At 62.8% G+C, this 49,910-nt stretch carries 42 protein-coding genes and 1 tRNA gene; 18 read left to right on the top strand and 25 right to left on the bottom strand.

The features are described from left to right. The coding region (locus SH809_01570) for an FAD:protein FMN transferase (protein ID MDZ4698367.1) at positions 1-251 on the top strand (251 nt) is incomplete at its 5' end. 13 nt (positions 252-264) lie between these two features. On the opposite strand, the gene SH809_01565 is transcribed toward SH809_01570, so the two are convergent. The 3 genes from SH809_01565 to SH809_01555 all read right to left on the bottom strand — a co-directional run bounded on the left by SH809_01565 (position 265) and on the right by SH809_01555 (position 3,347). Beyond that, positions 265-462, bottom strand: coding sequence for a hypothetical protein (locus tag SH809_01565; protein MDZ4698366.1), 198 nt, complete (start codon positions 460-462; stop codon positions 265-267). Between the two features lie 66 nt (positions 463-528). Continuing rightward, positions 529-918 (bottom strand): hypothetical protein, encoded by a 390-nt coding sequence (locus SH809_01560; GenBank protein ID MDZ4698365.1) that lies wholly within the window; start codon positions 916-918, stop codon positions 529-531. Between the two features lie 143 nt (positions 919-1,061). Then, positions 1,062-3,347, bottom strand: a complete 2,286-nt coding sequence (locus tag SH809_01555) for a DUF5916 domain-containing protein (protein ID MDZ4698364.1) — start codon at positions 3,345-3,347, stop codon at positions 1,062-1,064. 289 nt (positions 3,348-3,636) lie between these two features. Between SH809_01555 and SH809_01550 the strand changes: the two genes are divergently transcribed. Then, positions 3,637-5,205 (top strand): glycerol-3-phosphate dehydrogenase/oxidase, encoded by a 1,569-nt coding sequence (locus SH809_01550; GenBank protein ID MDZ4698363.1) that lies wholly within the window; start codon positions 3,637-3,639, stop codon positions 5,203-5,205. Between the two features lie 16 nt (positions 5,206-5,221). Here the strand turns inward: SH809_01550 and SH809_01545 are convergent, their stop codons facing one another. After that, positions 5,222-5,719, bottom strand: coding sequence for a response regulator (locus SH809_01545; protein MDZ4698362.1), 498 nt, complete (start codon positions 5,717-5,719; stop codon positions 5,222-5,224). 276 nt (positions 5,720-5,995) lie between these two features. Next, positions 5,996-6,772 (bottom strand): class I SAM-dependent methyltransferase, encoded by a 777-nt coding sequence (locus SH809_01540; GenBank protein MDZ4698361.1) that lies wholly within the window; start codon positions 6,770-6,772, stop codon positions 5,996-5,998. 204 nt (positions 6,773-6,976) lie between these two features. Between SH809_01540 and SH809_01535 the strand changes: the two genes are divergently transcribed. The 3 genes from SH809_01535 to SH809_01525 are packed head-to-tail and all read left to right on the top strand — an operon-like array spanning position 6,977 to position 8,521. Then, the gene (locus tag SH809_01535; GenBank protein ID MDZ4698360.1) at positions 6,977-7,150 is read left to right on the top strand and encodes a hypothetical protein; all 174 of its coding nucleotides are present in this window, start codon (positions 6,977-6,979) and stop codon (positions 7,148-7,150) included. After that, entirely contained in the window at positions 7,098-7,319 is a 222-nt protein-coding gene (locus SH809_01530) for a hypothetical protein (protein ID MDZ4698359.1), read from the top strand. Before SH809_01535 ends, SH809_01530 begins: the two co-directional genes overlap by 53 nt. Beyond that, positions 7,316-8,521 carry a T9SS type A sorting domain-containing protein gene (locus tag SH809_01525; GenBank protein ID MDZ4698358.1) on the top strand — a complete coding sequence of 402 codons (1,206 nt, stop codon included), beginning with the start codon at positions 7,316-7,318 and terminating at the stop codon, positions 8,519-8,521. The genes SH809_01530 and SH809_01525 overlap by 4 nt, the downstream gene beginning before the upstream one ends. Positions 8,522-8,531: 10 nt before the next feature. On the opposite strand, the gene SH809_01520 is transcribed toward SH809_01525, so the two are convergent. Further along, positions 8,532-8,720, bottom strand: coding sequence for a hypothetical protein (locus tag SH809_01520; GenBank protein ID MDZ4698357.1), 189 nt, complete (start codon positions 8,718-8,720; stop codon positions 8,532-8,534). A gap of 256 nt (positions 8,721-8,976) precedes the next feature. Further along, a complete protein-coding gene (locus SH809_01515) occupies positions 8,977-9,351 on the bottom strand; it encodes a hypothetical protein (protein ID MDZ4698356.1) in 375 nt (124 codons plus the stop codon). 544 nt (positions 9,352-9,895) lie between these two features. On the opposite strand from SH809_01515, the gene SH809_01510 reads away from it, so the two are divergent. Both SH809_01510 and SH809_01505 read left to right on the top strand, forming a co-directional pair. Further along, a complete protein-coding gene (locus SH809_01510) occupies positions 9,896-10,846 on the top strand; it encodes a TIM barrel protein (protein MDZ4698355.1) in 951 nt (316 codons plus the stop codon). A 43-nt stretch (positions 10,847-10,889) separates the two neighbouring features. Beyond that, positions 10,890-11,579 carry a cytochrome c gene (locus SH809_01505; protein ID MDZ4698354.1) on the top strand — a complete coding sequence of 230 codons (690 nt, stop codon included), beginning with the start codon at positions 10,890-10,892 and terminating at the stop codon, positions 11,577-11,579. Between the two features lie 37 nt (positions 11,580-11,616). On the opposite strand, the gene SH809_01500 is transcribed toward SH809_01505, so the two are convergent. The 8 genes from SH809_01500 to SH809_01465 all read right to left on the bottom strand — a co-directional run bounded on the left by SH809_01500 (position 11,617) and on the right by SH809_01465 (position 20,169). Next, positions 11,617-12,567 (bottom strand): D-ribose ABC transporter substrate-binding protein, encoded by a 951-nt coding sequence (locus SH809_01500; protein MDZ4698353.1) that lies wholly within the window; start codon positions 12,565-12,567, stop codon positions 11,617-11,619. Between the two features lie 118 nt (positions 12,568-12,685). Next, complete coding sequence (locus tag SH809_01495) at positions 12,686-13,738, bottom strand: ABC transporter permease (protein ID MDZ4698352.1); 1,053 nt, start codon at positions 13,736-13,738, stop codon at positions 12,686-12,688. A gap of 1 nt (position 13,739) precedes the next feature. Beyond that, positions 13,740-15,293, bottom strand: coding sequence for a sugar ABC transporter ATP-binding protein (locus tag SH809_01490; GenBank protein ID MDZ4698351.1), 1,554 nt, complete (start codon positions 15,291-15,293; stop codon positions 13,740-13,742). After that, positions 15,290-15,928: a DUF2291 domain-containing protein gene (locus tag SH809_01485; protein MDZ4698350.1), complete on the bottom strand. Its 639-nt coding sequence runs from the start codon at positions 15,926-15,928 to the stop codon at positions 15,290-15,292. The genes SH809_01490 and SH809_01485 overlap by 4 nt, the downstream gene beginning before the upstream one ends. Then, positions 15,921-17,408 (bottom strand): glycerol kinase GlpK, encoded by a 1,488-nt coding sequence (gene glpK / locus SH809_01480; GenBank protein ID MDZ4698349.1) that lies wholly within the window; start codon positions 17,406-17,408, stop codon positions 15,921-15,923. Before glpK ends, SH809_01485 begins: the two co-directional genes overlap by 8 nt. A 6-nt stretch (positions 17,409-17,414) precedes the next feature. Further along, positions 17,415-18,350 carry a transketolase family protein gene (locus tag SH809_01475; protein MDZ4698348.1) on the bottom strand — a complete coding sequence of 312 codons (936 nt, stop codon included), beginning with the start codon at positions 18,348-18,350 and terminating at the stop codon, positions 17,415-17,417. Beyond that, on the bottom strand, positions 18,347-19,183 hold the full coding sequence (locus SH809_01470; protein ID MDZ4698347.1) for a transketolase: 837 nt from the start codon (positions 19,181-19,183) through the stop codon (positions 18,347-18,349). Before SH809_01470 ends, SH809_01475 begins: the two co-directional genes overlap by 4 nt. 5 nt (positions 19,184-19,188) lie before the next feature. Further along, positions 19,189-20,169, bottom strand: a complete 981-nt coding sequence (locus SH809_01465; GenBank protein ID MDZ4698346.1) for a sugar phosphate isomerase/epimerase family protein — start codon at positions 20,167-20,169, stop codon at positions 19,189-19,191. Positions 20,170-20,340: 171 nt separating this feature from the next. Here SH809_01465 and SH809_01460 point away from each other — a divergent pair, with 171 nt between their 5' ends. Continuing rightward, positions 20,341-21,207: a helix-turn-helix domain-containing protein gene (locus tag SH809_01460; protein MDZ4698345.1), complete on the top strand. Its 867-nt coding sequence runs from the start codon at positions 20,341-20,343 to the stop codon at positions 21,205-21,207. A 13-nt stretch (positions 21,208-21,220) separates the two neighbouring features. On the opposite strand, the gene SH809_01455 is transcribed toward SH809_01460, so the two are convergent. From SH809_01455 to SH809_01445, 3 genes are all read right to left on the bottom strand, one after another. Beyond that, entirely contained in the window at positions 21,221-22,687 is a 1,467-nt protein-coding gene (locus tag SH809_01455; protein ID MDZ4698344.1) for a DUF1593 domain-containing protein, read from the bottom strand. A 98-nt stretch (positions 22,688-22,785) separates the two neighbouring features. After that, positions 22,786-23,727, bottom strand: a complete 942-nt coding sequence (locus SH809_01450) for an ABC transporter permease (GenBank protein MDZ4698343.1) — start codon at positions 23,725-23,727, stop codon at positions 22,786-22,788. A 32-nt stretch (positions 23,728-23,759) separates the two neighbouring features. Beyond that, positions 23,760-24,680, bottom strand: a complete 921-nt coding sequence (locus SH809_01445) for a sugar ABC transporter substrate-binding protein (protein ID MDZ4698342.1) — start codon at positions 24,678-24,680, stop codon at positions 23,760-23,762. Positions 24,681-24,786: 106 nt separating this feature from the next. On the opposite strand from SH809_01445, the gene SH809_01440 reads away from it, so the two are divergent. Further along, positions 24,787-25,830 carry a nucleoside hydrolase gene (locus SH809_01440; protein MDZ4698341.1) on the top strand — a complete coding sequence of 348 codons (1,044 nt, stop codon included), beginning with the start codon at positions 24,787-24,789 and terminating at the stop codon, positions 25,828-25,830. A gap of 308 nt (positions 25,831-26,138) precedes the next feature. On the opposite strand, the gene SH809_01435 is transcribed toward SH809_01440, so the two are convergent. Together SH809_01435 and alaS are read right to left on the bottom strand one after the other, a co-directional pair. Further along, positions 26,139-26,225 (bottom strand) — tRNA-Ser (locus SH809_01435). A gap of 106 nt (positions 26,226-26,331) precedes the next feature. After that, on the bottom strand, positions 26,332-29,178 hold the full coding sequence (alaS, locus tag SH809_01430) for an alanine--tRNA ligase (GenBank protein MDZ4698340.1): 2,847 nt from the start codon (positions 29,176-29,178) through the stop codon (positions 26,332-26,334). A 183-nt stretch (positions 29,179-29,361) separates the two neighbouring features. Between alaS and SH809_01425 the strand changes: the two genes are divergently transcribed. From SH809_01425 to SH809_01415, 3 genes are all read left to right on the top strand, one after another. Then, a complete protein-coding gene (locus tag SH809_01425; protein ID MDZ4698339.1) occupies positions 29,362-30,663 on the top strand; it encodes a DUF4097 family beta strand repeat-containing protein in 1,302 nt (433 codons plus the stop codon). 76 nt (positions 30,664-30,739) lie between these two features. Beyond that, the gene (locus SH809_01420; GenBank protein MDZ4698338.1) at positions 30,740-31,681 is read left to right on the top strand and encodes a DUF4097 family beta strand repeat-containing protein; all 942 of its coding nucleotides are present in this window, start codon (positions 30,740-30,742) and stop codon (positions 31,679-31,681) included. 231 nt (positions 31,682-31,912) lie between these two features. Beyond that, complete coding sequence (locus SH809_01415) at positions 31,913-32,431, top strand: fasciclin domain-containing protein (protein MDZ4698337.1); 519 nt, start codon at positions 31,913-31,915, stop codon at positions 32,429-32,431. A 379-nt stretch (positions 32,432-32,810) separates the two neighbouring features. Here the strand turns inward: SH809_01415 and SH809_01410 are convergent, their stop codons facing one another. The 3 genes from SH809_01410 to SH809_01400 form a co-directional block, all read right to left on the bottom strand. Next, positions 32,811-34,343, bottom strand: coding sequence for a T9SS type A sorting domain-containing protein (locus tag SH809_01410; protein MDZ4698336.1), 1,533 nt, complete (start codon positions 34,341-34,343; stop codon positions 32,811-32,813). 75 nt (positions 34,344-34,418) lie between these two features. Continuing rightward, positions 34,419-35,609, bottom strand: coding sequence for a thiolase family protein (locus tag SH809_01405; GenBank protein MDZ4698335.1), 1,191 nt, complete (start codon positions 35,607-35,609; stop codon positions 34,419-34,421). Between the two features lie 83 nt (positions 35,610-35,692). After that, entirely contained in the window at positions 35,693-37,774 is a 2,082-nt protein-coding gene (locus SH809_01400) for a thioredoxin domain-containing protein (GenBank protein ID MDZ4698334.1), read from the bottom strand. A gap of 514 nt (positions 37,775-38,288) precedes the next feature. On the opposite strand from SH809_01400, the gene SH809_01395 reads away from it, so the two are divergent. After that, positions 38,289-40,880: a DUF5060 domain-containing protein gene (locus SH809_01395; protein ID MDZ4698333.1), complete on the top strand. Its 2,592-nt coding sequence runs from the start codon at positions 38,289-38,291 to the stop codon at positions 40,878-40,880. A 4-nt stretch (positions 40,881-40,884) separates the two neighbouring features. Here SH809_01395 and SH809_01390 read toward each other — a convergent pair whose 3' ends face one another. Then, entirely contained in the window at positions 40,885-42,204 is a 1,320-nt protein-coding gene (locus SH809_01390; protein MDZ4698332.1) for a DUF4147 domain-containing protein, read from the bottom strand. A gap of 104 nt (positions 42,205-42,308) precedes the next feature. On the opposite strand from SH809_01390, the gene SH809_01385 reads away from it, so the two are divergent. After that, the gene (locus SH809_01385) at positions 42,309-44,024 is read left to right on the top strand and encodes a hypothetical protein (protein ID MDZ4698331.1); all 1,716 of its coding nucleotides are present in this window, start codon (positions 42,309-42,311) and stop codon (positions 44,022-44,024) included. Between the two features lie 70 nt (positions 44,025-44,094). Beyond that, positions 44,095-45,423, top strand: a complete 1,329-nt coding sequence (locus tag SH809_01380) for an O-acetylhomoserine aminocarboxypropyltransferase/cysteine synthase (protein MDZ4698330.1) — start codon at positions 44,095-44,097, stop codon at positions 45,421-45,423. Between the two features lie 88 nt (positions 45,424-45,511). On the opposite strand, the gene SH809_01375 is transcribed toward SH809_01380, so the two are convergent. Further along, positions 45,512-46,585: a N(4)-(beta-N-acetylglucosaminyl)-L-asparaginase gene (locus SH809_01375; protein ID MDZ4698329.1), complete on the bottom strand. Its 1,074-nt coding sequence runs from the start codon at positions 46,583-46,585 to the stop codon at positions 45,512-45,514. A gap of 160 nt (positions 46,586-46,745) precedes the next feature. Here SH809_01375 and thiE point away from each other — a divergent pair, with 160 nt between their 5' ends. The 3 genes from thiE (at position 46,746) to SH809_01360 (ending at position 49,758) form a co-directional block, all read left to right on the top strand. Further along, positions 46,746-47,381 carry a thiamine phosphate synthase gene (gene thiE, locus SH809_01370; GenBank protein MDZ4698328.1) on the top strand — a complete coding sequence of 212 codons (636 nt, stop codon included), beginning with the start codon at positions 46,746-46,748 and terminating at the stop codon, positions 47,379-47,381. Between the two features lie 162 nt (positions 47,382-47,543). Then, the gene (locus SH809_01365; protein ID MDZ4698327.1) at positions 47,544-48,470 is read left to right on the top strand and encodes a TIM barrel protein; all 927 of its coding nucleotides are present in this window, start codon (positions 47,544-47,546) and stop codon (positions 48,468-48,470) included. A gap of 202 nt (positions 48,471-48,672) precedes the next feature. Beyond that, the gene (locus tag SH809_01360; GenBank protein MDZ4698326.1) at positions 48,673-49,758 is read left to right on the top strand and encodes a Gfo/Idh/MocA family oxidoreductase; all 1,086 of its coding nucleotides are present in this window, start codon (positions 48,673-48,675) and stop codon (positions 49,756-49,758) included. The last annotated feature ends 152 nt before the right edge of the window (positions 49,759-49,910 follow it).

Here is a 49,910-nt window from a genome sequence, read left to right as displayed (position 1 = left end):
CGGGGTACCCCGCGCGGAACAGCCTGCTGAGCGTGTCCATACTGGCCGCCGACTGCATGACGGCGGATGCCTATGCCACGGCCGCGATGGTGATGGGCGCCGAAAGCGCGCTGGAATTTCTGGGCGAACGCCCCGAGCTGGAAGGGTTTTTTGTAACCGCCGGTCCAGATAGTACCTATATCGAAACCATGACACCGGGTTTCGAAGGCCGGCTGGTTGACCTACCCGGCGCGGTAGGATCAGGGATGTGACGTAGCCTGACGTTCAGTTCGTGGTCTCGAGCTTACACGGCTCGTCTACCTTCTTGCCGCACACCGTGCACTCGCCCAACTGGTTCTTCAAGTAGGGGTTGTTGCTGCTGCACGTGCCTTTGAATTCGCCATCTTTCACCAGGAGGATACGGGTAGCGATCATGGCGAACGCAAGACCCACGACAACAACGGCGGCGATAATGGTTTCCATACGATCGGTTGGTTCTGGTGAGGTATTGGTAAGACCCACCGTTCGTAAAGTTTCGGCCGCGAGGCGTTACGAATAAGGCGCGCTCACCGCGTCGTCACCCGAAGCAAGGAAGCAGATCCCGGCGCCGGCGAAGAGGACGATCCGGACGAAGAGAAGGTCGATCCCTTCGAGCGGGAGCCAGGCGGCGGCCTGGATCAGGACAAACAGGAGCGCCATGCCAGCGATAAAATAACTTGTTCGTCCGCGCGAAGCGACCGGCTGGGGCGCATCGGATTGGGCTGGATAAACGGCCGGCTCCAGGGCAGACAAGCGGGCCGGCACCCGGGTAAGCATGGGAGGCGCCGCCGGCGTATACGGCGCACGTGGCGACGACGTACGGCTTCTGAAGCGGATCTGTGCCGGCAGCGTGGAGGACGCCGAGGGAAACGAGGTCAGGGTATAAGCGGTATCGATCATGGGGGCAGGGGTTTGATGGTGCAAACCTGGTATGCCTCTAGATGCGAATTCCCCTCCTCGAACCCGTCACGGTTGGATCGAAAAAAGTGGGGGGCTATGCCGGCGTGCCCTCCCGGGTCCATCAGCACATTGTGCTCGCCCGTTTACTTAAAAACGTCGAACAGGTACGTGTATTTCAGCGTGAGGCTCCGGTTCAACAAATCCCCGGGCGCGTAAAGGAGAAAGTCGTCGCTCGTAAAGTCCAACCCGCTCGCCTGGTTATACACGAGGAAGAGGCCCGTGTTGGAGGATTGGAGCCAGCCGAAGCGGATGTTCATTGACCACACTTCCGACTGGTCGTTGTACTGGATGAGGTTCTGGAGGAAGATGCGCGGCGTAAACGAGTAGCTGAGCCGTGTGCGGAGCAGATTGCTCGTGAAGTCGCCTGCCGGCAGGCTGACGTCGTTGCGCTGCAGGGAAAACTCCGACGTAAACCGGTCGCCGCCTCGAACACGAAGCGTCGTCGTCGTCGAAATGCGATCGCCACCGAAGAAGCCGCCGGCGAACAGACGCTCTTCAACGCTCACCTTCTTGCTCCGATTCGTCATGAACACCAACTGGGTTTCGGCCCAGGTGTAGCTATCCCCGGGTACGTTGACGCCGCCAAGTTCAAAGTCCCTCCTCACGCCCTCTGTACGGATGTTCATGCCCGAGTGGAATTCGATGCCGCTTCGCCATACCCAGTGCGCGTCGATGTGGGTAAAGCCGGTCTCGAAGAACCCATCCGTGTACCCCCAGAAGGCGCGGTAGGCCACATGGGGGCGGATCTCGAGCATGCCGATGAAGTCGGACGGCCGGAAACGGGTGAAGACAAGCGTGTTGATCTTACGGTAGCTCTGCCGCGCCAGAAACCCAACTTCCGGGTTGAAGGTGTCGGATACTTCGCTGTACTGGGCCGACAGCAACACAGCCTCCACATTTCGCTGCGCCGAGATGTCGAACGCGTGCTGCGAGCCGTCCAGGTGCGGCGAAAAGGAGCGCGCCACATAAGCCGTAAGGTCGGCGTAATCTCCAATCCCCATCTTTCCGTCGATGGCGATGAGCCGGTTGTAGGGATTATCGATCCCCGATACGAGGCCGGTCCGCCCTTCGCGATTCACGATCATCGCCCCAATGCCGCTGCGGCGCTGCATCTTTTGCTCGATACGCGCCACGCCGAAGTTATTCGACTCCGTCACGCCGTCCAGCGATTCGGTCTGCATGTTCAGGAAGCCCACGCTCGTTCGGCCGACACTCCCCGACACGCGCGCGCCGCCGATGATCGGCACCGTTTCGCCGCTCGCTCCGATGCCGATGCGACGGGAGAAAAAGAGCTCGACGTCGCTGCCGGTTTGCGCCGTGCCGTCCGCGTTAATCGAGAACAGGCCAGCATTTTCAAGGAAGAACGGTCGCTTCTCCGGGAAGAAGAGCGAAAACCGATCGAGGTTGATCTGCTGTTCGTCGACCTCCACCTGCGCGAAGTCCGTGTTGTAGGTCAGGTCGAGTGCGACACTCGGGGTGATGCTGTATTTGGCGTCCACTCCGAAATCGCCCGTCTCCCCGCCGGCATCGCCAATCCGGTCCACGCGCGTCTGACCGAGCACGTAGGGCATGATCTTCAGGTTGCGCGGGTTGGGTACTTCAAGGCCTTCGAGCGTGCCGGCGCGTGAGACGCGGTAGAGGTTATACTGCCGCGGAAGCGGCGCCCAGTAGGCGATTTCGTTATTGTGGCGGATGGTTCGCTGGAAGTTGATCCCCCAGGATTGCGTCGTCTTTTTGGGGAAACGCAGGGTGCGGAACGGGATGGCGAACTCGGCGCTCCACCCATACTCTCCGGTTTCCGAGCGGACCTCCCACGAGCCGTCCCAGTTGACGTTGAGGCCGCCCATCGAACCCGATTGCTGGCCGGCAAACCCGAATTGCCCGCCGCCCTCGTTGGCGATCTGCGCGTCGTATTCGATGCCGGCCGGGCTGGTGCCAAAGACGAATCCGTTCTGGGTATCCATATAGGTATCCAGCACGAACTGAAAACTATCTATACCCTGCAGATCCCCGTCACGCCGCGCATCGGAGACGATGATCTGGCCGGCATCCTGATGATAACACACCACGCTGAGGTAGAAGAACCGATCGTCGTACGCCACCTTGACGGTCGTGCGCTCGGTCGCGGGGTTGCCTTCGTCCGGCGTCGTCTGCCAGAAACCTTCGATTTCCGGGATCGTCGCCCAGGCGGGATCGCCGAGCACGTTGCCGTCCAGCGTCGGCGCCTGTTCGATACGCACGGCCTGCGCCACAGGGGCTGCAAGACCTCCGTTCGAGCGTTCGGGTGCACTGGGTTGAGCCAGGATGGGAGAAGCGAAGACGCCGGCGCCCAGCACCAGCGATAGAACGATACGACCGACGGTAGCCACAGGTATTTTCCAGATCAAAAAGTGACGTTACACATGGATGATCGAAGCCCGGCAGAAACACCATCCGTAGAGACACGATACATCGTGTCTCCCAAGACACATCGTGCATCCCTACAAGCCACGCGCAACATCCGTTAAAAAAGGGGTAAACCGATCAAAAGTAGGGTGGGAAAATGTAAAGGTTGTTAAATAACGGCCATTCGCTGGCAATTCGTCCGTGCGTATTCCCTGGTTTTCGAGCCTTCCCGACCGTATAATCCGGTGCTTTTGACCCAAACCGCGCCACGCCATGAACCGTAGTGACCAGATCAGCCGACTTGAGGATGCCTCTGAAGCGTGGGACCTGATCATCGTAGGCGGTGGAGCAACGGGGCTCGGGACCGCCATCGAAGCCGCGGCAAGGGGCTACGCGGTGTTGCTCGTGGAGCAGTCGGATTTCGCCCGGGGGACTTCTAGCCGGAGCACGAAGCTGGTGCACGGCGGCGTCCGGTATCTGCAGCAGGGCAACGTTTCGCTGGTGGTGGAGGCGCTGCGCGAGCGGGGCCGGCTGCTGCGAAACGCCCCGCATCTGGTGCACAATCTCCCGTTTGTGGTCCCGAATTACGATTGGTGGGAAGGCCCGTTTTACGGGATCGGCCTGAAGATCTACGACATGCTGGCCGGGAAGGAGGGCTTTGGTCCGTCCAGGCACCTATCGCGCGAAGAAACGATCGAACGGATCCCGACCATCGAGCCGGCCGGGCTTCGGGGGGGCACGGTCTATTACGATGGACAGTTCGACGACGCCCGGCTGGCGATCAACATGGCGCAGACGGCCATCAACCTCGGGGCGGCGGTGGTCAATTATGTCCAGGTGACGGGATTGGTGCGCCAGCACGACCAGGTACGGGGCATCCGCGTGCGCGATCTCGAGTCCGGCGTCGAACGTGAGATCCTGGCCCGCGCCGTGATCAACGCGACGGGCGTCTTCAGCGATGCACTCCGCCACATGGACGACGCGGCGCTGCCCCCGCTCATCCAGCCCAGCCAGGGAATTCATATCGTGTTGGACCGCTCCTTTCTGCCGGGCGACAGCGCCATCATGGTGCCGCACACGGACGACGGCCGCGTGTTGTTCGCCATTCCCTGGTACGAGCGCACGGTGATCGGCACGACCGATACACCTGTCGATCAGGCGACCCTCGAGCCGCGTCCGCTGGAGCACGAGCTGGCGTTTCTGCTCGAACACGCGCAGCGGTACCTGACAAAGGACGCCGAGGCGTCGGACGTATTGAGCTGTTTTGCTGGCCTGCGCCCGCTCGTTCGTTCCACCGAGGCCGACGTCACTTCCGAGATCTCCCGCGACCACACCCTGCAGATCTCCCGGAGCGGCCTCGTGACGATCACCGGCGGTAAATGGACGACCTACCGGAAGATGGCCGAGGACACCGTAGATCACGCCGCCGTTGTCGCCGGCCTCGAGGACCGGCCTTCCGAGACGCGTTCGCTGCGGTTACACGGATGGCACGAGTATGCTGAACAGTTCGGTGCGCTGGCGCCGTACGGAGCGGATGCGCCGTCTGTGCGGTCGACCTGCCGCGAGCGAGCCGGCTGGGGCGAAAAGCTGCACCCTCGCCTCCCCTATTTCAAGGGCGAAGTGATCTGGGCGGCGCGCCATGAGATGGCGCGGACGGTGGAAGATGTGCTTTCGCGACGGACCCGGGCCCTGTTGTTAGACGCCCGCGCTAGCATCGAGGCGGCGCCGGAGGCGGCCCTGTTGCTGGCCGAGGCACTGGGACGGGACCCGGCCTGGGCAGCCGAGCAGGTCCGCGCGTATCGAGCGCTTGCCGAAGGATATCTTCTTCCTCCCACCCTGTGATACCGGCGGATAATCCTCAGGCGAAAGCCGATTCTCGAAGGAGTACGCGTTCCAGCATCGAGCAGAGGCTCCGCACGGTGAAGGTGCGTTTGATGAAGCCATCGAAGCCGGCCCGGGATAGGCAGCGCTCCACTTCCGCATCGATGTATCCCACGGAGGCGACCACCGGGGGACGGTCTACGCGGACCATTCGGAGCTGGACGAGCGCATCAAGCGCCGGCTGTTCTTCTCCTTCATCGATGCCCATGAACACGAGCTGGTAAGCCCGTTCCCGGGCGTAACGGGCGACGAAGTCGTGCCGGTGGACAACCGTCAGGTCGTACCAGGGTGACAGAAACAGTTCCAGCAACTCGGATGCTTCCTCATTCGCTTCGACGATGAGCAAGGAGGGCCGTTGAAGCGAACCCGATTGGGAAGAGGGGTCATTCGGCGCCGTATTGTGGAAATCGGTAAGGAAGGAACACAGCCGGCCCTCTACGGATGCGACAGGCGCATCGGGAATTAGATTTTTCATAATCCTGGGTGCAACGCTTCCTGGCCGAGGAATCACTAAGGGGTCGAAATATACGTTCACAGAAAAATCCCAAACAACCCTTTTCCCGAAGCTTCCAGAAGCGTTACAAGTCGATACTGATGGTCAGAAAAATAGCGATTTACGGTCCTTCGAGGCGATCGAGCTGAAAGGTCGATGTGATGTGCCGCTTTGCCGGACCGTGTGAATTTACAGCGAGTATTGAAACATGTTCCTATCGTTTTAAAATCTCGGGCGCGTTTACCGGGTTGGGGTGAATCAATCCGGCTTTTCGAACACCATAAAATGTTGTTGGGGGAGGATATTTTTGGTTTCACGCCAGCGGAGGCCGACGGCGCGCATCTCCTTGACGGCCTGGGCCTCGGTCATGCGTCGGACGGCGCTAACGGGCACGGTGGCGTCTTCGCCGCGGTATTCGACAAGCACAAAGCGGCCGCCGACTTTGAGGCTACGGACGATGCTCTGCATCATTTCGCGGGGGTGGGAGAACTCGTGGTAGGAGACGACGACCAGCGCGAGGTCCACGCTGGCGGGTGGAAGGTTGGGGCTGGTGAACGAACCGGGCACCGTTTCGATGTTGACCACCCCTTCTTCGGCCATCCGGTTGCGGATATGTTCGAGCATGGCCGGCTGGATATCCACCGCGAACACCTTGCCCTCGGTGACGAGGCGGGCCATCCGAAAGGTGAAATACCCCGTGCCGGCGCCGATATCGGCCACGACATCCGTCGGCGCCAGTTCAAGGGCCTGGATGAGGCGGGAGGGAAACTCCTCGGCTTCGCGCCCGGGTCGCTCGAGCCACTCCGTGACATCCGGCGTATCCCCCATCTGAGCGATCTCGCGGCCCAGGTACAGTTTGCCGCTTCCTTCCGGCAATGCGGGGGGGCCGGTTACATAAACGGCCTGTTCGGTGGGGGATTCAGCGCCGGATTCAGTGGTTGTGTCCGGCGGCGTCGAGCAAGCCGCGGGGCCGAAAAGGGCCATCATCCACAGGAAGCGAAGGACGTAGCGAGGACGCGCGGTGTCGATGGGCATAGACGACGTGGGGTGGCGATGAGGCCGCGATAAACCGCCGGGGCAGGGATGTGGTGGGCACGTCTGGTTACAACGATGGTTCCTGGTAACAATTATTTACCCGGGCATTCTGACTACCTGCATTCTATATTGTGGCCGACCATTTTACCCTTTTTGTGCGCGCGTCGACGCGCCTTTCCTCCGAAACATCGATCGTCCCCCACCATGCGCTTTCTGGCTGTCGCCGGCGTCGTATGTCTCGTCCTCGTCATTCCGGTTTTCGGGCAAGGCGCGGCGTACGAGGACGTTGTGGTGGATGTGGGCAACATGGGGCTCACGGTTACCAATGCCGGGTTCATCGGGCAGTACAATAACGGAATACGACCAAGCGGTAGCTGATTTCCAGACGCGTCTTCGAACGGACGGGCGGACCTCCAACGGCAACTGGATCGGCGCCCTCCAGTTCCGCAATCCGAACGGCGTCGCGTACTTCGACCGCGTCGTGTACGTCGCCGACACGGGCAACAACCGGATCTCGCGCTTTAAACTCAACACGGACTTCGAATGACGCGCTCCGGGCTCCCCCGCTTTCACGCTCTGTGGCTGGTCCTCGTATTCGCGCCGGCGGGGCTCACCCGCGCCCAGGGCATCCCCCTCCTCGGCTCCCCCGGCGCCCTGGATGTGGCTACCTGGAATATAGAGTGGTTTGGCGATTCCAATAACGGCCCATCTAACAATGCTACACAGCTTGAGAACGTGCGCGCCGTCATCGCCGGCCTGGGGATCGACCTCTGGGGCGTCCAGGAGATCGCAGACCCGGACGACTTCGCGGCCCTGGTCTCCGCCCTGGGGCCGAACTTCGATGGCCGGCTCGCCACCAACTCGGTCTCCCAGCGCATCGGGTTTATCTACGACACCCGCGTGATCCGCCTCCGCTCGGTGCGGCATATCCTGGAGGACTTCGAGACGCCCTTCGCCAGCCGCCCTCCCCTCCAGCTCGAAGCGGACGTCCTCCTGCCGGACACCACCGTCGTCGTGACCTTCATCGTCGTCCACATGAAGGCGTTTTCCGATGTCGACAGCTACGAACGGCGCGTCGAGGCGGCGCGTCGACTCAAGAACCATATCGACTTTACGAGCCTGGCGTCGAAGCCCGTGGTGATCCTCGGGGACTTCAACGATGAGATGGATGGTTCGATCACGGCCGGCCGGGCCTCGCCGTATACCAACTTCGTCGAAAACACGGCCGACTACCGGGTGGTATCGCGGCCTATCGAGTTGGCCGGCGGGGGCTCGTTCTGCGACAACGCCAACTGCACCGCGACGGGTTCGATGATCGATCACCTTATCGTCACCGACGAACTCTTTGGCTGGACCACGGACGGGGCGACACAGGTGGTGACGGAACTCCCTTCCGTGTTCATCCTCTACGAGAACACGACCTCCGACCATCTCCCCGTGGCCACGCGCCTGGTGCCCCCCTCGGCCACGGCCGTGGAGCACGCCGGCCGGGCGCTAACCGCATCGCTGGACGCGCCGTACCCGAATCCCTTCTCGGCCACGACATCCATCGCCGTCACCCTGTCCGTCGCCGGCCCGGTGCGGCTTGCCGTGTACGACGTGCTCGGCCGCGAAGTCGCCGTCATTGCCGACGCGACGCTGCCGGCGGGCCGGCACGTATTCAGCTTTGCTCCGGCCGGACTCCCCTCCGGGATCTACCTGATCCGGGGGCGCAACGGGGAGGCGCGCCGGCTGGTGTATCTGCCGTAACCTATTGCCCTCAATTACTTGTGGATTTCAGCCCGAACTCGAACCAGATGAGCATGGCGTCGACGGTGTTGCCGAAGGGATAGCCGGCCTCCATGTAGCCGTCGAGGGTGTCGCGATAAAAATCCGCGATCACGCGCCTTAGATACGGGCTCGAAGGAGGCAGCGCATTCGACTCCAGATCCCGATCCTGTTTATCCATCGTGGTCGTCCTTGAAGGTGATGTGTACGGTGCTCACGTGGGTATCGGCGCGAGGCATCGACCCATAAGCCGTGGGGACACGACCTGATTGACTGACACGTTGATTCTGCGAAGGATCGGTTGCGAGTTGCGGGTTCAGGGTTCAGGATTCCGGGCTCAGGATAGGCGAACCATATGGCAACAAAAAGGGGCCCGGAGGCCCCTACAAAACCGACGAGCGGTTGCGGACGATGGAATCCGCAACCGCTTTAGCCGGTCAATTGGAGCAGATGGATTTGAGCACTTTACGCCGGCTTGTCAGCTTGGCAATCCACGTGGCCTCCTCGATTTCCGAGTCGTCCACGTAATATTCCCAGAGCCCGACCGAAGTCTCGGTAACCAGCACATGGTTTTGCATGTGGGCTACCCGCTTCAGCACCGGCGCCATACCCATCTGATGGACAAAGGTAATCTTGCACACGCCATCATTGGCGATCTCCTTGACGGAGAGCCAGTTGTCGCCACAGACGTGACAGGTGTAGAATCGGGATTCCTGGTCTGCCCCGGGAACCGACTCTCTGTACTCGTCCACGGCAACCTCCATCGGCATCATGCTGTAACTACCACAGGCCTTGCACTTCAATCTTTCCATATACCCTGAATGGGGGTCCTTACGAAACAAACTACGCAGTCCTCTCTTGTGCCTTTCCTGACCAGGTAAAGACGGTGTGAGCGATCGCTTGTGTGGGGATGGTACCAGACGTGCAGAGGCCGGGTGGGGGTCGTGGGGTTGGCCGGCGCACGTTGGGCTAGTACAGTCCCGCGCCAAAGGAGTTTCGGCCATTTAGGGGCCCCCTTAAGGCGTTGGCGGCAATTTTCTCCGCGCCAGAGGAAGGGGTTTCCAAGGAGCGGGGCGTGTCGTTGAGGGAACGTTCGTTGCTACAGGCAGACCCTGCGTAACCGTGTTCACAACGAGCCAGATTGTGGAGCCCAGTCGGATGGCGCATTCCTCTGGCCCCCGGCTTTGGGGCCGGGATGACAATGGGCTTTGATGTGGAGCGTGTGCCGATACCACCAAAAATACACTTCCAGCAGGCGAATGGTATGAAATGGATGTAGGTTCGCCTTATTATCCGTACGGCTTGAATTCGAATCCTGCACTACCCTGCCGACCACGACATCCAGAGGTAACACGAATGGCTCTGACACGACGAGAATTTACGAAGCGCGCGCTCGCCGGCGTGCCGGCGCTGGCGGGTCTGGCGAACGGAATTGGATCGGGAGGGTTCTCGCCGGCCGGACCGAACCGGTCGCTTATCCACGGCGTCCAGTTCGGCGTCCAGCCCTTCTGTTACCACGATCTGCTGATGAACCGCGAGAACCGGCCCGAACTGCTCCGGCGGATCGTGCAGAACGGGTTCGGGATGGTCGAGCTCCACGCCACCTGGTGCGAGCCGCGGTTCCTGGCGCCCGGCGTCACGCCCGCTGAGGCTCGCCAGAAACAGCGCGAATGGCGCCTGGCCGCGCCGGCCGAGTATTATCAGGCGATTCGGAAGGAGTTCGACGCCGCCGGCGTGGAGATCTTTACCTACTATGTGAACATGGACGTCTCGTACCAGAATGCCTTTATCGACTTTACCGATGAGGAAGTCGACGCAACGTTCCGGGCGGCGAAGATCCTCGGCGCCAGGGGATGTATCGGGTCGCAGGGACTCAAGGCCACGCAACGACTTGCGTCGTTTCCGAGCAAGTACGACCTGTTCATGTCCGTCCACAACCACTCCAATCTGTCGGACCCGGACGCGATTAACAACGAGGAGAGCTTCATCCGGGCGTTTTCGTATTCTCCGGACATCATGGCGACATTCGACACGCGCCACTACACGGCCGCCAATGGCGATTGCCTCGCGTTCCTCGAGAAACACCACGCCCGCATCAGCAACGTCCACCTGGGCGACCGCAAGAAAAACCAGGGCCGCAGCGCCCCCTTCGGCCAGGGCGATGCGCCGATCATCGAGTTAATCCGGATGATCCGGGATAATGCGTGGCCTATCCCGGTGATGCTGGAATTTGAACACGGCACGCTGCGCACCGGCCTCGACGAGACCCAGCGCATGTTCGACTACTGCAAGCGGGCGCTGGCGTGAGAGTGGTTTACGGTTTCAGGTATACGGTTTAAGGTGTAAGGAAATGCTTAGAACCCTGGTTATCCTCCCCCTACTGCTCGGTGTTCTGTCGCTCATCGAGCCGGCATCCGCCCAATCCCGCGTCGAATACGACTACGCCTACATCGGCGACCCCCTCCCCGATCCGCTGATGCAGCAAAACAAAGAGACGTATGTGCTCTACGGCTGTGCCTATTGCCACGGCCTCTACCTGCAACCCGTAGGTGAGGCCACCGACCTCCGCACGTCCGCCCTGGTGGGGGCCGATGTGGAGGCCAACCTCATCGGCCCCATCCTGCGTGTGGGTATCCCGCAAACGCCCAAATCGTCGCCGATGCCCCAGTTCTCGGACCTCAGCGACCGGGAGATCCGCGCTATCACCACGTATATCCACTACGCACGGGCCGATGTGCGTTATACATCACTAACTGCCGGTCCGGCCTCCGTTGGCGACGCCGCGGCCGGCAAAACGTACGTCGAGCAGCAGTGTGCGTCGTGCCACCGCGATACCGGAGCTCTCGCGGCCCCCGGGTCCGACGCGGCAGCGTTGCGCAAACAAATTCTCGCGCCGGCCGCCTTCCTGGGTCCGATGTCGTTCAATCTGGAGAATCGGACCGCGCTGACGGACGGACGCGCTCGGCATCAAGCCCTGCTGGAGAATTTCGCCGAGGCGGATGTGGCGAATATCGTGGCATATTTGGAGACGTTGAACTAACGGGGAATCGGGTCAGGCCGCCAGACCGCAACCCGATTTACGGGAGGCGCGTGAAAACGCCGAATTCGTTGGCGTTCGCGGGGGTGACCAATTCGCAATCGATAGCCTGTTTTTCGGGGAACGAGGTCGAGCCCGTGCGGAGGTAGGCGTCGGCCTGGTCGACGGCCATCGTGGCCAGAAGGCTTGCCGGCTGGAGGACGGTCGCGGCGATGTCGCCGGCTTTGATGGCGGCGATCACGTCCGGGCTCCCGTCGAACCCGACGACAATCACATCCCCCCGGCCGGCGGCCTTCAGCGCCGCCGCCGCGCCCAGCGCCATGGTATCGTTCCCCGAGATCACACCCTTGATATTCGGGTGCGCCTGCAGGATCGTCTCCATCTTTTCAAAGGCCTGCGTCTGGCTCCAGTTGGCGCTCTGTTGCGCCACGCGCACCATCTCCGGGTACTGCCCGAGCACGTCGTTGTAGCCCTGCGAACGGATGCCGGCGTTGGTGTCGGATTCTGTACCCAACAGCTCGACATACGGCCCTGCCTCTCCCATCAGTCGGACGAACTCCTCGGCCCCCAGCGTGGCGCCCTGGTAGTTATTCGATACGATCTGAGCCACGGCGATGCCCGTGGCGTTGATCTCCCGGTCGATCAGGAACGACGGGATGCCGGCCTCTTTGCCCTTCCGGACGACCGCGATGGAGGCGTCGGCGCCGGCGTTGTCCAGCACGATCGCGGCCGCCTTTCGCGCGATGGCGGTATCGAAGAGCTGATCCTGCACGGACGCGTCGCCGTTGTGGGTCAGCACCAGGGTCTCGTAACCCAACGCCCGCGCTCGGGCATCGGCCGCGTCGGACTCCGCCTTAAAAAAGGGGTTGTCGTGGGAAGGCGTGATGATGACGATCAGGCGCGCCGCCGAGGTGGTGGTATCACCGGATGGCTGGCAGGCTGAAAACGAGGTGGCGAGAAGAAGGAGGAGGGCGAAGCAGAGGTGGCGCATCTTTATTGAGGCTGTTTGTTTAGAAACTAACAATACTATGTCCTCTCGACCGGAGACGCCGGCTTGCCGGCGACGTAGCGGAGAGATGACACGGATTTATCGAAATAAGATAGCTTCTTCACCGCCCCCGCACTACCCGGCGCTGCTGCATCCGCTGCTGCTGCTGATCGACTACCACGGCGAGCACGATCACGGCGCCTTTGATGACGATCTGCCAGAACTCGGACACTCCCAGCAGCACCATGCCATTCACTAGCACGCCGATCACAAACGCCCCGATGAGGGTTCCGCTGATGGTCCCCCGGCCTCCCATCAGCGACGTGCCGCCGAGCACAACTACCGCAATCGCGTTGAGCTCGAACGTCTCGCCCGTCGCCGGGTGAGCGGCTACCAGTTGGGAGGCAATGATGAGGCCGACCATCGCCGCGCACAACCCGGAAATCATATAGGTCGCCAGCTTCACCCGCTCGACGCGAACCCCCGAGAGGGCGGCGGCCTTTTCGTTACCGCCCACCGCGTAGACATGCCGGCCAAATGGAGTCTTCCGCGCGAAAAACACCCCCACGGCGGCAAACAATACCATGATCCAGATCGGATACGGCAGCCCGATAAACGTGCCGGCGCCCAGCACCGGAAAGCCGGTGTTGCCGAGCGATTCCACCCCCACCAGATTCGCAAACGTCGCCCCGTCGGATAGGAGCAGGGCCGCGCCCCGCGCCACATACAACGTCCCGAGCGTGGCGATAAACGGCGCCACGCTAAGCCGTGTGACTAACGATCCGTTAATGAGGCCGACCACCATCCCCACCCCCAGCGTCAGCAGGCAGACTATCCACACGTTAAAAAAGATCGACACGCCGAACAGCTTCAGGATGAGACCTTCGTTGATGAGCCATCCGGCCACCATCCCGCACAGGCCGGCGATGGAGCCCATCGACAGATCGATCCCCCCGCTCAGAATCACAAACGTCATCCCGATGCCCAGGATAGCGTTGATCGCCACCTGCTTCGTGAGGATGATCAGGTTGCCGGTTGTCAAAAACGCCGGACTCAGCAGGGCAAAGACGACGGCCAGTACGATCAGTGCGATATAGGCTCGGAGCCGCAGCAGCACCAACTGGAATGGGACGCCGCCGGCCCGCCGTTGTCGTATCGATGGGGCGTGGGGCATATCAAACCTCGATGCGTGTAGTCGGCATAAGCACACTCGCAGCGGCCAGGTGCTGTTCGGTCAGGCTGTCGCCGGTAAATTCGCCCGTGATGCGCCCACGCGTCATCACGATCGCGCGGTCCGCCATGGCCACGACTTCCTTCAGTTCCGACGAGACAAACAGCACCCCGAGTCCCTCGCAGGCGAGCTTGTTCATCAGATCAAAAATTTCTGAACGGGCGCCGACGTCGATCCCACGCGTGGGTTCATCCATCATGAGCACCCTCGGCCGGGTGAGCAGGTATTTGGCGAGGACGACCTTCTGTTGATTGCCGCCGCTCAGGGTGGCAATGGACTGCCGGGGGTCCCCGACTTTGATGGCCAGTTGCGCGATGAGCCGGTCGACTTCATCCCGCTCTCGTCCAACCGATAGTACGAGACCCGTACGTAAGGCACGCAGATGCGCCAGTGTAATGTTTTCCGCCACGGAAAATGTCGGCACCAGCCCCAACTGCTGACGGTCCTCCGGCACCAGGGCCAATCCCATGCGGAGGCGTTTTTCGATGGGGCTGGATGCCAGTTCTTGGCCGCCGAGCCGGACCGACCCGACCGCGCGATGCTGCATACCAAACAGGCACTCGAGCAGCTCGGTCCGGCCGGCTCCCATCAAACCGTATATACCGACGATCTCGCCCGCGCGCACCGACAACGACACGTCTTCGACGAGATAGCCGTCGCCGTGCTCCCGCGGCAGTGTAATCCCTCGTGCTTCCAACAATACCTCCCCGGCCGCCCGCGTTCGCCTCCGGAACAGGGTATCCGACGAGCGGCCAGACATGTGCTCGACGATCCACGCCAGTGACACTTCTTTAGCCGGCGCCTCGGCAATCAATCGCCCATCCCTCAGCACGGTGAAGTGGTCGCCGATCTGCAGACACTCATCGAGTTTATGAGAGATGTAGACGATGGCGACCCCCTGGGCCGTAAGCTCCCGGACGATGCGGAGCAACACGGCGGCTTCGGCATCGCTCAGGGCGGACGTCGGCTCGTCCATGATGAGGATGGATACGTCCTCGGCCAGGGCCCGGGCGATTTCCACGAGTTGCTGCTGCCCGATCCGCAGGTCCTCGACCAGGGTATCGGGTTCGATGGACTGCTCCAGCCGCCGCAACACGCTCCGGGTGACGTCGTCCTGTCGGCCGGCCTGGATCGTCCCTATCCCGGACACCAGCTCCCGCGCGATACACACGTTCTCGCTGACGGTGAGGTTGGGAAACAGCGTCAATTCCTGAAAGATGATTCCGATCCCGTGCGCCCGAGCGTCGCGGGGGTTCTTGAAGGCGACTGGTGCACCTTGCAACACGAGCCGGCCTTCACTCGGCGCCTCCACGCCAGCGAGGATCTTCATCAGGGTCGACTTCCCCGCGCCGTTCTCGCCGATCAGCACGTTCACCTTTCCCGCGTAGACGCTAAAATCGACCCCCTGGAGCGCCGTGGTGCCCGGGTACCGTTTGACGATCTGCTCGGCTTTCAGCGCCGGCGCCTGCTCGATGATATTTCTGGCGTCGACCATCATGGCGACTCCACGACCAGGAGTTCAACGGGAGTAACAGCGATTTCATCTGGATCGCGCAGTACAACCACGCCGGCAAACCGAACCTCGGCGCCCGGCAGGGCGGCCCGGTCCAGCCCGGCCAGCACCGATTCCACCACCCGAGCATTCATGGCATTTGATACGCCGGCGAATTCGAGCTGGTTGACGAATTGATCAAACGATACAAACGACAGCGCATCCCGCAGCGCCGTGCCCCGGATGACGGGCCCAATCTGAAGCGTCACCTCGGTCCCATCCAAAAGCGCCACCGTTATCACGCCGGCGCGGGAAGTGGTATCGACCCGGACAACTTGCCCCGCTCCCGTCACCCGGACGTGCAGCGGCCCATCCCCCACCCGATGCCCGTAAGCCGTCGCGGCCTCGGGGTTCTCCGCCAGATCCGCCAGCAGGGTTGAAAGATCCACTGCTTCGTCGCGGATAAACTGAACGATGCGGGTCTCCCAGTTTTCCTCGACAAATGTCGCCGCGTCGAAAGCCTGGACGGCATCTCCCACGATCGCGCGACCCGTCACGGGATCGAGCGACCGGATCTCACATCCCGCCAGCACGAGAACGAGTGCCGAGGCCAGGCCGACACGGCGGATCGATTTATCCATGGCACGCCCTCGGATTGTAGAGCGCCCGGGCGACCGCATCCTGCCATCCGTCGTAAGCCGCGGCCCGCCGGGAGTCGGCCCATCGGGGCTCGAAGCGATCCAGCGACCGGGGCAACGCCGCGATCTCGTCGGTCGACGCCCAGACGCCGAGGTGGAGGCCGGCCAGATAGGCGGCGCCCAGTGCGGAGAGGTCATGGGCGTTGTTGCGCAGAACGGGGCACCCCAGGATGTCGGACTGGAACTGCATCAGCGCGTCGTTTCGGCTCGCGCCGCCGTCGGCGAGCAGGATGGGATCGCCGGCTCCGATCGCCATCACATCAAACACATCCCGGATCTGATACGCGATGGATTCCACCACCGCCCGCGCCAGGTGGGCGGCCGTCGTGCCGCGGGTGAGGCCGGTCACCAGGCCGCGCGCCCGGTCGTTCCAGTGCGGCGCCCCGAGGCCTACAAACGCCGGAACGATGTACACGCCCTCACTTTCCGCCACCTCATCCGCCAGCGCCGCCGCTTCCACCGGATCCGCGAACCCGAGCAGATCGGCGTACCACTGCACAGCCGATCCGGTGACCGAAATATTGCCCTCAAGCGCATACCGGACGCCCGAAGGCAATCCCCAGGCCACCGTCGTGACGATGCCGTGCCTGGAAAAGGCGAGTTCGTTCAGCGGGCTCATGAGGGAGCTGCCCGTCCCGTACGTGGCTTTGACGCTCCCCTGTTGGAATCCGCATTGCCCGAACAGAGCGGCGTGGGAGTCGCCGATCAAACCGGCGATAGGCACCCCCGCCGTTAGCCTTCCCACGGCGGTCGTCACCCCGAACAGGGCGCTCGAAGGCAGGGTCTCGGGTAGTATGACGCGTGGGATGCTGAAGAGGCCGAGGAGATGGTTGTCCCAGCCGGCCGTTTTCAGATTCAGCAGCTGCGTCCGCGAGGCATTGCTGACGTCGCAGCGATGGACGCCACCGGTCAGATTCCACAACACCCAGCTGTCGATGGTACCCGCGCACAGGTCGCCGGCCTCAGCCCGGGCCTGGCCGTCCGGGATGGCATCGAGCAGCCATCGGATCTTGGACGCCGAAAACAACGGGTCGATGGGCAGCCCCGTGCGGTCCTGAATCTCGTCTCCCCTGCCCTGTCGCTTCAGCGCATCACAGAACGCACTCGAACGCCGGCACTGCCAGATCACAACCGGGCCGGCCGGCCGCCCCGTTGTGCGATCCCACACCAGCACGGATTCCCGCTGATTCGAGATGGCGATGCCCACGGGCACGGGGTCGCCGGCATCCGAGAGGCACGCATCGATGGCCTGTTTCACGCTCTCCCAGACGACCATGGCGTCCTGTTCCACCCACCCCGATTGCGGGTAGAGGCAGGGTACGGGCCGCGACGCGCGGTGCCGGATCTGGCCTCGGACATCCACCAACATCGCCTTTGTGTTGGTCGTGCCCTGGTCGATGGCGAGTAGGAGAGTCTCACGCATAACCGTTCAGCCTCTGAGCTGCAGGGCGGCGTCCCGGATGCCTTCCGCCGTCAGGCCGAAGTGCTCCAACAGCCACTCGGGCTCGCCGGTCGGCGCAAACACGCCCGGCACGCCCAGGATACGCATCGGGACCGGCGTTGTCTGTACCACCACTTCGGCCACCGCGCTGCCGAGTCCGCCATACACGGTATGCTCCTCGGCGGTGACAATGGCCCCGGTTTCACGCGCCGCCGCGATGACGGCCTCTCGGTCGAGTGGGCGCACGGTGGCCATGTTCAGCACCCGTGCGTCGATCCCCCGGATAGCGAGCAGGTCGGCGGCTTCGAGCGCACGGGTCACCATCACCCCGTTGGCGATGAGCGTGATGTCACCGCCTTCGCGCAGCCGGCTCGCCTTTCCGAAAGCGAAGTTGTAGGTGGTATCGTAGATAGCCGGCACTCCCATCCGGCTGAGCCGCAGGAATACAGGCCCGTGTGTAGCCGCCGCCATGCGGATGGCCTGAGAGGTTTCTTCCGGATCGGCCGGCGCCACGACGGTCAGGTTGGCGATCGCACGGGTCCAGGCAAAATCTTCGATCGAATGATGGGTGGGGCCCAGCGCGCCATAGGCCATGCCGCTGCTGATGCCCACGAGTTTTACGTTGGCGTCCGAATAGGCGACGTCCGCTTTGATTTGCTCCAACGCGCGCCCTGTCAGGAAACACGACGCCGAACATACGAAGGGGATCTTGCCGGCATTGGCGAGGCCGGCGCCCACGCCCACCATGTTCTGCTCGGCGATACCCACGTTGATGAGCCGCTCCGGGAATCGCTCGCGGAACGCACCGGTTTTGCTGGAACCGACCGAGTCGTTGTTCACCACGACGATCCGCTCGTCAGAAGCCCCGAGGGCCACCAACGTGTCGGAAAAGGCGTCGCGGCAATCGTACAGGGTGTGGCTCATACGGCATCCTCCAACTCTTGCATCGCGGCCCGCAACTGCTCGTGGGATGGCACCTTGTGGTGCCAGGCGGCTTTGTCTTCCATAAAGGATACGCCCTTTCCTTTGTGCGTGTGGGCGATGATACACGTCGGTTTTCCGTCCGTCAGCGGCAGCCGCTCGAAGGCGTCGAGCAGGGCCTCATAGTCATGCCCATCCACCTCCGTCACGGCCCACCCGAAGGCGCGCCACTTGTCGGCAAGCGGGTCGAGGTCGACGGTGTTGATGGTGGAATCGCCCTGCTGGAGCCGGTTGCGGTCCACAATGACGGTGAGGTTGTCGAGGCCGCGGTGGCCGGCGGTCATGGCGGCCTCCCAGTTGCTGCCTTCCTGGAGTTCGCCGTCGCCGGTGAGCACAACCACCCGCCAGGTGGCTCTGTCGATCTTCGCCCCGATGGCGGCGCCGACGCCAACCGGCAGGCCATGGCCGAGCGGCCCCGTGTTAGTCTCGACGCCGGGCACTTTCTTGCGGTCCGGGTGCCCGTTCAGGCGCGAGAGGGGCTGCATGAAGGTGCCGAGTTCATCCAGGGGGATAAAGCCGGCATAGGCAAGCGTCGTGTACAAGGCGCCTGCGCAGTGCCCTTTGCTGAGGATGAACCGGTCGCGGAGCGGGTCCGCCGGCCGGTCCGGATACACGTTCAGGATGCCGAAGTACAGCGTCGTGAGGATGTCGGTCGCCGAAAAATCGCCGCCGATGTGGCCCATGCCGGCCTCGAAGATCATCCGGAGGTCGCGCCGGCGGATCTCGTTGGCGCGGCGGCGCAAGCGCTCAACCCGTTCGGTGCGTGTCGTGCCCATCGATCTTACCCCAGAAAAAGATCCAACACCAGGCGTTGCGCGGCGAGTGCATCCTGTGCGTCCTGCGCCTTCCGCAGCGCCGGCACGTCGATCCGGTCCACCAGGGCATCCAGCTTGCGAATCGTCTGGATACTTTCCCTCGCCGCCTGGACGGGGTCCTCGCGAAACGGGAACTGGTCCAGCAGGATGACATCGCTCCAGCCGATCTTGCGGAGGGTGTACATGAACTCGAGCGTTTCGATGAGGTGGACGGAGCCGACGGTCATGTCGTCGTCCCACTCGCGCCAGTTGTCGTTCACCTCGACACTCGTGAGCCGGCCGCGCCGGTGCGCCAATTGGATGGCCTCGGAAGGGGTCTCTCGGGCGAAAAACGAATGCCCGAGATCCATCACGATGCCCACATTATCCACCCCCATGTCCTCGATGGCGAGGAGCGTGGTCGCGACATTGCAGAAGAGCATGTGGGTACGCGGCTCCTTGAACTTGCACTCAATGGCAAATTGCATGTCCGGCGCCGAGGCGGCGACTTCCCGAACGGCGTCAACCGAGTACTTCCAGAGGTCGGCGTAGTCGGCCTGGAACGGGTAATCATACCCGTCCTGCCCGGGCCAGAATTTGACGTATTTCGCCCCCAGCTCCCGCGCCGGCTCGATGGCCGCTGTGTACATATCAATACACTGCCGGCGCACCGCCGGGTCCGGATTCGTCAGCCCGCCCTTTCGGTAGGTGCGGCTATAGCTGGCCGGGGTGATCGCGTGGCAGCGTAATCCGTTACGGTCCAGCGTTTTTTTGATGTCCCATACAGATACGCCCCCGTCGAACGGGTAGTTGATATCCAGCGAAACGAGGTCGCCGACCTGGCCGGCGCGGTCGATGGCTTCGAGAATACTTACCGGAGGGCCGTACGCGTCGGTGGCGTAGCGGTCGATGAACTGTCCGAAGAGCCAGAGGCCGGCTCCAAAGGTGTAAGGCTGATGCGCGGACATGGTCGGGTTGGATCAGGGAATAAATCAGGAACTCTATCGTACGAACACATGCTGTACGAACACATGCCGTACGGACATGATACTTCGTGCCCCTCTCGTGGCGGCACGTTAAATGGGTTACGAAGTATAGCATCGTATTTGCACATATTCCTGTCACTTCTCGAATAAAACATGCCACTATCCGAGATCAACCGCATCTTCGACGAGCGGCGCAAGGAGCTGGCGCCGTACGGGCTAACAGTCGAACGCTGGCGGCCAAACCTGATGCGAAAATCGGATCGTCACAACGAGATCGAACTCAACTTTCTTCAGCGTGGATCGGTCACCTATATGCTCCGCGGCCGGCGATACGCCATCCGCCCGGGCCGGCTGACGCTGTTCTGGGCGCTGGCGCCGCATCAGATAGTGGAGATCGAAGGGGATGCCCCGTATTACGTCGCCACCATTCCTCTCACGAGGTTTCTCCAGTGGAAGCTGCCAGCGGCCTTCGTGAACCGCGTCCTCCAGGGAGAGGTCATCGAGGAGCGATCGGACGCGGTCATCGACTACGACGCGGCGCTGTTTGCGCGCTGGCTGGACGATGTCGCCACCGCAGACGTGCCGTGGTTGGATTTGGTCCTACTGGAGATGGAGGCCCGCGTGCGCCGGCTCGCGCTAACCTCTGCCTTGAGCGACGAGGAAGCCGGCCTGCAACCGATTGATGACTCCCGCTCCAGCACGGTCGAACGCATGGCGGTTTTTGTCGCCGCCCACTATAAACACGCCATCCAGGTCCACGAAATTGCCGAGGCCGTCGACCTCCACCCGGACTACGCGACGGCGCTGTTTCGCAAGACGTTCGGGATGACCCTTAGCGATTACCTCGCCGACCACCGCATCGCCCACGCCCAGCGTATGCTGGCCACATCGCCGGCAAAAATCACAGAAATCGCCTACGAATCTGGCTTTAACTCCATCAGTCGATTCAACGCCGCATTTAAAAAACACTGCGGCTGCACCCCTAGAACCTACCGTAAACAACACACATCCAGAGCCTGACATACTCGGCCCTTCACCTCGGCACAATGTTCACCACGACCCGTCTGTACCGCGACAACGCCGGCGTGCCTTTGTCCGTCACGCGCAGGATAAAATGGGCCGTCTCCGGCTCCTGGACCTCCGGTGCACGGATGGTGTGCACGAAGTACAGGTTCTCCGACAGCGGCGCAAACGAAATCGCCTCCCGGTACGTGCCGGCCTCGGGGTACTGAAACCACCAGTAACTTAATGCATCCCCGTCAGGGTCGGTGGTGCCGGCGGCATTCAGGCCAAAGATTTCGCCAGATCGAACGGTGAGGGTATCCGGATGCCCGAGCGCCGGGACCGGGGGATGGTTGGCGTCTTCGTAGGCCATTACCGTCCAGTCCATCCGCGCGGCAAAGTCATGCTGAAAGTCCCCGCGCCAACGCCAGAGCGACACTTTGTTGTTGCTGTATTCCACCGAATCCGCCCGGATGGCGCGTCCCCAGCGCGAGGGAATCCTCGGGCGGAAGGTGTCGACGGCATTCGTCCAGATCGGCCGGGTTTCAGGAGCAAAAAAGAACCGCGCAGCCATCCGCGGGTTGGCCGGCGCGCCGGGCGGCTCGGGCTGATACAACTCGTACCGACCGCCCCATCCCCCTATGTTCGGGCGCTCGGGATCGTTGAGCCCGTTCGGGATGAGCGAAAGAAAGGCCGGCGTATCGCCCTCCAGCCCGTACGCGACGTCCGGGAATTCGGCCCCGAGAGGTCCGTGCCCCTGCTGGAGGTGCTCCGCCAGCCACTCGTTGCTCACCACGTCGTTGTTCGCGCCCGGCTCACGCCCCGTGATGGCCGACCACGTCGAATTCCCATAACTGCCCGGGCTGACGATGAAGAACAGCTCGGGAAAAGTGTCGCGCATCCAGTGGCCGGAGTCGTCCTGATCGGAGATCGTGTAGACTCGGAGTTTACGGATGAGCCGGCCGGCTTCCGCCGCATTCCGCGTTTCCCGGATCTTCCAGAGCGCCTGGGCCAGCGTGTTCGGCCCTCCCCACACCGAGATCCAGAGCGGCCGATCATCGTCCTGCTCCAACTCCCGGATGATCCACTCGGACCCCTCGGAATCCTTACCGGCCCCGACACCCAACATGCCAGACACCGGCAGACCCTCCGTCACTCGTGCGTGCAGCGTTTCAGCCGTCGGATATCCACCTTCATGAAGCAACAGATTGGGCTGGACCTGTCCATATGCATCGATGATCCGATTCAGCGTCTCGGGGACGACTTTTTCGGGCTGATGCACGGAGGTGGTGGCCACGATCCCCCGGATGTTGATCTGATTGGCGTACAGCAGCAGGCGGATGAGCGACTGGCTGTCGTCCGGGTCGGCCTCGATGTCGGTCAATACGATGACGCGGTGCGGCTTCGGCGGGGCCGGCTGTTGGGCCTGAATAGAAAGCGCGGCCGGCGACGATGTGAGGATCAGCAGCGCGATTACTCCTTTGATCGATCGATTCATGACACACCTGGGAATAAGCTCCGAAGGACTTCTACAGAAAGTATACCCTCGAGATCAGCGTGTTTCTCACCACATTTTGAACAAATACTGCTGGAATCCTAGACTGAAGGACCCGCCCTGCGCTTCTGCCGGAACACATCGACGAGCACCGCCGCGATGATCACGGCCCCGGTGACGACGCGCTTCGTCGGGTCGCTGGCGCCCACCTGTGCCAGCCCGCTCTGTAGAAAGGCGATGATGAGCACGCCCAGGAAACTGTTGATTACCGATGCGCGCCCGCCCATCAAACTGGTCCCTCCGATCACGACGGCGGCGATGGCGGCCAGCTCCATCCCCGTGCCGGCGTTGGGATCGGCCGACCCGAGATAGGCCGTCTGAAACACCCCGCCCAACCCGCTGAGCAAACCGGCGAGCGCAAAGACGGCGATCTGCACTTTTCGTATATCCACGCCGGCCAGCCGGGTCGCTTCCAGATTACCCCCGACGGCCAGCACGTACCGCCCGAACACGGTGCGGGTGAGCGCCACATGCCCGCCGGCCGCCACCAGCAGCGCCACCAGAAACGCCGCACTCAGCCCGATAAACGGCAACGGCTCGCCCAGTCCCGAAACCGCCGCTCCGATGTATTTCGTCTGGGATCCCGTCACCAGATAGGCGGCGCCACGGGCGATCTCTAGCATGCCCAGGGTGACGATAAACGACGGAATCGACCAGCGCACGGCTACGTAGCCCGATGCCAATCCACACAGCAAACCCACCCCGAGTGAAGCGGCCATACCCACCCACAGCGGCGCCCCGGCATCCACCAGCAACACACCCAACACGCTACTTCCGAGGGCAAGCACAGACCCGACGGATAGATCGATGCCCGCGATCCCCAGCACAAAGGTCATCCCCACCGCCACGACGATCAGGGCCGGGAGCTGATTGGCGATCGTTTGAAAGGTCCGCACAGTGAAAAAGTGCTCCGTCGTCCATCCGAACACAACCGTGATCAGGACCAACACGCCCATGAGGTTGACATAACTGGCCGTTTTCATGGGCGGAGCGGACGGTATCGCATGCGAGTCGCTTACTGACCGGGCGCGGCCGTGATCAGGTCGACGGGTGTTTCCTGGACTCCATCGACCACATCGCCCTGGAGGCGGCGGAGGGCTGTTTCGATGCCAAAAACCGCAAGCCGAGTCCCGTATTGATCGGCCGTCGCCAGCATGCGCCCCTCCTCTATCAGTTGCCTGACGGCCTCGATGTTATCGAACCCGACGATACGCACCTGTTCTGCCAGGCCGGCCTGCTGTACGGCGGCAACGGCGCCAAGCGCCATGTTGTCGTTGCTGCAAAGGAGCGCCTTCAGGTTCGGATATTCCCCAAGAAGGGCGGCCGCCACGGTATTAGCCGACGCCTGCTCCCAACTGCCGCTCTGGACGCTCACAATCTCGAGACCGGCGGACGCCATCGCGTCCCGAAAACCCTGCTCGCGCTGCTGGGCGTTAAATGCCGTCGGAATCCCCCCGATGATCGCCACTTCGTCGCCGGCCTGCAGATGAGACGCCAGGTACGTGCCCACCTTTTCGGCGCCCTTGCGGTTATCCGGCCCGACAAAGGGGATGGACGCACCGGAAGAGGCCAACACGGCCTCGTCCAGCCGGTTGTCGATATTGATGACGACGATGCCCGCATCGGCGGCCCGCTTGAGAACGGGCACCAGTGCCCGGGAGTCCGCCGGCGCGATCACGATCGCGTCCACGCCTATAGCTACCATGTTTTCAACCATCGCCACCTGCTGGCTCAAGTCGCTTTCGTTTTTGATGCCGTTGATGATCAATTCGTAGGCATCCGCATGGGCCGCCTGGTGGGTGCGCGCACCATCGGCCATGGACACAAAAAACTCGTTGGCGAGCGATTTCATGATCAGCGCCACACGCGGTTTTTCCGGCGTCGCAGGCGTATCGGCCTGCTGGCAGCCGGCGGACAGGAGGAGCACTGCCGCCATGCAGCGAGCGGTTCGAAGACGAACAATCCTTGAGGTCATATTGCACTAGTGGGTTCAGCCGAATTATCTACAGGGGAAGTTGCTGAAAATAAGCGAGAGAACCAACATGTCAGGCCGGCCCGTCGTCCCACCCCTTCATCGCATCCCATCCCACCCCTTCCTCATTCTCGCTGTGTGCTCGGTCCTCGTTTATTCCGGATGCGTCGCCCCCGATACGCCGGCCCCCGATCCCGCGCCGCCGGCGGCGCCCGAACGCATCCGCCTCCTCGTCGATTCCGACGCCAACAACGAGTTGGACGACCAGTTCGCGCTCACGTATGTCCTCCACAACACATCGGTGTTCGACCTCGAGGGCATTACGGTAAATCGCACGGCCGGCGGGGGCAACATCCAGTCCCAATACGACGAAGCCGCCCGCATCATCGCGCTCTCGGGGCGCACCGATGTGCCGCTCTACAAAGGGGCATCTGCATCCTACACGGAGATTGCCCCGACCCTCGCCACGCCCGATTTCGATGGGCACGAGGCGGTCGATTTCATCATCGCGCAGGCGCACGCCGACGACCCGCGTCCGCTTGTGCTCGCCCCGATCGGCAAACTCACGAACATCGCCCTGGCGCTCGCAAAGGACCCATCGATCGCATCGAAGGTGCGCGTTTTCTGGCTTGGATCGCACTGGCCGATGCCGGGGGAATACAACCTGGAAAACGATACCACCTCGGTGAATCCGGTGATCCTGTCGGGGGTGCCGTTTGAGATGGCCGTGGTGCGCTTCGGCTATTATTCGGGTACGGGCGCGGTGAAACTGGGCATGGATGAGGTGCGGGAACGGATGCCAGGCCTGGGACCACGCATCGCCTCGCCCATCACAGGCCGGCACGGCGGCGAATTCCACACGTTTGGCGACTACGCGGTGAGCCTCTTCGAGCACATGGGCGAGGACTACCGCGCCCTCTACGACATGGCCGCGCTGTCCCTCCTCAAGAACCCGACCTGGGCGGAACGGGTCGTGATCGATGCCCCGCGCTTGACTGGCGAGGCCTGGGTGGAGGGTGCCGGCTCTGGAATTCAGATCGCCATCTGGGAGAACTTCAATTCATCGCTCATCCTCAAGGACATGTTTGAGACGATGGAAGCAGCAAGCCGATGACGTGCAGAGGATGACGTTCAGAGGATGACGTGCAGAGCATGACGTTCAGAGGATGACGTGCAGAGCATGACGTGCAGAGGATGACGTGCAGAGGATGACGTGCAGAGCATGACGTTCAGCCGATGACGTTCATAGCATGACGTGCAGAGCATGACGTGCAAAGGATGACGTGCAGAGCAGGCCCCTCCTCGAATCGAGGAGGGGCAAATCCCGTCGGCGCGAAGCGATGACGGGATGGGGAGGAGCCAACCGAAACCGAGAGCCCATCAACAAAAAAGGCCTTCCTCAAGCTGAGAAAGACCTTTAGGCGGAGGGGGAGGGATTCGAACCCTCGGAGCCCTTACGGGCTCAACGGTTTTCGAGACCGTCCCATTCAACCGCTCTGGCACCCCTCCGTGATGCCCGGCTGAACCGGATAGGGCGTCTCAAACGCCGGCTGCCGGCATACGTTTCACGCATTCCCGGGGCTTCACGACTTTTCCGAATCCTCGCGCAACCGACTCAAAACATACCGGCCAGCACCTCTGCCGCCTCCTGCAGGGTCTGGTCGAGTTTCTCGGGATGCCGCCCGCCAGCCGTGGCCAGCGCCGGCTTCCCGCCGCCCCCGCCGCCCACCTTCTGGGCGAGCGCGCCGACCAGCGCGCCCGCCTTCACTTTCGAGGACGCCAGGAGATCGTCGGACACCGTGGCGACGAGGTACGCTTTGTCACCAGCAGGGTCCACGCCGCCCAGGACGGCCACGCTGCCGGCGCCCAGGCGGTCCCTCAGGGTTTGCCCGAGGGTGCGCAGCGCGTCCATGTCGACCGGGTCGATCCGACCCGTCACGAGGCGAGCCGCCCCTACCTGCCGCGCCGCGCCGATGAAGGCGTCGAGCCGACCGGCGAGCTGCTGCTGGGTCGCGGCTTCGAGCGCTTTTTCCAGCCGCTTCTGGTCGGCGATTAGCGTCGCAACGGCTTCATCCACCCCTTCGCCCGGCACTTTGAAGAGCTCGCGCACCCGCTCAAGCTCCGCCAGGCGGGCACCCACGTAGTCGAGCGCGGCCTTCCCGACCACCGCCTCGATGCGCCGCACGCCGGCGGCGACCGATCCCTCGCTCACCACCCGGAAATACCCGAGTTCGCCCGTGGCGTCGACATGGGTCCCGCCGCAAAGCTCTATCGAATACGCGGGATCAAAGGTGATTACGCGCACAAAATCGCCGTATTTCTCCCCAAAAAGCGCCATCGCCCCCCGGGCCATCGCCTCGCTCACGGGCACGCGGCGCTCTTCCGTGCGGGGGATGTTACGCTGGATCATCTCGTTGACCCGTTGCTCGACCCGGCGCAGCTGTTCCGGCGTCACCCGCTCGAAGTGGCTGAAGTCGAACCGCAGCCGGTCGGGCGCCACCAGCGACCCCTTCTGGGCGACGTGGCCGCCGAGTTCCTCGCGCAGCGCAGCGTGGAGCACGTGGGTCGCGCTGTGGTGCTTCTTGATCTCCTCGCGCCGGCTCGCGTCCACGCGAGCGCGGACGACACCGTCGAAACTTGCGGGCACGTGGTCGACGACATGCACGATCCGGCCGGCCATCTTCTGTGTATCCAGCACTTGGACCGATACCCCGTCGATCGCCAGCGTCCCGGTATCGCCAATTTGGCCGCCGCTTTCGGCGTAAAAAGGCGTCTTGTCCAGCACGATCTGATGCTGGACCGCCTCGCCGCCATGCACCGTACGGTAGGCGACGACGCGGGCGGCCGGCTCATCGAGGGTATCGTAGCCGATGAAGCGCTCCTCGGTAACGTCTTCGACCGCCTGCCACACGTCGGCCTTGCTCTGATCTACCTTAAACGTCGTGGCGGCCCGCGCACGGTCTTTTTGCACCTGCATCAACTCCTGGTACCTCGGCATATCGACCCCCAGGCCCTCTTCTCGGAGCATCAACTCGGTGAGGTCGATCGGAAATCCGAACGTATCGTGGAGCAGGAAGGCGATTTCGCCGGGCAGCTGGCCTTTCCGGGCGACCTCGACAAACGGTGCGACCATCGCCGCGCGGTCGTTGCGATCGTAACCCTTGGCGAGCAGGTCCATTGTGGCGTTATCCGATAGCAGCCGGCTCGTGGACGCCTCGGCGGAGCCGGCGTGCGCGATGTCCTTGATATAAGGCATGATCCGGTCGAAGAAGGCGATGCCGGTGCCCAGGGTTTCCAAGAAACTCTCCTCCTCGGCGCGTATGACGCGCTCGATGTAATCCTGCTGGTCGCCCAGTTCGGGAAAAGCCGCCCCCATCTTCTGGATAAGCGCCGGAACCAGCCGCCACAGGAACGGCTCGCGGAGCGCGAGGGTCTGGTAGCCATACCGCACGGCGCGACGCAGGATACGGCGGATGACGTACCCACGGCCGGCATTGCCCGGCGACACCCCGTCCGCCACGGCGATGGCGCAGGTGCGGATATGGTCCACGATCACGCGCATCGCGATCCGGTACCGCTCGCGGGTGGCGTCGTCCACGCCGGCGATGACGTCGTACCCCTGTATGGCAGTGAGCGGACTCAGCTCGGCGACGCGGGCCAGCAGCGGCGCGAACAGGTCGGTATCGTACGTGCTCTGTTTCCCCTGGAGCACCGCGACCACGCGTTCGAAGCCCATGCCGGTGTCGACGTGTTTGGCCGGCAGCGGCTGTAACGTGCCATCGGACTGCGCATTGTACTGGATGAACACGAGATTCCAGATCTCCATCACCCGCGGATCGTCCGAATTGACGAGCGTCTTGCCCGGGACGAGGGCGCGCTCCTCGTCGGACCGGAGGTCGATGTGGATCTCTGAACACGGTCCACAAGGGCCCGTGTCGCCCATCATCCAGAAATTGTCTTTGGACCCGCAGAAGAGGATGTGATCCGGATCGATGCCTGTTTTCTTTCGCCACACCTCGGCAGCTTCTTCGTCCGGGTCCAGGCCCAACCGGGCGTCCCCACCGTGGACGGTGGCATAGAGGCGATCCGGGGCGAGGCCCCATTCCTTCACCAACAGCTGCCAGGCCCAGCCTACCGCCTCCGTCTTGAAGTAATCGCCAAAACTCCAGTTACCCAGCATCTCGAAAAACGTGTGATGGTACGTGTCGTGCCCCACTTCTTCGAGATCGTTGTGTTTGCCCGAGACACGCAGCACCTTCTGGGTATCCACGGCACGTCGGTAGGGTCGGTCTCCCGTTCCCAGGAAGACATCCTTAAACTGGTTCATGCCGGCGTTGGTGAATAACAACGTCGCATCGTTTTTGGGCACGATCGAATCACTCGGGACGATGGTGTGCCCGTGCCGGGCGAAGAAGGTTAGAAACGCTTCGCGGATCTGTTCGGAAGTGAGCTGGGCCGACATACGGGAAGGAGAAATCCTGAGAGGGTAGAACCTGACGTAGAACCTGACAACGCCTACGGCCAGGCCGCTAAAATGGCGGCTACGTAAACGCCGGATGCCGGAGAAGGTCCCCTTCGTTTCAGGGAGTTGTAACCTCGGAACGCCCACTGCCGTATGGCCCTTGAGTGTCGTTTCGAGCCTACCATGAACGGCTTGATCGACGAGACCCAGGCCAACCAACCCGCGCGAGCGTCCGCCATGAACGATCACTCCAGAACCGACGAATCTCCAAACGATCAGATGCCGGCTTACAAACGTATCATGCTGGCGATTCTCGGTGCGCTGGCGCTGATGGTGCTCGTGAATGTGGTGAGAGGCGAATTTTCCGATGCCGGCGCAGAACGCCTCGTGGCGGTGCGCCACGCCTTCGACACGCAGCGCGCAACCGTGAAAGTCCATGTAATGCATGAGGGATCGGGCGAGGAGGAGTTGATGATCGATGAGCGATTCCCCGCCGGCGACCCGGCCGGCCTCTCTGTTTCAGTAGGTGATGCGGACGTCGTGATGAAGAACAACGAAACCGGCGAGATCCACGTGGAGGTGTATTTGAAAGGCACCGACATGGAGCGAGCCCGGAAGTACTTCGAAACGCAGGCGTTCGAAGTCTTCGAGGAAAACGGTACCGTGTTCGTGAAGACCGCTGAGAATATCAAGTGGCGTGGCGGGTGGAACACCAACGGCGGCGCGCAGATTACGGTCATCGTACACACCCCGCTTGACCTGACGGCCACCATCCGCACCTCCGACGGCGATATTGCCGCCGATGACCTCCGCGGCGAGATCCAACTGACAACCTCGGACGGCGACATCGTCGCCGGCGCTTTGGAAGGCCTGTCGGTCGCCATCCGCACCTCCGACGGCGACATCGCGGCGCGGTCCCTCGATGCCCCTGAAGTCAGCGTCGTGACGTCCGACGGCGACATCGCGATCGAGCGCGCCGTGGGCGCTACAGTGAACATCCGCACCTCCGACGGCGATATCGTGCTGGCCGATGCCGATGGTTCAGTCACGCTCAGCACATCGGACGGCGACATCCAGGTCGACCGCCTTTCGGGCGACGAGGCCTCGCTCCGCACTTCCGATGGAGACATCGTCGTGCGCGAAGCCCTCACTGGCTCGGCCCGAGTGACGACGTCGGACGGGAGCATCGTCTTGCAGGCGGTTCATGGGGATATCGAAGCCCGCACCTCCAGCGGTGATCTTACGGTCGAATTCGTCGAGGCAGGCTCCGTAAACCTGAGAACCAGCGACGGAGACATCGCGATTACCGCGCCTCGCGACCTCCGCGCCACCCTCTTGCTGCGGGGCGAGTCAATCCGTATCGACTCCGGTTTTTCCTTCGATGGCATCCTCAAAAAAGACGAAGCGGACGGAGCCCTGAACGGCGGCGGCAGCCGGTTTGAGGCCTCCGCGACGAGCGGGGAAATCGTGCTGCGAGAAAATTAACGTAAATATGGATAAAGAGGCCCCTCAAGGGCCGGCGCGTATTGCATGGCGTGCTCTCCAGCCCCTAATTTGCGGCATGTCGAGAAGCACACCCACTACGAAGAGCGAGTCGCAGGCTTTACACAAAGTCTTCGATGTGGCGTCCTCCGGTCGCCTCTTTATCAGCGTTCCAGGCGCCGACATCCACCTCGTTTCGTCGGATGCGAATCGCGTTCAGATCGATGTATTCGTCTCCTCCCCCACCGAAAATGAGGCGCTGAGTTTTGCGGATCAAGTGATGCTCCGCGTGCGCGCGGTAGACAAGCAGACCGTCCGCGTCGAGTCGAAGTCCATTTACCAGGATGGGTTCTTCGGCTGGAATACCAGCGAGGTGGCCCGGATGCGGCTCGAGATCTCGGTCCCGCGCAGCTTCAACATCGACATCCAGGCGGCGGGATGTGATCTTGTGATGGACAACCTGAAAGGTCAGCTCGCGCTGCAAGTCGCCGGCGGTTCGCTCACGGCCAGCCGGCTCCAGGGAAAACTGGAGGTCTTCGGCTACGGCAGCATGCTCGACATCGACGGGTTCGAGGGCTCAAAACTGACGATCGCCACCTCCGGGGGCCGGCTCACGGCACGCCGACTCACGGCGCCCAAGATCGCCATCACGGCATCGGGGACGGAGACGACCCTTTCGGACCTCGAAGGCGTCACCGATCTCATCTTCCATAGTGGCTCCGCCGACGTACGCGGGATCAAAGGGCCCCTGGAAGTCCATTCCACCGCCTGTGCCTGTACCCTCCACCTTGCCACAATCGAGGACACCCAGCTGGAGGTTAGCGGCGGTGAACTGGCCGTCCACCTCGCGCGTAAAGCCGCAGCCCGCGTGCTGCTCGAAGGCCGTACGCTGTTTTTCGACGACGCTTTTTCCTTTGCCGGCGAACGCGAAGCGGAACGCATCGACGGGCACCTCAACGACGGCAAAAACTGGCTTAGAGCCTCGGTGGCTTCGGGGGCGATCCGCTGTGTGGCGGCTTGAAAAACGTTGAAACGTTGAACGTTTGGGCGTTGAACGTTTAACGGTGGTATGCGGTAGCCCGGCGAGTCGGACTCATAACGGTCATTGCGTGAACGTTTCGCGTGTTCTCGATTTCGAATAGGTACTGAAGCGGGGGGCTGTGTAATGGGGGGGACAATATGCGCCGCCAGCGGTCAATCGTCCGACGACGGCGCATCCGTGTTTTTCCCATCACATGGCATTCAGACTATCATGTATACATCGCTTCCTTTTAAGCGTCTCTTCCTGCCCCTCGTCATGGTCGCCGTCCTCTTCACAGGCGCCGGCTGCGACTCCAACGACGACGAAGAAGAACTCCAGGACATCGTCGGCGTCGCCACGGCAAGTGGCTTTACGACGCTGGTGGCCGCCATCGAAGCCGCCGACCTGACCGAGACCCTCCAGGGCGCCGGTCCGTTTACGGTGTTTGCTCCGACGGAAGCTGCCTTCGCCGCCCTCCCCGCCGGCACGCTGGACACCCTGCTCGATCCGGCCAACCAGGCCACACTCGCCGGCATCCTCACCTACCACGTGGTGTCGGGTGAAGTGACGGCCGCCCAGGTGGTCACCCTCACCTCCGCGACGACGGTCAACGGCGCCACGGTGGCGATCAGCGTGGTCGACGGCGCGGTGTTCATCAACGACGCCGAGGTAACGACGACGGACATCGAGGCCTCCAACGGCGTCATCCATATCATCGATGCCGTGTTGCTCCCGCCAGCCGGCAATTGATGAAGGGTATCGCAAAGCCTCACCCGAGCAAACCCCGTAGCCCGGGTTAGGCGTTCGGGCGCCAGCCCAGAACGCCGTAACACGGGTCCTACTCATCGAGCAAAAAAGCCCGGATTCACACGAATCCGGGCTTTTTTGTGGCCTTGGCGCAATGTCGCCTGTTCCCACCGCAATCCGGGTGGTCGGCGTTCGGATGGGGTCGCCGGGTGGTCGGCGTTCGGATGTGGGCGCCGGGTGGCCGGCGGTCGGATGTGGGCGCCGGGTGGCCGGCGGTCGGATGTGGGCGCCGGGTTACGGAGCCCGGGAGGGCTCCTAACCCGGCCTACGTATGCGTATGCATGGCGCCAAATAATGAGCATAACGCCAATTCCGGGCGATATTATCGCCGATACCAATCGAATTGCATAAAAAAGGCGTGCAACGCGTCGGCTACCTTTTTCGCGCCGGCTTCGGACGGATGCTGGTTATCGCCGTTGGTACCCTGGTAGTCGGCGGTGGACCAGAGGATGCCGCTCGCGTTGGCCATCATCGTCCCGTTCGCCCAGATATACGGGCCCCAGCCGATCCATGGGGCGCCTGGTAGCTGGCCGGCCTGCCATTTTTCGATCACGGCGTTGATCGCAAAGCCCCCTTCGTACGAGATCGGCTCGCCCCGCGCCGCCTGTTTCCGATCCTCCACATACCCGCCGTAAATCCGGCTCGAATGAAAAATGGCCTGGACGGATGGAAACTCCTCCCCGATCTTCTGGGACAACGCCCCGATGTTATTGATCAGGTCGTAATAATCGGCGTTCGCTTCCGGCAGCGTGATGCCGTCAGCCGTGTCCTGGTTGGCGTCCTTGGCCCAGACCACTTTTACCTGGTCGAGCGAGTAGTTCTGGGTGATATCGTCCTTACAGCGCTCCCACAACGTCTGCTCCGACAACCAGCTTTCGAGCGCGCTGCCGCCCACGGCACAGTTGATGAGCACGATCTGATCCGACACGTCTGGATGGCCTTCATAGAGCTCGGTGAACCGAGAAAACTCCTGAAAGCCATTGCTCATCGAGATCGCGATGATGATGATCTTGTCGTTCGCCGCTTCGACGGTCGGGACGCCGTTATCCACCAATCCCCCCTTGAGGCCGTAATACGTGTCGTTAGGCCCCATCATATCAAGGGGAATCATCTCGTTCGTCGAGCCGGCGTCGCTGGCCAGCATCACCGTCACATCTTCCCCTTCCTCAACCAGCCGCTCGAGCGACTGCGGCTGATAGCCGGCGCGTTCCACCTCGATCTGTAGCGTCGCCGCCGCAAAAGCCGAGGCTGAACGGACGTTCAGATCAACCGAACCGGCTTCAAAACGAGCCGTCGCCTCGCCAGTGCCTCTCGCCTCTCCCAGCTTCACGAGCCGCCCGGCGGACATCTGGTCGCCGGCCAGGATACGGTAGAGATACAGCCCCGGACGCAGGCCACCCATCTCCACCTGCGCGCCGTACGCGCCGGGCGACAGCGTCTGGCCGAGTTCAGCACCGACCCGCCGGCCCAGGAGATCGTAGATCGAAAACGCCACGTATCGCGACTCCGGAATCAAAAACGGAATCGTAGTGGCTGCGCGCACGGGCTGCGGGAACGGCGCACCGACCGAAAAGGCGCCGCCCGGAATGGGGTCGTCGATGGCGGTGCTGGTGGCCAGTGGGACGTCCAGCGCGACGCAGCCGTCGGCGCCGGTCGCGCCAGAAGCGGGGGTCGCGGTCTCATTCCGAGCAGTGACTGTGGCGCCCGAAAGGGCCGCGTTGCCGGCGGCGTCGCGGACGCAGATCCGGGCCGCGAGGGTGCTGGACTGAGCCCGGACTGGGTTTGCCAACACCAGGCAAGCAAAAAAAGCAACGTTTAACGAGACAACGAGCAACCGTTTGGAAAGAAAGGTCATGCGAGATGGGAGGTTGGTTCGGGTCAGCTACACGCGTACCCCCCGAGACCCCCCATCAAAAGCATGCCGCATTCGTTACACGCGCTCGACCGCCACGGCCGTCCCGCCGCCCGTCCCGTGACAGAGCGAAGCCAGGCCGCGTTTTTTGTTCTGCTGGACGAGTGCGTGAAGGAGCGTCACCAGGATCCGCGCACCGGAGCAGCCGATGGGGTGGCCCAGCGCGATCCCGCCGCCATGGACGTTCAGTTTTTCGTACGGGACGCCCAGTTTCTTCCGAAACAGCACGCTGCTGAGCGCAAACGCCTCGTTATTCTCGAAGAGATCGATATCCGAGACCGACCAGCCGAGCTGTTTCTGGACACGCTCCACCGCCGCGACAGGGGCTTCGATGAACCGCCACGACGGGCCGGCCGACCACGCGCCCCGTGCGATCCGCGCGAGGGGTTTCAAACCGAGACGTTTCACGGCATCGCCGCCGGCCAGGACAAGCGCCGCGGCGCCATCGCTGAGCTGGCTGCTGTTGCCGGCCGTGAGCACGCCGTCCTTTCCGAACGCCGGCTTTAGCCCCCCCAGCGACGCCATCGTCGTCTCCGGGCGGATCCCCTCGTCGCGATCCATCACCCGCACCTCCTTACGCTCGCGGTATTCGATCGGGGCGATTTCCGCCGAAAAATAGCCTTTTTGCGTGGCTTCCGCGGCGCGCTGGTTGGATAAAAACGCCACTTCATCCACCATCTCCCGCGTGACCCCTTCTTCGGCCGCGAGGCGCTCGGACTGGTCCCCCATCGCCTCGCCGGACATCGGGTCGGTCAACCCATCGTACAACACCAGATCCGTCAGCCCCTCAGGCTGACCCATCAAAAACTTATAGCCCCAGCGGGCGCGGGCGGAGAGGTAGAAGCCCGTGGTCGACATCGACTCCATCCCGCCGGCCAGGACGACCTCCGCCTCGCCGGCCCGGATCATGGTGGCGGCCTGCATCACACTCATCATGCCCGAGGAACAAACCATGTCGATGGCCATGCCGTCGACGTTGTCCGGGATGCCGGCTTTAAACGCCGCCTGGCGCGGGATCAGCTGCCCCTGTCCTCCGCGGAGGACGTTGCCCATGATGTAGAAGTCGAGGTCGCTCCCGTTCACACCGGCGCGGGCGAGCGCCGCTTTCATCGCATGGGCGCCCAGATCAGCCGCCGTGAAATCCTTGAGCGTGCCCCCGAACCGCCCGATGGGCGTCCGGACGGCGGAAGCGATGAATACGTCGCGCATGGAAGAAAGAGTTCAAGGTTTTGGGTTCAATGTTCAAGGTGTGAAGAGGAGACTCAAGGACCTTATACCTTGAACCTCGAACCTTAAACTTCACCCAGCAGAGCCGCCAGGTCTTCAGGCCTCGTGACCGGTTGGCGGCAGGTAAATTGTTCGCACACGTATACCGCGGCGTGGCCATTCGGTGCCGTCATGGCGCGGGTAAAAGGCGCAAGCCGGGCGAGGCGCTCTCCGGCTTCTCCTGGCGGCCGCAATAGCACCACTTTATTGGGGACGTAGCGTTCGTGGACGGCGCGGATCAGCGCGCGGGTGTCAGCGGCCTCGGGATCGCCGGCGAGGACGATTTCGAAAGCGGGGCCGATGGCAAAATCGACCGCGCACAGCATGGCGGTAAAGCTGGAGGGCGAGGCGTACACCGTCCTCGAGAACCACCGTGCGATGCCGTCCGCCTTCTCCTCGAAGTCCGTGCGGCCGGTCATCCGGGCGAGTCTTAAGAGCACGAGCATGGCCACCGAGTTACCCGACGGAGTGGCGCCATCGATCGCCTCTTTCTGGCGGATGAGCAGCGGTTCGCCGAAAGCCGGCGTGAAGTAACAGCCTCCACGTTCGGCATCCCAGAAGTCGGCAAGCATGGTATCCGCAAGGGCGACGGATTCCTCCAGGTACCGGATATCGAAGCAGGCCTCGTAGAGTTCGAGCAGGCCCCAGATCAGGAACGCATAGTCGTCCAGGTTGGCGTCGATGCCTGCGTGGCCGGCGCGGTAGCGGTGGAGGAGGCGGCCATCTGGCCGGCGGAGGGCGCCAAGGAGGAAGTCGGCCGCGCGCCGCGCCGCGTCGGTATACGCCGGCGCGTCCATCGCGGCGCCGGCGCGGGCGAGCGCGACGATCATCAGCCCGTTCCAGTCGGTCAGGATTTTGTCGTCGAGCCCCGGACGAACGCGCTCGCTTCGTCGGGCAAAAAGGCGGTCGCGCGCCTCTTGCAGCATATCTTCCAACACATCCGGGGAGATGCCCTGATTCAGCGCCATGTCCTCGATGCGGTGGCGGAGGAGAGGGATATTCTCGCCCGTTTTTTCGCGGGTCGCCTCATCAAGGAAATTACCCTCATCCTCCAGCCCATACGCTTCGATAAAGGCTGAGGCGAGCGTCCCCCCAAGGACCTCGCGGACTTCGCGCGTGGTCCAGACATAGAATTTGCCCTCGACGCCCTCGCTGTCCGCGTCCTCCGCCGAAAAGAACGCCCCTTCCGGCGCCAGGAGGTCGCGCAGGACATACACCAAGACCTCCTCGGCGATGGCTGCGTAGCGGCGTTCGCGGCCGGCCTGATACATTTCGGTACAGGCGAGGGCGATCAGCGCCTGATCGTACAGCATTTTCTCAAAATGCGGCAGTTTCCATTCACGGTCGGTGGCATACCGGTGGAAGCCGAGCCCGACCTGGTCGAACACCCCGCCGAGGCGCATGCGCATGAGCGTCAGGCCGGCCATCTGGAGGGCGAGTGGGTCCTTCGACGCCTGCCAGAATCGCAGCATGAACAGGATGCGGTGCGGAGTGGGAAATTTGGGGGCGCCACCGAATCCCCCGTAGCGGTTGTCGTATCGGATGCGGAGTTCGTCGTAGGCGATGTCGATGCTGTCGAGCGCGAGCGGTTCGCCGGCTTCGCCCTGAAGCGTCTGTTTACGCAGCAAGAGATGGTGGTTTTCTGCCGCCGCAAGCACCTCCTCGCGACGAAATGCCCACAGCTCGGTGGTCTGTGGGAGGAGATCCATCATGCCCGAGTGGCCAAATCGACTGAGTTTGGGGATGTAGGTACCCACAAAAAACGGCTTTTTATCCGGCGTCATAATCACCGTCAGCGGCCAGCCGCCACGGCCGGTGAGGAGCTGACAGAGCGCCATGTAGACGCCATCGACATCCGGCCGCTCCTCGCGATCGACCTTTATCGACACAAATCCAGCGTTTAATAAGTCTGCTACGCCCTCATCCTCGAACGACTCATGCCCCATCACGTGGCACCAATGGCAGGTGGAATACCCGATCGAGAGGAAGATCGGCCGGTCCATCGCCACCGCCATCCGGAACGCCTCCTCCCCCCACGGGCGCCAGTGGACCGGGTTGTCTTTATGCTGACGGAGATAGGGACTCTGTTCGTCTTTGAGACTGTTCACATGGATCGGGCTTCGGTGACAGGTAGCGGGCGACGGGAAACAATTTCATTACTTAAGTAGTTGATATTTTGCGTCTTAAGCCCCTATATGGTACTACAACAAGCGACAATAATGCAATGTGCCGGGGCGTTTGGCATTAATCGTTTCACTTCAGAGGTTGTACAACGCGCGCCTGCCTGCGCGCGTCTCCGGCCGCTCTTAACACCTTGCTGGAGCACTGGCACAATACTTGCGAAGATGTTATGAGAAGGATTTCATCTTTGGAGGCCAGAACCAGGATGTGAGGTCGCCGTTCTGGATAAGCCCACTCGACGCCAGCCTCTGATCTCCGACACGCAGCCATGACGGCTAGTGTTTGTCCCCCCTACGCCAAGGACATCCCATCTTGTTCATGAGAATAGATAGACCGCGTTTTTTTGCCGCTTTCCTGGGTCTCGCTCTCTTCTACGCAGCGCTGCCACCCTCTTTCAATCACGCAGCCCATGCAAGGGAGCCGGTTACCACGGCCGGCCAGATGGCTGCCGTGGTAACAGGAGAATTAAAGCGATACCACCCGATCACCATCACGTTAGACGGGCCCACGGCCGCCGAGGGTGGCACGCCCAACCCGTTTATGGACTACCGGTTCGAGGTTGTTTTCTCTCAGGCCGAACTCAGCATCACCGTGCCCGGCTACTTCGCGGCAGACGGCAACGCCGCTGAGTCTGGCGCGACGAGTGGAAATAAGTGGCGCGCCCATTTCATTCCTCCTAGAACCGGCACCTGGACCTTCCGCACCGCCTTCCGTTCAGGGACGGATGTAGCCATCGACACCTCCCCCACCGCCGGCACGGCCGTCGCCGCGTACGACGACATCTTTGGGTCGTTCACGATAGGTGAAACGGACAAAACGGGGGCGGACCACCGCGGGAAGGGTAAGCTCCGCTTCGTGGGAGAGCGTTACCTGCAATATGATAACGGCGAATATTTCATCAAGGGCGGCGCCGACAGCCCGGAAAATCTGCTTGCCTACGAGGACTTCGACCAGACGTTTAACAACGCCGGCACCAACTTCATCAAGTCCTATACCGACCACATCGTTGATTGGCAGACCGGCGACCCGACCTGGAAAAGCGGTAAGGGCAAGGGCCTCATCGGAGCCGTGAACTACCTCGCGAGCAAGGGGATGAACTCGGTCTATTTCCTCACGATGAACGTGGAAGGAGATGGCGACGATGTGTGGCCATGGACGGCTCCCGGCACACGCGACCGGTACGACGTGTCGAAACTCGCCCAGTGGGATATTGTCTTCCAGCACATGGACAAAAAGGGCATCATGCTCCACGTGGTGACCCAGGAAACGGAAAACGAGCTGTTGCTCAATGGCGGCGCGCTCGGCCGGCACCGCAAGCTCTATTTCCGCGAACTCGTCGCCCGCTTCGGCTACCATCACGCCGTCACCTGGAATCTGGGCGAGGAGAACAACGACAACACGACCGCTCAGCGCAAGGAGTTCGCCGCGTATTTCGCGGCGCTGGACCCTTACGATCACCCCGTCGTCATCCACACCTTCCCCGGCGAATACGACGACGTGTATGGCCCGCTGCTGGGCGACCTCAATGTGGACGGCGCCTCGCTACAAGCCGGCAAAGCGGAGAATACCCATGAGGTCACCCTCGAATGGGTGAATAACTCCGTGAACGCCGGCCGGCCATGGTACGTCACGATGGACGAGTCCGGCCCGTGGCAGGATGGCGCGACGCCGGATGGCGCCGGCAATAACCACGATTTCATCCGCGCCGAAGTGCTCTGGGGCAATCTCATGGCGGGCGGCGGCGGGGTCGAGTGGTACTTCGGCTTCGAACACGACAACAACGATCTGAACGCGGAAACCTGGAAAACCCGCGACAACGTGTGGAATTTCACCCGCCATGCCCTCACCTTTTTCCAGACGTACCTACCCTACACGGAGATGGTGTCCAACGACGGCCTCGCCTCGAACGCGAATGCGTACGTGTACGCCAGGGCCGGCCAGACCTATGCCGTCTATCTGAAGGCGGGAGGCACGACCAACCTCACCCTGACCGGCGCATCGGCCTCGTACACGGTGAAGTGGTACAATCCGCGCGCCGGCGGCACCCTGCAGAACGGGACGGTGACGTCAGTGAACGGCCCGGGCAACCCGTCGATCGGTCAGCCGCCGTCGGAAACGACCAAGGACTGGGTGGCGCTTGTATCCACGGAAGCTCCGCCGCCGGACGGCCTCATCGGTGATGCCTCGCTGGACGGTACGATTTCGGCCATGGACGCCAGCCTGATCTTGCAGCACGCCATCAGCCTGATAGGGCTTCCGACGGCCGCGCTCCCGCTGGCCGATGCATCGGGCAATAGCGAGATCACGGCGTTCGACGCGTCGCTGGTCCTTCAGTTTGTCTCCGGCATGCGAAACTGCTTCCCGGTTGAAGTCGGCTGCGCGGCGGGTAAAACGGGTAGTTCGAACGCCCTCGCGTCCGTCGCCTTCGGAGCGCCGGTTCGTGGACCTGGCGTCGAGTATTCCATCCCCCTCCTGCTCGATGTGGGCGGAGCGCCTGTTGCGTCCATCTCGCTCGATATGCACTATGACGGATCGAGCCTGCGGTTTACCGGCGTACGTGCGACGGACAGTGGATGGAATGTCGTCCAGAACGATCAGGACGGTCGGCTGACGATCGCCGCGGCCGGCTTGCCGGCTGTGCTCGACGGCGAGGTTCTCTTCCTCCAGTTTGAGGCTCTGGCCCCCGGACTTCCCGTGCTCGACGCCACCATCGCGGTCGATGAACTTACGCCGTTGCGTATCACGAGCGGTGACGCGCCGGCGCTTCCCGACGCCTTCTCGCTCGAAGCCAACTACCCGAACCCGTTTAACCCCTCTACGGTCATCCGCTACGCCCTGCCTGAAGCCAGTGTGGTGCGGCTCGAGGTGTTTGACCTGACGGGCCGTTCGGTGGCCGTCCTGATGGATGGACCGCAGCCTGCTGGCGCGCACGAGGTCGTGTTCGACGCGACGACGCTCCCGAGCGGGGTGTACCTGTACCGCATCGAGGCCGGCTCTTTTAGCAAGACGATGCGCATGACGCTTGTGCGCTAATCAATTACTCCGCCGGCACCAACGCAATCGCCACATCCATCACGTTGGTGTGGGTGGGGCCCGGCTGGATGAGGGCGTTCATGCGCTCAAAAAATGAGTAGGCGTCGTTGTTATCGAGGTAGGCCGCCGGATCCATGCGGTGATGGCGGGCTGCCTCGGCGGTGTAGGATGTGACCCACGCGCCGGCGGCGTCGGTGGGTCCATCCACCCCATCCGTCCCGGCACAGAGGAGCAGCGCAGGCTGTTTCCGTCCTTCCAGCGCCAGCGAGGCCCCGAGCGCCATTTCCTGGTTGCGCCCGCCCCGGCCGCGACCGATGACCTTCACCGTCGTCTCCCCTCCCCAGATCACACACGCCGGACGCTCGTCGGCGAGGCGGTCGAGATCGCGGACGAGTCGTTCGCCGGCTTCGCGCGCTTCGCCCACCACCGGCTCCTCGACGATGGACGTGTTATACCCCCGCGCCTCGGCCTCAGCCCGGGCGGCGGCCAGCGCATCCTGGTTTCGACCGATCAGATGGGTACGCGTTCGTTCAAACGCGGGCTCGTCCGGACCGGCGGTTTCAGCCTCTTCCCCCCGCAGTCCGCGCTCGAGGTGGCTGCGGACCGAGGGACCGATGTGTTCCCACAGATCGTTTCGTTCCAGCACCGCGATGGCGTCGGCGAAGGTCGAGGCATCAGGCACGGTCGGCCCGCTCGCAACGACCGAGAGGTCGTCGCCCGGGACGTCGGAGATCGCCAGGGCCAGGACGTGCGCTGGTGCGGCGGCGCGGGCGAGCCGGCCTCCGCCGAGAATCGAGAGATGTTTGCGGACCGTGTTCATCGCCGTGATGTCCGCCCCGCTTCCCAGCAGCAGTCGGACGGCAAGCCGGCCTTCTTCAGGTAAAATCGAACCCGCGAAGGCCGTCGTGAGCGCCGTGCCCCCACCCGAGATCAGCACCAGCAGTAGGTCTCCTTCTCCGCAGCGCTCCGCATGATCGAGGATCGCGTGTGCGGCATCGACGCTGGCCTCATCGGGCACCGGGTGGCCGGCTTCGAGTGTCTCGATGCGACGCGGGGGACGGAAGGGATAGGGCAACGAATCGGCATACCCGTGGGGCACCACCACCACCCCTTCCGCGATACGGTCGCCGAACTGCGCCTCCGTCACCGCAGCCATTGTCATGGCCGCTTTGCCCATGCCGACGACCACGACACGGCCATAGGCCTCCGGCGAGTGCCCGATGAGCGCCGGCCAGTCGAGCCGGCTCATCAGCGCATCCGCCTGGACGGCGCGGACGGCGGCCCGGTAGATGGCGCGCGCGTCTGTAACGATCTGCTCGTGCATGGAGGGATGGTTGCAGGGTGGCAAGTTGGAAGGTTGCAGGTTCGCAGAACCTAAGGCCGCGCGCGTCATATTATCCACGCCTTTCCAGCGAAATATCACATCCAATGCCTTTCTCCCGGCACGCGCTCGGCGCGATCGTCTTCCTGATCCTCTTACCCTGTACTCGAACGGCCGGCGCTCAACCCGGTCGCCCCTACACGCTGGAAGCGCCCCTCGCCGACACCCTGCGGGCGCTGATCGTGTTCACCCGGTTTGCTGACGATCCGGACCCGGGCAATGCCGACCTCGACTTTACCGGCTGGCCGGCGTCTTCCTCTGCGCTGCCGACCTTCGCCCAGACGCTCCTGACTACATCCCCCCAGCCCCCCTATGCCGACAGCACCCTCACGGCGTACTTTCACCGGCAATCGCTTGGCCGGTTCGTGATCTTCGGCGAGCCGTACGACTCCGTCCTCGTCGCCGCCCATCCCGAGGCGCGGTACCATAGCCCGCAAGGCGGCTACGGCGATCTCACCGTCGAACTTCTCACCCGCATCGATGCGGGCGGGTTCGATTTCAGCCGGTACGACCACAACCGAGACGGCGTCGTGGACCAGATCTTCATCGTCATCCGGGGCGACACGCAGCGGGACGCCAAGCGGTTCACCTGGACGGGGGCTTCGTGCCTCGATGGGCGCTGCGCCGGCGCCTACACGCAGCGTATGGCCATCCCACCACTCATCCTGGATGGCGTGCGGGTGGACTGGAACACGTCCGGCTCCTTTATCATGCACCGTACCCCCGGCAACATCATCCCCCAGCCCTATCACGTCCGCCTCATGGCCCACGAACTGGGGCACGACCTCTGGGCGCCTTTTTTTGTGCACATCCCCACGATCACACGCAACGACGTGCCAGCGACAAGCAACCGATCGCCGAAGGGACACTGCGTCGGGTATGTGTTGATGGCCGGCGCGGGCGGAGCAATGGATTGCGGCGGGCATCAGACGGTGTCGGCTTTTGAACGCGATTTATTGGGGTGGATCGAGTGCCGGCCGCTCACGACCTCGCAAACCGGCCTCCGGCTCGACGATCTCTACACCAGCGACGCGTGTTTTCGGGTCGATCTCGACGACGAGCGCACGATCTACCTCACCAACCACCAGCGGATCGGTCCGTTTGACCGCTACCGTCAGGCCGGCCGTCGGACGGTTTTCGAGATGGGGCTCCTGCGGACGTCCGGTCTGCTCGTCACCCTCGCGGATGGCTATCGTCTCGATGTGATCCCAGCGGATAACAGCCTGGACCTGGGGGTGACGAACGACGTGTACGCCGGCGACATGTTCGGCCCTGGCACCCGCCGCCAGCTCACCCCGTGGACGCGCCCTAACAGCAACGGCTTCACCCGGCAACCGCGGAACATACCCATGCGCTGGTTCGCGATCGACGACATTCGCTTTTCGCCGGGGCCGGAGCAGGTCATGGTTTTCGACTTTATCGCCGACGCCCGAGAGCATGCCCTCATCCGCGAGGAATCCTGGATGGGCCTCGAAAGCAATGCGCTGGATTTCGCCGGCGGCATCGAGATACGGGACCGGAGTACGTTGCACATCGAGGGAGAGATCGTCGTTTCGGGGATGATCCGGGTGGGACCGGGTAGCACCCTGGACATCACCCCGGGGGCCTCGTTGCGGATTGCAACGACCGGTAAGTTGCACCTTTCGCCGGGATCGGCTATCGTCTTAAGCGGCGAGCTGATCCTGGAAGGCCCGCTGCATGTCGCGACGACGGCCACGATCACCCGGGAGGGAGCCGGGCGTATCTCGGGGCGTATTCGGTAGCCCACCATCGACCTGCCGTCGTTCCGCGAGCATCACTCCACCCAACCATCACTTTCGACCCAATGCGGCCATGAGCACCAACGGACAACCACGCAAACTCCACTTCGATACCTTGCAAGTGCACGCCGGCCACAAGCCGGACCCCGCAACCAACGCACGCGCCGTGCCCATCTACGCCTCCACATCATTCACGTTTAACGACTCCGAACACGGCGCCGACCTGTTTGCGCTCCGAGCCTTTGGCAACATCTACACCCGCATCATGAATCCGACGACGGCGGTGTTCGAGGAGCGAATAGCCGCACTTGAAGGCGGCGTGGCGGCGCTCGCCACGGCGAGCGGTCAGGCCGCGCAGTTCCTGGCGATTGTCACGCTTGCCGAGGCCGGCGACAACATCGTGTCCGCCAGCTACCTGTATGGCGGCACCTACAACCAGTTCAAGGTGTCCTTCCCCCGCCTCGGGATCAACGTCAAGTTCGCAGACGGCGACAAGGCCGAGTCGATCGAACGGCTGATCGACGACCGCACGAAGGCCATCTACCTCGAAACCATCGGCAACCCGCGCTTTAACCTGCCCGACTTTGAGAAAATCGGCCGGATCGCTGAAAAACACGGCGTGCCACTGATGGTCGACAACACCTTCGGTGCCGCTGGCTTCCTGTGCAAGCCCATCGACTACGGCGCGCACATCGTCGTCGAAAGCGCCACGAAGTGGATCGGCGGCCATGGGACGACCATCGGAGGCGTGATCGTCGACGCCGGCACGTTCCCCTGGAATAACGGCCGATTCCCGTCCTTTACCGCCCCCTCGCCGGGGTACCACGGGCTCAACTTCTGGGAAGTCTTTGGACCCACGGGAGTGATGGGCGCAAACATCGCCTTCATCATTCGCGCCCGTGTCGAGGGACTGCGGGACTTCGGGCCGAGCCAGAACCCGTTCGGCTCGTTCCTCCTGCTCCAGGGCCTCGAAACCCTCTCGCTCCGCGTCCAGCGCAGCGTGGACAACGCCCTGGCGCTCGCGCGCTGGCTGAAGAGCCAGCCGGAGGTGGCGTGGGTGAGTTACCCTGGCCTCGAAGAACATCCATACCACGGGCTGGCGAAGAAGTACCTCACGAACGGCTTCGGCGCCGTGCTCGCATTCGGGGTCAAGGGTGGGCTGGAAGCCGGCCAGGCGTTTGTAAATAACGTCCAGCTCGCCAGCCACCTGGCCAACGTCGGCGATGCGAAAACTCTGGTGATTCACCCGGCCTCCACGACCCACCAGCAGCTCTCGGCGGACGAGCAGCAATCGGCCGGCGTGTCGCAAGATCTTGTCCGTGTCTCGGTCGGCATCGAGCACATCGACGACATCAAGGCCGACTTCGAGCAGGCGCTCAAGAAGGTGCCGGTGATCGCGTAAACGCGTTTCGCACTGGCGTATAGCCTACAAAAAGCACAACGTCATCCTGGGTCGGGGCCCAGGATGACGTATATTTTTGGCTAAAGCATCACGAATACAAATACGCGAGCTCAACCTGCCGCGCCCCACTGCGGTCGGCGACGGCCATCGTCCCGCCGCCTTTGTGGATCTCCGCGCCGCCGAATACTCCGGCTTTGTTGACCGCGTAGAAGTTCACATTGAAGTTCGGCCGGCCGTTGGCGTCGTGTAGCCGGGCGAGGCGGGTGTTGTCGGCGATGCGTTTACAGGCGTAGAGGCAGGCGTCCTGCGGGCTGTCGCCGGCGCGCATGCGCTCGACGATGAGGAAGCTCGCCAGGTTTTCGAGGTTGGCTTCGCCGCGGCCGGTCGATCCGGCGGCGCCGACGCTATTGTCGCAGTAGAGGCCGGCGCCGATGATCGGCGAATCCCCCACGCGGCCCGGGATTTTGTAAGATAACCCGCTCGTGGTGGTCACGCTGCTGAGGTTGCCGGCGAGGTCGATGGCCGAGCAGTGGATCGTCCCCCACGTCTGTTTGAAGGAGTCCCACCGCATCCCGATGTCTTTGTCTTCCGGGTTGTGGGGCGGCAGATAGTCGTCCTGCGTCGACAGCGACTCCTTCCACTTCACCCATTCGAGCCGCGCTTCCTCGGTGAGGAGGTTTTCGATGGGGAAGCCGTGCATCTTCGCGAAGCGCTGGGCGCCTTCGCCGACCAGCAACACGTGATCTGTCCGGCGCAGCACCTGTAGCGCCACCTTCGACGGGTACTTGATCCCTTCGAGCGCCGCGACGCCGCCGGCGCGGCACGTGGGGCCGTGCATCACGGCGGAGTCCAGCTGGACCACCCCATCTTCATTCGGCAGCCCCCCGTAGCCCACCGACGTATCGTTTGGGTCCTCCTCGACCAGGTTGACGCCAGCGACGATGGCATCGACCGCATCCGCGCCAGAATCAATCCGTCGCAGCGCCTCGGCGACGCAGTTCATGCCGTTCCCGCTGGCGATAACCACCGGGCCGGCGGCCGGGGTGAAGCCGTTGCCCGCGGCGAAGGCGTCTGCGGAGACGGGCAGAACAGAGGCGGCGAGGCCGGCCATGCCGCTGGCCTTCAAAAACTCTCGGCGGGAGCGCGAAGCACGTGTAGTCATGGAAGATGGGAAGATGGATTGGTAAAAGTCTGTTTACCCGGTTCTCGTTGCGCGTTGCCGGTGAATCGAGTATCCTGGGCCATTCCGGATCCCCTGCCCCGCTCCGAGCGAACATCTCCGGGAATATGGCGATTGCGTCCGATTATAGCAAAACCCGTCCATGAGCATTGGCCGATTACACGTCCTCACCGACTACTTTTTCCAGCAGCGTTACCCGCATGAAGAGCTGGCGCAACGCGCGATCGCCGGCGGAGCCGACACCATCCAATTCCGGCAAAAGCAGGGTAATATCCGCCACAAGTTATACAGCGCCCAGCGCACGGCGGCCGTGTGCGCCGAAGCCGGCGTCTCGCTCCTCATCGACGACCACATCGAGCTTTTCCTGGCCGTCGGGGCGGCCGGCGTACATGTAGGGCAGGAGGATCTTCCCGTCGCCATCGTCCGCCGCATCCTGGGCGACCGGGCGGTGATCGGGGCGACGGCCAACACCACCGCACAGGCCCTGGCTGCCGAGGCCGCCGGGGCGGACTACATCGGTTTCGGGCCGGTGTATCCCACCCGATCGAAGGCCAACCCCGCCGTGCTCCGGGGACTGGACGGCCTAGCGGAGGTCTGCGCCCACGTAGCGATCCCCGTCATCGCCATCGCCGGCATAACCGTCGAGCGGGTGGCGGAGGTGCTCCAGGCCGGCGCGCACGGGGTGGCGGTGATGACCGCCGTCACCAACGCAGCCGATCCCACCGAGGCGGCGCGGCGGTTCAGGGATGCGATTGACGCGGTTGTCGGACACGCTTGATCGGCATCATCGAAGGGAGACGCTCCATAGGAGCGTCTCTACGATGCGTATCAATGGGATCGCCGGTCACTGGGATTGCCGGCCTGTTGCGCCAGTCCGCTCCCTTTTCGCTATATTCGATCACCCACCCCTTCTCTCCCAATCCCCTACGAGGCTTTTGTCATGGATAAACGGTTCAATAACGCCTTTACGCGCCGGCGTTTTCTTACGTACACGGGCGGCACACTCGCCGCGTTTTCGCTGCCAGGTCTGGCCGGATGCCAGGGTGAAACCGCCACCCCGCCGGCCACGCCGGCTGTCACGGCCGCCGGGCAGGTCTTCGGCGAAACGCGCGTGATCCCGATCGGCACCCAGCTCTACTGCGTCCGCGAACTGCTGGACAAGGACGTGCCGGGCACCATCGCGGCGGTCGCCGGCCTGGGATACGAGGCCGTCGAATTCGCCGACTACCACGGCCTCTCGGCCCAGGAATGGCGTAAACTGCTGGACGACAACGGCCTCCAGGCGTGCGGAACGCACATCTACATCGAAACCATGGAAGGCGACGAACTCCAGAAGACGGTCGACTTCAACCTCGCGCTCGGCAACCGCAACCTCATCGTGCGCTCGATGAACGAGGATGCCTACGCCAGCAAGGACGCCCTGCTGCGCACCTGCGACCGGTACAACGCCATCGCCGCCAACCTTCGCCCGCACGGCCTGCGCACCGGCTTCCACAACCACGCCGAAATTTTTAACCGGCTCGAGGGCGAATACGCCTGGAATATCTTCGCCGACAACACGGACAGCGACGTTATCCTCCAGATGGATACCGGCAACGCCTCGCATGTCGAAGGCGTCGATGTGATCGAGCTCATGAAGCGCAACGCCGGCCGCACGATCACCACCCACGTCAAGCCGTTCTCGAAAGCCAACCCGGACGCGTTCCTCGGCGCCGATGAGCTGGACTGGAGCCAGATCATCCCGCTGTACCAGGGCGTCGCCGGCACCGAGTTCTACATCATCGAATACGAACAGGCGACCTTCCCACCCCTCGAGGCGCTCAAAGCCAACCTGGACATCATGCGTGGCATGCTCGGGCGGGCGTGATAGGGGTGGGAGTATGGGGGTGTGGGAGTGCCTGCCCTGAGCGACACCGGCGAAGCCGGGGGAGTCGAAGGGTGGGGGTGCATTAATTCGCGCCTCGCTTCCCCATTCCCATTTCCCCCTTCCTATTTCCTATTTCCCATGTCCTTCCTCCCATACATCGCTATTCTCGAATCGCTAATCACGAATCGCTAATCCAACCCCTGTGCTCAGCATCCTTCTCCTACTCGCCCTCGCCATGCCGGCCGAGCGGTTGCGTATCGGCATCGTCGGGCTCGTCCACGGCCATGTGGGCGGGTTCTTGAACGAATTCCGGACCCGCGACGACATCGCCATCGTGGGCGTCTACGATGCGAATGCGTCGCTCCATGGGAAATACGCCGATCGGTACACGATCGACCCGGCCCTCTTCTACACGGACCTGGAGCGGATGCTCGTCGATACCAAACCGGAGGCGGTGACCGTGTTCACGACGACGTTCGACCACCTCGCCGTGGTTGAGCTGTGTGCGAAGTACGGGATCGATGTGATGATGGAGAAACCGCTGGCCGTCAACATGGCGCATGCCGAAGCCATGGCGCGGGCGGCGGCGGCCGGAGGGATCGAGGTACTCGTGAACTACGAGACGACGTGGTATCGGAGTAACAACGCCATCAAGGAACGGGTCGACGCCGGCGAAATCGGACGGATCCGCAAGGTCGTCATCCACGACGGCCACCGCGGTCCGCAAGAGATGGGCGTCGATCCCGAGTTCCTCGACTGGCTGGTGGACCCCGTCCAGAACGGCGGTGGAGCGTTGACGGACTTCGGTTGTTACGGCGCGAATCTGCTCACCTGGCTGATGAACGGCGAGGCGCCGAAGTCGGTATTCGCGACCCTACAGCAGTTTAAGACCGACAACCCGGTGTACGCCGGCGTCGACGACGAGGCCAACATCCTCGTCGAATACGACGGCACCGTCGGGGTCATCCAGGCGTCGTGGAACTGGCCGCTGCCGGTGAACCGGAAGGACATGGAGGTGTACGGCGAGACGGGCCAGATGCTGACGCCCCACGCTGGCCAGGCGCTCCTTCAGAAGGATGGAAAAACGACAGAGGAGATGGCCCTGACCGAGCTGGCGCCGGCGCGGCGCGACCCGCTGTCGCTCCTCGCCGCCGTCGTCCGGGGGACCTTAACGCTGGAGCCGCACGACCTCTCCTCGCTCGAAAACAACCTGATGGTGACCCGCATCCTAGACGCCGCGCGGGAGTCCGCCCGGACGGGCCGGCGGGTGATGGTGGGGGGAAACTAAGTACATTCACGTAAATCCTGTCGGATTATCGTGAGTGGTTTCAGGTTAAGGGCTCACAAACTGTTGAGATTTCTACAATCCAGGGCATCGTCATCCCCCGGTCAAAGCCGGGGGCAGGCTCCCGCGAAGGCGGGAAACGAGCGAAGCGACTT

This window comes from Rhodothermales bacterium (assembly GCA_034439735.1).
Lineage (GTDB): Bacteria > Bacteroidota > Rhodothermia > Rhodothermales > JAHQVL01 > JAWKNW01.
This window is presented reverse-complemented; position numbering and strand designations above follow the sequence as displayed.

Bases quoted from the DNA above. Each gene is read 5' to 3' on its own strand.
- SH809_01565 (MDZ4698366.1), bottom strand. From the start codon at position 462: ATGGAAACCATTATCGCCGCCGTTGTTGTCGTGGGTCTTGCGTTCGCC.
- SH809_01560 (MDZ4698365.1), bottom strand. From the start codon at position 918: ATGATCGATACCGCTTATACCCTGACCTCGTTTCCCTCGGCGTCCTCC.
- SH809_01550 (MDZ4698363.1), top strand. From the start codon at position 3,637: ATGAACCGTAGTGACCAGATCAGCCGACTTGAGGATGCCTCTGAAGCG.
- SH809_01545 (MDZ4698362.1), bottom strand. From the start codon at position 5,719: ATGAAAAATCTAATTCCCGATGCGCCTGTCGCATCCGTAGAGGGCCGG.
- SH809_01540 (MDZ4698361.1), bottom strand. From the start codon at position 6,772: ATGCCCATCGACACCGCGCGTCCTCGCTACGTCCTTCGCTTCCTGTGG.
- SH809_01535 (MDZ4698360.1), top strand. From the start codon at position 6,977: ATGCGCTTTCTGGCTGTCGCCGGCGTCGTATGTCTCGTCCTCGTCATT.
- SH809_01530 (MDZ4698359.1), top strand. From the start codon at position 7,098: ATGCCGGGTTCATCGGGCAGTACAATAACGGAATACGACCAAGCGGTA.
- SH809_01525 (MDZ4698358.1), top strand. From the start codon at position 7,316: ATGACGCGCTCCGGGCTCCCCCGCTTTCACGCTCTGTGGCTGGTCCTC.
- SH809_01520 (MDZ4698357.1), bottom strand. From the start codon at position 8,720: ATGGATAAACAGGATCGGGATCTGGAGTCGAATGCGCTGCCTCCTTCG.
- SH809_01515 (MDZ4698356.1), bottom strand. From the start codon at position 9,351: ATGGAAAGATTGAAGTGCAAGGCCTGTGGTAGTTACAGCATGATGCCG.
- SH809_01510 (MDZ4698355.1), top strand. From the start codon at position 9,896: ATGGCTCTGACACGACGAGAATTTACGAAGCGCGCGCTCGCCGGCGTG.
- SH809_01505 (MDZ4698354.1), top strand. From the start codon at position 10,890: ATGCTTAGAACCCTGGTTATCCTCCCCCTACTGCTCGGTGTTCTGTCG.
- SH809_01500 (MDZ4698353.1), bottom strand. From the start codon at position 12,567: ATGCGCCACCTCTGCTTCGCCCTCCTCCTTCTTCTCGCCACCTCGTTT.
- SH809_01495 (MDZ4698352.1), bottom strand. From the start codon at position 13,738: ATGCCCCACGCCCCATCGATACGACAACGGCGGGCCGGCGGCGTCCCA.
- SH809_01490 (MDZ4698351.1), bottom strand. From the start codon at position 15,293: ATGATGGTCGACGCCAGAAATATCATCGAGCAGGCGCCGGCGCTGAAA.
- SH809_01485 (MDZ4698350.1), bottom strand. From the start codon at position 15,928: ATGGATAAATCGATCCGCCGTGTCGGCCTGGCCTCGGCACTCGTTCTC.
- glpK (MDZ4698349.1), bottom strand. From the start codon at position 17,408: ATGCGTGAGACTCTCCTACTCGCCATCGACCAGGGCACGACCAACACA.
- SH809_01475 (MDZ4698348.1), bottom strand. From the start codon at position 18,350: ATGAGCCACACCCTGTACGATTGCCGCGACGCCTTTTCCGACACGTTG.
- SH809_01470 (MDZ4698347.1), bottom strand. From the start codon at position 19,183: ATGGGCACGACACGCACCGAACGGGTTGAGCGCTTGCGCCGCCGCGCC.
- SH809_01465 (MDZ4698346.1), bottom strand. From the start codon at position 20,169: ATGTCCGCGCATCAGCCTTACACCTTTGGAGCCGGCCTCTGGCTCTTC.
- SH809_01460 (MDZ4698345.1), top strand. From the start codon at position 20,341: ATGCCACTATCCGAGATCAACCGCATCTTCGACGAGCGGCGCAAGGAG.
- SH809_01455 (MDZ4698344.1), bottom strand. From the start codon at position 22,687: ATGAATCGATCGATCAAAGGAGTAATCGCGCTGCTGATCCTCACATCG.
- SH809_01450 (MDZ4698343.1), bottom strand. From the start codon at position 23,727: ATGAAAACGGCCAGTTATGTCAACCTCATGGGCGTGTTGGTCCTGATC.
- SH809_01445 (MDZ4698342.1), bottom strand. From the start codon at position 24,680: ATGGCGGCAGTGCTCCTCCTGTCCGCCGGCTGCCAGCAGGCCGATACG.
- SH809_01440 (MDZ4698341.1), top strand. From the start codon at position 24,787: ATGTCAGGCCGGCCCGTCGTCCCACCCCTTCATCGCATCCCATCCCAC.
- alaS (MDZ4698340.1), bottom strand. From the start codon at position 29,178: ATGTCGGCCCAGCTCACTTCCGAACAGATCCGCGAAGCGTTTCTAACC.
- SH809_01425 (MDZ4698339.1), top strand. From the start codon at position 29,362: ATGAACGGCTTGATCGACGAGACCCAGGCCAACCAACCCGCGCGAGCG.
- SH809_01420 (MDZ4698338.1), top strand. From the start codon at position 30,740: ATGTCGAGAAGCACACCCACTACGAAGAGCGAGTCGCAGGCTTTACAC.
- SH809_01415 (MDZ4698337.1), top strand. From the start codon at position 31,913: ATGTATACATCGCTTCCTTTTAAGCGTCTCTTCCTGCCCCTCGTCATG.
- SH809_01410 (MDZ4698336.1), bottom strand. From the start codon at position 34,343: ATGACCTTTCTTTCCAAACGGTTGCTCGTTGTCTCGTTAAACGTTGCT.
- SH809_01405 (MDZ4698335.1), bottom strand. From the start codon at position 35,609: ATGCGCGACGTATTCATCGCTTCCGCCGTCCGGACGCCCATCGGGCGG.
- SH809_01395 (MDZ4698333.1), top strand. From the start codon at position 38,289: ATGGCTGCCGTGGTAACAGGAGAATTAAAGCGATACCACCCGATCACC.
- SH809_01390 (MDZ4698332.1), bottom strand. From the start codon at position 42,204: ATGCACGAGCAGATCGTTACAGACGCGCGCGCCATCTACCGGGCCGCC.
- SH809_01385 (MDZ4698331.1), top strand. From the start codon at position 42,309: ATGCCTTTCTCCCGGCACGCGCTCGGCGCGATCGTCTTCCTGATCCTC.
- SH809_01380 (MDZ4698330.1), top strand. From the start codon at position 44,095: ATGAGCACCAACGGACAACCACGCAAACTCCACTTCGATACCTTGCAA.
- SH809_01375 (MDZ4698329.1), bottom strand. From the start codon at position 46,585: ATGACTACACGTGCTTCGCGCTCCCGCCGAGAGTTTTTGAAGGCCAGC.
- thiE (MDZ4698328.1), top strand. From the start codon at position 46,746: ATGAGCATTGGCCGATTACACGTCCTCACCGACTACTTTTTCCAGCAG.
- SH809_01365 (MDZ4698327.1), top strand. From the start codon at position 47,544: ATGGATAAACGGTTCAATAACGCCTTTACGCGCCGGCGTTTTCTTACG.